This is a genomic window from Pseudomonas sp. 29, assembly GCF_002754355.1.
In the GTDB taxonomy this organism is placed as follows: domain Bacteria; phylum Pseudomonadota; class Gammaproteobacteria; order Pseudomonadales; family Pseudomonadaceae; genus Aquipseudomonas; species Aquipseudomonas neuropathica.
In genome coordinates this window covers 3308358-3366028 of record NZ_PEEY01000001.1, presented here as the reverse complement: position 1 = coordinate 3366028, position 57671 = coordinate 3308358, and the positions used below count along the sequence as shown (strand labels likewise).

Annotated in this window: 53 protein-coding genes and 1 pseudogene (2 of these 54 cut by a window edge); 23 read left to right on the top strand and 31 right to left on the bottom strand. The window is 60.0% G+C overall.

Features of this window, described 5'->3' with window-relative positions; genetic code table 11:
• From gltB to CLU80_RS15620, 9 genes are all read right to left on the bottom strand, one after another.
• A protein-coding gene (gltB, locus tag CLU80_RS15665; protein WP_093430083.1) for a glutamate synthase large subunit crosses the window boundary here: on the bottom strand, nucleotides 1-139 show its 5' portion. The gene continues 4307 nt to the left of window position 1, outside the view; 139 of the gene's 4446 nt are visible here — the first part of the coding sequence; it begins with the start codon at nucleotides 137-139; its stop codon lies off the left edge, out of view.
• A 350-nt stretch (nucleotides 140-489) separates the two neighbouring features.
• The gene (locus CLU80_RS15655) at nucleotides 490-2079 is read right to left on the bottom strand and encodes an AAA family ATPase (protein ID WP_099757779.1); all 1590 of its coding nucleotides are present in this window, start codon (nucleotides 2077-2079) and stop codon (nucleotides 490-492) included.
• Nucleotides 2080-2089: 10 nt separating this feature from the next.
• On the bottom strand, nucleotides 2090-3190 hold the full coding sequence (gene aroB, locus CLU80_RS15650; RefSeq protein ID WP_099757778.1) for a 3-dehydroquinate synthase: 1101 nt from the start codon (nucleotides 3188-3190) through the stop codon (nucleotides 2090-2092).
• 152 nt (nucleotides 3191-3342) lie between these two features.
• The gene (gene aroK / locus CLU80_RS15645) at nucleotides 3343-3861 is read right to left on the bottom strand and encodes a shikimate kinase AroK (protein ID WP_011332081.1); all 519 of its coding nucleotides are present in this window, start codon (nucleotides 3859-3861) and stop codon (nucleotides 3343-3345) included.
• 4 nt (nucleotides 3862-3865) lie between these two features.
• Nucleotides 3866-5947, bottom strand: coding sequence for a type IV pilus secretin PilQ (locus CLU80_RS15640; protein ID WP_099757777.1), 2082 nt, complete (start codon nucleotides 5945-5947; stop codon nucleotides 3866-3868).
• A 13-nt stretch (nucleotides 5948-5960) separates the two neighbouring features.
• Nucleotides 5961-6488 (bottom strand): pilus assembly protein PilP, encoded by a 528-nt coding sequence (locus CLU80_RS15635; RefSeq protein WP_093430079.1) that lies wholly within the window; start codon nucleotides 6486-6488, stop codon nucleotides 5961-5963.
• The gene (gene pilO / locus CLU80_RS15630; RefSeq protein WP_099757776.1) at nucleotides 6485-7108 is read right to left on the bottom strand and encodes a type 4a pilus biogenesis protein PilO; all 624 of its coding nucleotides are present in this window, start codon (nucleotides 7106-7108) and stop codon (nucleotides 6485-6487) included. The genes CLU80_RS15635 and pilO overlap by 4 nt, the downstream gene beginning before the upstream one ends.
• On the bottom strand, nucleotides 7105-7671 hold the full coding sequence (locus CLU80_RS15625) for a PilN domain-containing protein (protein ID WP_099757775.1): 567 nt from the start codon (nucleotides 7669-7671) through the stop codon (nucleotides 7105-7107). The genes pilO and CLU80_RS15625 overlap by 4 nt, the downstream gene beginning before the upstream one ends.
• Nucleotides 7671-8735, bottom strand: a complete 1065-nt coding sequence (locus CLU80_RS15620) for a pilus assembly protein PilM (protein WP_093430076.1) — start codon at nucleotides 8733-8735, stop codon at nucleotides 7671-7673. The genes CLU80_RS15625 and CLU80_RS15620 overlap by 1 nt, the downstream gene beginning before the upstream one ends.
• Before the next feature lie 219 nt (nucleotides 8736-8954).
• On the opposite strand from CLU80_RS15620, the gene CLU80_RS15615 reads away from it, so the two are divergent.
• Complete coding sequence (locus CLU80_RS15615) at nucleotides 8955-11399, top strand: penicillin-binding protein 1A (RefSeq protein WP_427120006.1); 2445 nt, start codon at nucleotides 8955-8957, stop codon at nucleotides 11397-11399.
• A gap of 320 nt (nucleotides 11400-11719) precedes the next feature.
• Here the strand turns inward: CLU80_RS15615 and CLU80_RS15610 are convergent, their stop codons facing one another.
• The 3 genes from CLU80_RS15610 to rpmE form a co-directional block, all read right to left on the bottom strand.
• Nucleotides 11720-12988 carry a malic enzyme-like NAD(P)-binding protein gene (locus CLU80_RS15610; RefSeq protein ID WP_090280412.1) on the bottom strand — a complete coding sequence of 423 codons (1269 nt, stop codon included), beginning with the start codon at nucleotides 12986-12988 and terminating at the stop codon, nucleotides 11720-11722.
• Nucleotides 12989-13171: 183 nt separating this feature from the next.
• Nucleotides 13172-13972, bottom strand: coding sequence for a thermonuclease family protein (locus CLU80_RS15605; RefSeq protein WP_099759381.1), 801 nt, complete (start codon nucleotides 13970-13972; stop codon nucleotides 13172-13174).
• A 14-nt stretch (nucleotides 13973-13986) separates the two neighbouring features.
• Nucleotides 13987-14214 (bottom strand): 50S ribosomal protein L31, encoded by a 228-nt coding sequence (rpmE, locus tag CLU80_RS15600; protein ID WP_016984589.1) that lies wholly within the window; start codon nucleotides 14212-14214, stop codon nucleotides 13987-13989.
• Between the two features lie 287 nt (nucleotides 14215-14501).
• On the opposite strand from rpmE, the gene CLU80_RS15595 reads away from it, so the two are divergent.
• Nucleotides 14502-16721 (top strand): primosomal protein N', encoded by a 2220-nt coding sequence (locus CLU80_RS15595; RefSeq protein WP_093430074.1) that lies wholly within the window; start codon nucleotides 14502-14504, stop codon nucleotides 16719-16721.
• A gap of 93 nt (nucleotides 16722-16814) precedes the next feature.
• On the opposite strand, the gene CLU80_RS30260 is transcribed toward CLU80_RS15595, so the two are convergent.
• Nucleotides 16815-16937 carry a hypothetical protein gene (locus CLU80_RS30260; protein WP_256579857.1) on the bottom strand — a complete coding sequence of 41 codons (123 nt, stop codon included), beginning with the start codon at nucleotides 16935-16937 and terminating at the stop codon, nucleotides 16815-16817.
• Between CLU80_RS30260 and argS the strand changes: the two genes are divergently transcribed.
• The 9 genes from argS to CLU80_RS15550 all read left to right on the top strand — a co-directional run bounded on the left by argS (nucleotide 16936) and on the right by CLU80_RS15550 (nucleotide 27486).
• Nucleotides 16936-18672 carry an arginine--tRNA ligase gene (gene argS, locus CLU80_RS15590; protein ID WP_093430073.1) on the top strand — a complete coding sequence of 579 codons (1737 nt, stop codon included), beginning with the start codon at nucleotides 16936-16938 and terminating at the stop codon, nucleotides 18670-18672. The two genes, CLU80_RS30260 and argS, sit on opposite strands and share 2 nt — an antisense overlap.
• A gap of 1 nt (nucleotide 18673) precedes the next feature.
• Nucleotides 18674-19390: an SPOR domain-containing protein gene (locus tag CLU80_RS15585; RefSeq protein WP_007909385.1), complete on the top strand. Its 717-nt coding sequence runs from the start codon at nucleotides 18674-18676 to the stop codon at nucleotides 19388-19390.
• A 230-nt stretch (nucleotides 19391-19620) separates the two neighbouring features.
• The gene (gene hslV / locus CLU80_RS15580) at nucleotides 19621-20151 is read left to right on the top strand and encodes an ATP-dependent protease subunit HslV (RefSeq protein ID WP_016984593.1); all 531 of its coding nucleotides are present in this window, start codon (nucleotides 19621-19623) and stop codon (nucleotides 20149-20151) included.
• 54 nt (nucleotides 20152-20205) lie between these two features.
• Nucleotides 20206-21543, top strand: a complete 1338-nt coding sequence (hslU, locus tag CLU80_RS15575; RefSeq protein WP_064388878.1) for an ATP-dependent protease ATPase subunit HslU — start codon at nucleotides 20206-20208, stop codon at nucleotides 21541-21543.
• 153 nt (nucleotides 21544-21696) lie between these two features.
• Nucleotides 21697-22074 (top strand): gamma-butyrobetaine hydroxylase family protein, encoded by a 378-nt coding sequence (locus CLU80_RS15570; protein ID WP_093430072.1) that lies wholly within the window; start codon nucleotides 21697-21699, stop codon nucleotides 22072-22074.
• A 258-nt stretch (nucleotides 22075-22332) separates the two neighbouring features.
• Complete coding sequence (gene phaC, locus CLU80_RS15565) at nucleotides 22333-24012, top strand: class II poly(R)-hydroxyalkanoic acid synthase (RefSeq protein ID WP_099757773.1); 1680 nt, start codon at nucleotides 22333-22335, stop codon at nucleotides 24010-24012.
• Nucleotides 24013-24158: 146 nt separating this feature from the next.
• Nucleotides 24159-25013: a poly(3-hydroxyalkanoate) depolymerase gene (phaZ, locus tag CLU80_RS15560; protein ID WP_034152967.1), complete on the top strand. Its 855-nt coding sequence runs from the start codon at nucleotides 24159-24161 to the stop codon at nucleotides 25011-25013.
• A gap of 139 nt (nucleotides 25014-25152) precedes the next feature.
• Complete coding sequence (gene phaC / locus CLU80_RS15555; RefSeq protein ID WP_099757772.1) at nucleotides 25153-26835, top strand: class II poly(R)-hydroxyalkanoic acid synthase; 1683 nt, start codon at nucleotides 25153-25155, stop codon at nucleotides 26833-26835.
• 30 nt (nucleotides 26836-26865) lie between these two features.
• Nucleotides 26866-27486: a TetR/AcrR family transcriptional regulator gene (locus CLU80_RS15550; protein ID WP_093430069.1), complete on the top strand. Its 621-nt coding sequence runs from the start codon at nucleotides 26866-26868 to the stop codon at nucleotides 27484-27486.
• Between the two features lie 271 nt (nucleotides 27487-27757).
• On the opposite strand, the gene CLU80_RS15545 is transcribed toward CLU80_RS15550, so the two are convergent.
• From CLU80_RS15545 to CLU80_RS15535, 3 genes are all read right to left on the bottom strand, one after another.
• Nucleotides 27758-28669, bottom strand: a complete 912-nt coding sequence (locus CLU80_RS15545; protein WP_099757771.1) for a phasin family protein — start codon at nucleotides 28667-28669, stop codon at nucleotides 27758-27760.
• A 10-nt stretch (nucleotides 28670-28679) separates the two neighbouring features.
• Complete coding sequence (locus CLU80_RS15540) at nucleotides 28680-29102, bottom strand: phasin family protein (protein WP_099757770.1); 423 nt, start codon at nucleotides 29100-29102, stop codon at nucleotides 28680-28682.
• Between the two features lie 231 nt (nucleotides 29103-29333).
• Complete coding sequence (locus CLU80_RS15535; RefSeq protein ID WP_099757769.1) at nucleotides 29334-29609, bottom strand: polyhydroxyalkanoic acid system family protein; 276 nt, start codon at nucleotides 29607-29609, stop codon at nucleotides 29334-29336.
• 166 nt (nucleotides 29610-29775) lie between these two features.
• Between CLU80_RS15535 and ubiE the strand changes: the two genes are divergently transcribed.
• The 11 genes and pseudogenes from ubiE to CLU80_RS30665 all read left to right on the top strand — a co-directional run bounded on the left by ubiE (nucleotide 29776) and on the right by CLU80_RS30665 (nucleotide 37871).
• Nucleotides 29776-30546: a bifunctional demethylmenaquinone methyltransferase/2-methoxy-6-polyprenyl-1,4-benzoquinol methylase UbiE gene (ubiE, locus tag CLU80_RS15530; protein ID WP_008080626.1), complete on the top strand. Its 771-nt coding sequence runs from the start codon at nucleotides 29776-29778 to the stop codon at nucleotides 30544-30546.
• Complete coding sequence (locus CLU80_RS15525; RefSeq protein ID WP_007909360.1) at nucleotides 30546-31169, top strand: ubiquinone biosynthesis accessory factor UbiJ; 624 nt, start codon at nucleotides 30546-30548, stop codon at nucleotides 31167-31169. Before ubiE ends, CLU80_RS15525 begins: the two co-directional genes overlap by 1 nt.
• Nucleotides 31166-32770: a ubiquinone biosynthesis regulatory protein kinase UbiB gene (ubiB, locus tag CLU80_RS15520; protein WP_016984603.1), complete on the top strand. Its 1605-nt coding sequence runs from the start codon at nucleotides 31166-31168 to the stop codon at nucleotides 32768-32770. The genes CLU80_RS15525 and ubiB overlap by 4 nt, the downstream gene beginning before the upstream one ends.
• 81 nt (nucleotides 32771-32851) lie before the next feature.
• Nucleotides 32852-33253: a phosphoribosyl-AMP cyclohydrolase gene (gene hisI, locus CLU80_RS15515; protein WP_099757768.1), complete on the top strand. Its 402-nt coding sequence runs from the start codon at nucleotides 32852-32854 to the stop codon at nucleotides 33251-33253.
• Complete coding sequence (locus CLU80_RS15510; protein WP_099757767.1) at nucleotides 33246-33578, top strand: phosphoribosyl-ATP diphosphatase; 333 nt, start codon at nucleotides 33246-33248, stop codon at nucleotides 33576-33578. Before hisI ends, CLU80_RS15510 begins: the two co-directional genes overlap by 8 nt.
• A gap of 25 nt (nucleotides 33579-33603) precedes the next feature.
• A complete protein-coding gene (locus tag CLU80_RS15505) occupies nucleotides 33604-33885 on the top strand; it encodes a twin-arginine translocase TatA/TatE family subunit (RefSeq protein ID WP_003220847.1) in 282 nt (93 codons plus the stop codon).
• Between the two features lie 10 nt (nucleotides 33886-33895).
• Nucleotides 33896-34372 carry a Sec-independent protein translocase protein TatB gene (gene tatB, locus CLU80_RS15500; RefSeq protein WP_093430066.1) on the top strand — a complete coding sequence of 159 codons (477 nt, stop codon included), beginning with the start codon at nucleotides 33896-33898 and terminating at the stop codon, nucleotides 34370-34372.
• Nucleotides 34369-35160 carry a twin-arginine translocase subunit TatC gene (gene tatC / locus CLU80_RS15495; RefSeq protein WP_093430065.1) on the top strand — a complete coding sequence of 264 codons (792 nt, stop codon included), beginning with the start codon at nucleotides 34369-34371 and terminating at the stop codon, nucleotides 35158-35160. The genes tatB and tatC overlap by 4 nt, the downstream gene beginning before the upstream one ends.
• Nucleotides 35157-35864, top strand: coding sequence for a 16S rRNA (uracil(1498)-N(3))-methyltransferase (locus CLU80_RS15490; protein ID WP_099757766.1), 708 nt, complete (start codon nucleotides 35157-35159; stop codon nucleotides 35862-35864). The genes tatC and CLU80_RS15490 overlap by 4 nt, the downstream gene beginning before the upstream one ends.
• A 90-nt stretch (nucleotides 35865-35954) precedes the next feature.
• Nucleotides 35955-37016 (top strand): annotated as a pseudogene (locus tag CLU80_RS30670) (methyl-accepting chemotaxis protein); the annotation flags it as partial.
• Nucleotides 36999-37871, top strand: a complete 873-nt coding sequence (locus CLU80_RS30665) for a methyl-accepting chemotaxis protein (protein WP_371748299.1) — start codon at nucleotides 36999-37001, stop codon at nucleotides 37869-37871. The pseudogene CLU80_RS30670 and the gene CLU80_RS30665, both read left to right, overlap by 18 nt.
• 154 nt (nucleotides 37872-38025) lie before the next feature.
• Here the strand turns inward: CLU80_RS30665 and CLU80_RS15480 are convergent, their stop codons facing one another.
• The 7 genes from CLU80_RS15480 to pip all read right to left on the bottom strand — a co-directional run bounded on the left by CLU80_RS15480 (nucleotide 38026) and on the right by pip (nucleotide 46986).
• Nucleotides 38026-38760, bottom strand: coding sequence for an amino acid ABC transporter ATP-binding protein (locus CLU80_RS15480; RefSeq protein ID WP_093430062.1), 735 nt, complete (start codon nucleotides 38758-38760; stop codon nucleotides 38026-38028).
• A complete protein-coding gene (locus tag CLU80_RS15475) occupies nucleotides 38753-39712 on the bottom strand; it encodes an amino acid ABC transporter permease (protein WP_095120740.1) in 960 nt (319 codons plus the stop codon). The genes CLU80_RS15480 and CLU80_RS15475 overlap by 8 nt, the downstream gene beginning before the upstream one ends.
• 129 nt (nucleotides 39713-39841) lie before the next feature.
• Nucleotides 39842-40639, bottom strand: coding sequence for a transporter substrate-binding domain-containing protein (locus CLU80_RS15470; RefSeq protein WP_093430341.1), 798 nt, complete (start codon nucleotides 40637-40639; stop codon nucleotides 39842-39844).
• Between the two features lie 246 nt (nucleotides 40640-40885).
• A complete protein-coding gene (mdoH, locus tag CLU80_RS15465) occupies nucleotides 40886-43456 on the bottom strand; it encodes a glucans biosynthesis glucosyltransferase MdoH (protein ID WP_099757765.1) in 2571 nt (856 codons plus the stop codon).
• Complete coding sequence (locus CLU80_RS15460; RefSeq protein WP_175559550.1) at nucleotides 43449-45230, bottom strand: glucan biosynthesis protein G; 1782 nt, start codon at nucleotides 45228-45230, stop codon at nucleotides 43449-43451. The genes mdoH and CLU80_RS15460 overlap by 8 nt, the downstream gene beginning before the upstream one ends.
• A 350-nt stretch (nucleotides 45231-45580) precedes the next feature.
• Nucleotides 45581-46018 (bottom strand): D-aminoacyl-tRNA deacylase, encoded by a 438-nt coding sequence (gene dtd / locus CLU80_RS15455; RefSeq protein WP_007909321.1) that lies wholly within the window; start codon nucleotides 46016-46018, stop codon nucleotides 45581-45583.
• Nucleotides 46015-46986, bottom strand: coding sequence for a prolyl aminopeptidase (gene pip, locus CLU80_RS15450; RefSeq protein ID WP_008080611.1), 972 nt, complete (start codon nucleotides 46984-46986; stop codon nucleotides 46015-46017). Before pip ends, dtd begins: the two co-directional genes overlap by 4 nt.
• 346 nt (nucleotides 46987-47332) lie before the next feature.
• Here pip and CLU80_RS15445 point away from each other — a divergent pair, with 346 nt between their 5' ends.
• Nucleotides 47333-47851 (top strand): hypothetical protein, encoded by a 519-nt coding sequence (locus CLU80_RS15445; protein ID WP_099757764.1) that lies wholly within the window; start codon nucleotides 47333-47335, stop codon nucleotides 47849-47851.
• 90 nt (nucleotides 47852-47941) lie between these two features.
• Here CLU80_RS15445 and hutG read toward each other — a convergent pair whose 3' ends face one another.
• The 8 genes from hutG to CLU80_RS15405 all read right to left on the bottom strand — a co-directional run.
• The gene (gene hutG, locus CLU80_RS15440) at nucleotides 47942-48739 is read right to left on the bottom strand and encodes an N-formylglutamate deformylase (protein WP_099757763.1); all 798 of its coding nucleotides are present in this window, start codon (nucleotides 48737-48739) and stop codon (nucleotides 47942-47944) included.
• Nucleotides 48740-48749: 10 nt separating this feature from the next.
• Entirely contained in the window at nucleotides 48750-49955 is a 1206-nt protein-coding gene (gene hutI, locus CLU80_RS15435; protein ID WP_099757762.1) for an imidazolonepropionase, read from the bottom strand.
• 457 nt (nucleotides 49956-50412) lie between these two features.
• Entirely contained in the window at nucleotides 50413-51945 is a 1533-nt protein-coding gene (hutH, locus tag CLU80_RS15430; RefSeq protein WP_099757761.1) for a histidine ammonia-lyase, read from the bottom strand.
• A gap of 116 nt (nucleotides 51946-52061) precedes the next feature.
• Nucleotides 52062-53585 carry a histidine ammonia-lyase gene (gene hutH, locus CLU80_RS15425; RefSeq protein ID WP_099757760.1) on the bottom strand — a complete coding sequence of 508 codons (1524 nt, stop codon included), beginning with the start codon at nucleotides 53583-53585 and terminating at the stop codon, nucleotides 52062-52064.
• Nucleotides 53586-53718: 133 nt separating this feature from the next.
• Nucleotides 53719-54549, bottom strand: a complete 831-nt coding sequence (locus tag CLU80_RS15420; protein WP_093430055.1) for a quaternary amine ABC transporter ATP-binding protein — start codon at nucleotides 54547-54549, stop codon at nucleotides 53719-53721.
• Complete coding sequence (locus CLU80_RS15415) at nucleotides 54546-55397, bottom strand: ABC transporter permease (protein WP_007949591.1); 852 nt, start codon at nucleotides 55395-55397, stop codon at nucleotides 54546-54548. The genes CLU80_RS15420 and CLU80_RS15415 overlap by 4 nt, the downstream gene beginning before the upstream one ends.
• 83 nt (nucleotides 55398-55480) lie before the next feature.
• Nucleotides 55481-56449, bottom strand: a complete 969-nt coding sequence (locus tag CLU80_RS15410) for an ABC transporter substrate-binding protein (protein WP_099757759.1) — start codon at nucleotides 56447-56449, stop codon at nucleotides 55481-55483.
• Nucleotides 56450-56518: 69 nt separating this feature from the next.
• Nucleotides 56519-57671: the 3' portion of a purine-cytosine permease family protein gene (locus CLU80_RS15405; protein ID WP_093430053.1), read on the bottom strand. 320 nt of this gene lie beyond the right edge of the window; only the last 1153 of its 1473 coding nucleotides appear in the window; the start codon falls outside the window, past its right edge; the stop codon is at nucleotides 56519-56521.

Below are 57671 nucleotides of genomic sequence, written 5' to 3'. Positions count from 1 at the left end.
CACCGCGGTGGGTCATGCAGGTCAGGGCCTCGATGGCCGTTTGCAAAAGGGTATGACTGGGCTCGCCCTGCATATGGGCTATCAGGCCGAAACCGCAGTTATCCTTGAATTCATCTGGTTGGTACAGACCTGCTTTCATAGACACTTTCTCACCAGGCTGCCTCTTTTCGAGGCAAATTTCTTTTCAATTCAACCACTTGCATCCTGCGCCGAACGTACGCCGGCTTCGCGGGGGCAAAAGGGTGGTCATTGTACACAGCGACACAGAGGCTCACAAATTTGACGACGAAATGTCGCAAATTCATGTCGCATTTGTGAAAGGTTTAAAGCGATCTGCTGTGCTAGTCAAAACTTTTTTAATTTTGACCGCAACGACTCAAAGACTACTGTGACGCAGACACCACAAGGCACGCGACCTGAGAAGGCGGCGCGCACTCGTAGAAATTTTGAGGTGCTTGGAGAGGCGGCCTGGGTAAGGCCGCCGAATCTTCAGCGAGTTGTTGCCAGTTCCTGTTGGACGCTGGCGACAGTGCGAGGCCAAGGTTTACCAGCCTGAACCTTCGCTGGCAAGGCCTTGATGGCAGAAACGGCTGCATCACGATTGGCGAAGTTGCCGTAGGTGATCACGTAAAGCGGTTTGCCGTTGAGGACTTTCTTGAAATAACGGTACTCACCGCCCTGCTCTTTGACGAAGTTTTGCGCTGCCGCTTCAGAGCTGGTGCCGAGGATCTGCACCACGTAGTTGCCGGTCGGCTGACCGGCATACCAGCTGCCACCGGCGGCTTTGGCAACGGTCACCGGCTTCTCGGCCGGTTTTGCAGCGACGACTGGCTTGGCCGGCGCTGGGGCCGGTTTGGCGACTGGCGCGGCCGGAGCAGGCTTGGCGGTGGCAACCTGAGCAGGAGCAGGAGTCGGTTTGGCGGCCGGCAACGGAACCGGTGTCGGCGCGGGACCGGCAGGAACGCCCGCCGGTGGCGCGGAAGTGGTCACGGTCGGCGGAGTCGCACTGGAACCTTCCAGCGGCACGCCATCGTCGCCTTCGGTAATACCGCCAGCGGCTTCAGCCAGCGGGCCGCGCATGACCGGTTGCGAGTTACCGACCAGCGGCAACGGCATCGGTTGCGTATTGCCGGCGAACTCGACGTTCGGTGCGCCGCCATTGGCACCCTGCCCCAAAGGCAACTGTGCCTGTTCATTGGCAGGAGCGCCGGTGGTTGGCGCCTTGTTGCGACCCGGCATCAACCAGGCGGCGGCGACCGCGACCACAACGACGGCGGAAATCGCCAATACGTGTTTCTTCGGCATGTTGAACCCCATACTTGGACGCTTGACCGCAGAGCGGCTGGCAATCATGACTTCGATCAGAGCATCGCGAGCGACCTGGTTGATATTGCCCGGCCAACCCTCGGCACTTTCGTGAATATCAGAGATCTGATCCGCGCTGAAAAGTTCGACACCCCGGCCGGCACCTTCGAGCCGTTGGTCGAGATATTCGCGGGTCTCTTCTTCGGTGTACGGCTGCAGCTCGATGACGTGGAAACGCTCTTCCTCAAGGTGCAACGCCTCGAGCTGAGCGATCAGCGACGATTCACCGAACAGGAACACATGCGGGCGACCTTCCGGTGCGCCGGCACCCAGCGCCATCAGCGCTTCGAGAGCGGACTCGTCGAGCTGCTCAGCGTCGTCCACCAACAGATAGACTTCCTGGCCGGTCAGTGCGAGTTGCACCACTTGATCGAGAATCGCGCCAACTTCGGCCTGAGCGACGTTCAGCGCCTGCGCCACCTGGCGCAACACACCGGCAGCATCACCGGCACCGCGGGCGGAAACCACCACGCTCTGCACCGACTGTTTGTTGGTGCTGGCGACCAGCGCCTGACGCAGCAAGGTCTTGCCACTGCCTTGCGGGCCGGTGACCACCAGCAGCAACTGGCTGTAACGCGCCAGATGATGCAGTTGACCCAGCACCGGTTTGCGCTGAGCCGGGAAGAACTTGAAGCCCGGCACGCGTGGCGCGAACGGGTCGTGACTTAACTGGAAATGGCCGAGGAACGCCTCGTCGGCATGCAAACTAGTCATTGGAATCTTTTCAACCTTTAAGCTGAGCCAGGGCGCGGTAATCCGCTCCCAGCGTGGCCTGTAGAACCTCTTTCGGATAATCGTCGGTCACTACCGCTTCGCCCATCCGGCGCAGCAGCACCAGGCGCAGACGACCGTCGATCACTTTTTTGTCGATTGCCATGTGTTGAAGAAAATCGGCTTCGGTCATTTCAGTCGGCGGCACCACTGGCAAGCCGGCGCGCTGGAACAGAAGAATACCGCGATCACGCTCCTCGTCACTGATCCAGCCCAGACGCGCGGACATCTCCAGCGCCATCACGGTGCCAGCCGCGACCGCTTCCCCGTGCAACCAGACACCATAGCCCATGTGGGTCTCGATGGCGTGGCCGAAAGTGTGGCCGAGGTTGAGCGTGGCACGTACGCCGGTTTCTTTCTCATCGGCGCCAACCACCGCAGCCTTGGCCGCGCAAGAGCGCTCGATCGCGTAAGTCAGGGCTTTCTGGTCCAGCGCACGCAGGGCATCGACGTTTTCTTCGAGCCAGGTCAGGAATGGCTCGTCGCAGATCAGCCCATACTTGATGACTTCGGCCAGACCGGCAGACAGCTCGCGCTCTGGCAGGGTTTTCAGGGACGCCGTATCGATCAGCACCACGTTCGGCTGGTAGAACGCGCCGACCATGTTCTTGCCTAGTGGATGGTTGATACCGGTCTTGCCGCCCACCGAAGAATCGACCTGGGACAGCAATGTCGTCGGAATCTGGATGAAGTCGACGCCGCGCTGGTAACAGGCTGCGGCAAAACCGGCCATGTCGCCGATCACACCGCCGCCGAGGGCGATCACGGTGGTGCGGCGGTCATGACGGGCAGTCAGCAGACCGTCGAAGATCAGTTGCAAGGTTTCCCAGTTCTTGAAGGCTTCGCCGTCCGGCAACACCACGGAGATCACCGAGAACTGCGCCAGGCTGCGGGTCAGACGTTCAAGATAGAGCGGCGCAACGGTCTCGTTGGAGATGATTGCCACCTGCCGCCCATGGATATGCGGAGCCAGCAGCTCGGACTGATCCAACAAACCTTCGCCAATATGAATCGGGTAGCTGCGCTCGCCTAGATCGACCTTGAGTGTCTGCATGTGTCCCCACAGTGAAGATGGAAGCAGGCGTCCTGCCCTGAATTATTGGTTATCTGCGGCCTATAGCGGGTATGACGCCGCTTGCACGCCATCCGCCACAACCTCGGCGGACTGTGACAGGACGCCGAGGATAGCGCATTTCGAGCGCTGCTTTAACGGGGAGGAAGCTGCGCCAGACGATCGAGAATGTCGAGCACCACCATACGTGGCGGCCGCTCGTCGGTTTCCACCACCAGATCGGCAATTTCCCGATAAAGCGGATCGCGGATCGCCAGCAGGTCACGCAGGGTTTTTTCCGGGTTGGCAGTACGCAGCAACGGCCGGTTGCGATCGCGCGACGTGCGGCCGACCTGCTGCTCCACAGAGGCGTGCAGATACACCACTCGCCCACCCTCATGCAGGGCCTTGCGATTGGCATCGCGCATGACTGCGCCACCGCCGGTCGCCAACACCACGCCATCGAACGCGCAAAGCTCGGCGATCATCGCCTGCTCACGGTCACGAAAGCCGGGTTCGCCTTCCTTGTCGAAGATCCACGGGATATTGGCGCCCGTGCGCAATTCAATTTCCTTGTCGGAATCTTTGAACGGCAGGCGCAGCTCTTTGGCCAGTAACCGGCCGATGGTGCTTTTGCCAGCACCCATCGGTCCTACAAGAATCAAATTTCGCACAGAATCAACGACTCACAGCAATCGCCTGGTTATTCATGATACGTGGTGTGAGAAATACCAGCAGCTCGGATTTTTTCTCCGATACCACATCACGCCGGAAAAGGCGGCCAAGATACGGCACATCGCCAAGAAATGGCACCTTATCTACGACCTTGCTTTGAGTATTTGAGAAAACACCGCCAATCACGATGGTTTCGCCGTCATTGACCAGCACCTTGGCGTTGACCTCGTTTTTCTTGATCGGCGGCACATCCTGCACTTTGTTCAGGTAATCCGGTTCGTCCTTGGTGACCTTGACCTCCATGATGATGCGGTTGTCCGGGGTGATCTGCGGGGTGACTTCCAGCGACAGCGAGGCCTCCTTGAACGACACCGACGTCGCGCCGCTGGAACTGGCTTCCTGATACGGAATCTCGGTGCCTTTGAGGATTTTTGCGGTTTCCTTGTCGGAGGTGACCACCTTCGGCTGCGAGACGATTTCGCCGTTGCCGGTCTTCTCCATGGCAGTCAGCTCAAGATCAAGCAGGACATTGTCGGTAATGAAGGCAATGCCGATCCCCGATGTATTACCCACAGTGCCCATGTCGACGAACGGCGAGTTTGTGCTGGTGCTGCCCGGCGTACCGATAGTCGACGATGTGCCGTTGCTCACGCCCGAGGTGTTCCAGTTGCCCTTGTTCTGGATCGAACCGCCCCAGCGCACGCCCAGACTTTTGTCGTAATCAACGTTGGCCTCGACAATCCGCGCTTCGATCATCACCTGACGCACCGGAATATCCAGTTGCGCCACGATCCGCCGCAGTTCGTCGAGGCGATCCTGAGTCTGGTAGGCAATGATGTTGTTGGTGCGCTCGTCGACGGTAATCGAACCGCGCTCGTCGATTTTCGCCTCGGCACTGGTCACCGACTGGAACAGCTTGGCGATGTCCGCGGCTTTGGCGTAGTTCACCTGTAGCAGCTCGCGGCGCAACGGCGCCAGTTCGGCGATCTGCTTCTGCGACTCCAGTTCCTGACGCTCGCGGGCAGCGATTTCATCGGCCGGCGCCACCAGCAGCACATTGCCGATCTTGCGCTTATCCAGGCCCTTGGTTTTCAACACCAGATCCAGGGCCTGATCCCACGGCACATTTTGCAGGCGCAAGGTGATGCCACCCTGCACCGTGTCGCTGGCAACCAGATTGAGGTTGGTGAAGTCGGCGATCAGTTGCAGCACCGAGCGCACATCAATGTCCTGGAAGTTCAGCGAGAGCTTTTCGCCGACGTACGCCTGACGGTCAGCGTTGCGTTTTTGCAGGTCATCGACGGTCATCGGGCGGATGCTGACGGTCAGTTTGTTGTCGGTCTGGAAGGTGGAGTACTCGTAGGTGCCACTGGGTTCAACGGTAATGACTGTGCGATCAGCGGTTACTCCGGCATTGACGAACTGCACCGGGGTGGCGAAATCCTTGACGTCGAGGCGTACCCGCAACTTGTCCGGCAACTGCGTGCGCGCGAAGGTGAGGATGATCTTGCCGTCATGCTCCTGGATATCCGGGGCGATGGTCGGGTCGGACAGGTCGATGACCACATTGCCTTCCCCCGCCGTACCACGCTGGAAGTCCACACCGCGAATCGCCCGGCTTTTCGGCACAAATGCCTTGGCGGGCGCAGCAGCTTTAGCGGTAGCACGAGGTGCAGCGGCAGCAGGACGCAGCGCGGTGGCCGGTGCGCCATGACCGACCACCACGAACAGGTTATTGCCCTCAACCCGCGTGGTGTAAGGCGCCAGTTGCGTCAGGCTGACAATCAGCCGCGTGCGCTCCTTGGCCTCAACCACAGTGGCGGTGCGCGCATTGCCACTGCCCAGATCGAGGTTCTTGCTGGCCAACTGACTGGCGACACCGGGCAGGTCCAGGGCAATCCGCGCCGGCGATTCGGTGGTGTAGCCCTTGGGTTGTGGCGGCGGGCCGTCGAACGACAACTTCAGCTCGACGCGATCACCCGGCAACGCCGCCACGTCCAGCATCTTCAGATTGACCGCGAGTACCATCGGCGACATCAGCGCTATCCATAGCGAAAAACCGAGGGTGGAGAAAATCCTGTTCATTGTTCGACTTCCACTATGAGTGCTCTTTCAAAGGAATGGTGCGCGGACGCTCCAGCCAGGCGCCTTCGCCGTCGGGGACGATTTCGACGACATCGACCTGGGTGGCGCTGATAGCGACGATGCGGCCGTCATTGCGCCCCAGGTAATCGCCGACTTTCAGCCGATGCACCCCGCCCGCCCCGCGCAACAGCGCAAAGGAGCCGGAAACATTGGAGATCGTGCCGACCATCTCGAACTGCTCGATGTTGAAACCTTCGAGGTACTGCTTGACCCGATTGGGATCGGGCTTGACGTTGCGTGAGCCATGTTTCTGCCCGGCCAGATCGACCCGCACCTGGCGCGAGAACGGACTGCGCAGGTTGGCCGCGCTGTAAGTGAATGTTGGGTAAGACCGGAATGTCGGGGTTGGTTCAATCTTGCCTGCCGGGCGCAGGCGTACTTCATTCAGGTAGGCATCAAGATCGCTGAAGTCATTGCTGCCACCACAACCGCTCAACGCGAGCAGCGTCATCGACAACGCGATGTAACGAGTCGGGCTCATTTCTGCAGCCCCTTGTCGTTATACCGGTAGGTCTTGGCAAGGATGCTCATGCGCAGCTTCGGCCCGCCCTCTTTATCGGCAGGCGCGAGTTCGAAATCGTGCAAGGTGACAATGCGTGGCAACCCGGCCACGCCACTGACGAAGGTCGCAAGGTCGTGATAGGCACCGGTGACGGTGATCTGGATCGGCAGCTCGATGTAAAACTGCTGGGTGACCTCCGGCAGCAGTTTGATCTCTTCGAACTCTAGGCCGCTGCCCAGCCCCGTGCGGGTAATGTCTTCGAGCAGGCCCGGCACTTCGGTGTCACTGGGCAATTGGCGCAACAGCACGCCAAAGGTGTTTTCCATCTCCTTCATTTGCTGGGTGTACAACTCAAGGTTGGCCGAAAGACGTGCCTTGCTGGCGAACTGCTCCTTGAGCGTGGCTTCTTCCTCGCGCTTGGCTTCGAGTTGGTTTTCCAGGTCACTGATGAAAAAGTTATAACCGAGCGCCAGGACCAACACCATCAACAGCGCCCCGGCGATGGCTTTCACTGCTGCCGGCCATGAGCCGATGTTGCTGGTATCGAGGTCGTTGAAATCGATGTCGCGCAGACTTTCCAGCCATTCGGACGGCTTCATTGCTCGTCCTCCACGGTGCGGGGCTGGGTCTGCCGTACGGTCAACTCAAACGTGTTGGCCTGATCCACCTGGCCCGCCGTCGTCGCCTTCACCTCGTTGAGACTGGGCGCGTCGAACCAGTCGGAAGCATCCAGATTGCGCATCAATTCGGAGACCCGGTTGTTCGATTCGGCTGCACCGCTGATCGACAGGGTTTTGCCAACCATTTTCACGTCAGTGAAATACACACCGTCCGGCAGCGTGCGCGCCAGTTGATCGAAGATTCGCCCACTGATCTGCCGGTTGCCCTGCAAGTCCTGAATGATGCGCATGCGCTCGACCAGTTGCTGACGACGCGCCTTGAGATCGCTGATCTGTTTGATCCGTTCGTCGACCACGGCGATCTGCTTGGCGATGTAGTCGTTGCGCGCCACTTGCTGCTCAATCGCCGCACTGATGATCTGATCGGCGATGAGCACCGCACCGACCGAGCCGGCCAACACGCCGATCAAGACCAGCAGAAAGCGCTTGCGCCGCTCTTCGCGACGTTCCTCGCGCCAGGGTAGGAGGTTGATCCGCGCCATCAGTCGAAACTCCTGAGCGCGAGCCCGCAGGCGATCATCAGCGCCGGCGCGTCGCTGGCCAAAGCCCCGGCGTTGACCTTGCTGCTCAGGGCCATGTTGGCAAACGGGTTGGCTACTTGTGTCGGTGTGCTCAGGCGCTGCTCGATCAGCCGATCCAGCCCGGGCACTGAAGCCGTGCCGCCGGCCAGCAGAATGTGATCGACCGCGTTGTATTGCCCGGAGGCGAAGAAGAACTGCAGCGAGCGCGACACTTGCTGCACCAGCGCCTCGCGAAACGGTTGCAAGACCTCGCTGATGTAATCATCGGGCAGACCGCCCTGCTTTTTCGCCAGCCCCGCTTGTTCGAGGGTCAGGCCATAGCGGCGCTGGATTTCCTCGGTCAGTTGCCGGCCGCCGAACAATTGCTCGCGGGTATAGATGATCTTGCCATTGTGCAGGACGCTGAGCGTGGTCATGGTCGCGCCGATGTCGACCACAGCGACAGTCAGACGCTCCTGAGACGCCGCCAGTTGCGTGGCCAGCAAGCCGAACGAGCGCTCCAGCGCATAGGCTTCGACGTCGACTACCCGTGCGGTCAGCCCGGCCAGAGCCAGCGCCGCTTCGCGGACTTCGACGTTTTCCTTGCGACAGGCAGCGAGCAACACGTTGACCCGCTCAGGGTTGCGCGGTGACACGCCCTGGACTTCGAAATCGATGGCGACTTCGTCCAGCGGGTAGGGAATGTACTGATCGGCCTCGATCTTGAGCTGGTTTTCCAGCTCGTCGTCGGACAGCCCGGCGTCCATCTCGATGATCTTGGTGATCACGGCAGAACCGGCCACTGCGACTGCCACGCTCTTGAGCCCGGTGCGCGCCTTGACCAGTAAACGGCTCAGGGCCTGACCGACGCCTTCAAGTTCGGCGATGTTCTTTTCGACCACGGCGTTGACTGGCAATGGCTCTACCGCATACGCCTCGACCCGGTAGCGATCACCCTGACGGCTCAGTTCCAGCAGCTTCACTGACGTGGAACTGATGTCGATCCCCAGTAACGTATTGGCCTTTTTATTGAAGAGTCCCAGCACTACCAATTCCCTATGACTTTCCGTGAGTTACGGACTCTGTAATACGCATTGCGTTCCTTCACCCCGTCTTGACAGAAGCGCAAATGACGCCCCCAGCAGAAAAGTGCTTATAATGCCCAGCGTTTTTTTCCGCTTTTTACTGCAAGCGCGGATGGTTCTGTGTTTAGCCGGAGCCCCGTCGCCAAATTCATTCTTTGCACTGGATGTCCAAAAGCCTTGATTCGTCTGCTGAAATTTTTCGGTTGGTCCATCGTCGCCGTTTTCTGCGGACTGCTTTTAGGTCTCAGCGGCGCGTTTCTTTACCTTAGTCCGGGTTTGCCGTCTGTGGAGGCTCTGCGAAGCATTCAGTTGCAGATTCCGCTGCGGGTCTACTCCAGCGACAACAAGTTGATCGCCGAATTTGGCGAAATGCGCCGCACACCGATCCGTTTCGCCGACATTCCCCCCAATTTCATTAATGCGTTACTAAGTGCTGAAGACGACAATTTCGCCAACCACTATGGCGTCGATCCGAGCAGCCTGATGCGCGCCGCGACCCAACTGGTCAAAAGCGGACACATTCAGTCCGGCGGCAGCACCATCACCATGCAGGTAGCGAAGAACTTCTTCCTGACCAGCGAACGCAGCTTCTCGCGCAAAACCACCGAAATTCTTCTGGCCCTGCAGATCGAGCGACAGCTGACCAAGGATGAAATCCTTGAGCTGTACGTGAACAAGATCTATCTGGGCAACCGCGCCTATGGCATCGAAGCGGCGGCGCAGGTGTATTACGGCAAGTCGATCCGTGATGTCAGCCTGGCGCAGATGGCGATGATCGCCGGCCTGCCGAAAGCCCCGTCGCGTTTCAACCCGCTGGCCAACCCGGCGCGCAGCAAAGAACGCCGCGACTGGATCCTCGGGCGCATGTACAAGCTTGGCAAGATCAGCGAAGCGGACTACACCGCTGCGATCAACGAACCGCTGAACGCCAGCTATCACGTGCCGACCCCGGAAGTGAATGCACCGTATATCGCTGAAATGGCCCGTGCCGAGATGGTCGGCCGTTATGGCAGCGACGCTTACACCGAAGGTTTCCGCGTCACCACCACGGTGCCGAGCAACCTGCAGGAAATGGCCAACACCGCACTGCACGAAGGTTTGATGACCTACGACCAGCGTCACGGCTACCGTGGCCCCGAATCGCGTCTGCCGGGCAAGACCCGTGAGGCCTGGGCAAGCGAACTGACCAAGCAGCGCACCATCAGTAGCCTGGAGCCGGCCATCGTCACCCAGGTCGACAAGAACGGCCTGCAAGTGCTGACCCGTACCGGCGAAGAGCACGTCGCCTGGGACACCATGAAATGGGCACGACCGTTCCTCAACACCAACAGCATGGGTGCCAATCCGCGCCAGCCGTCGGATGTCGCGGCGGTCGGTGATCTGGTTCGCGTGCAGCGTCAGAAAGACAATTCACTGAAGTTCAGCCAGATCCCGCAGGCGCAAGGTGCGCTGGTGTCGCTGGATCCGCAGAACGGCGCGATTCGCTCGCTGGTCGGCGGTTTCGCCTTCGAACAGAGCAACTACAACCGTGCGATGCAGGCCAAGCGTCAGCCGGGCTCGAGCTTCAAGCCGTTCGTCTACAGCGCCGCGCTGGATAGCGGCTACACCGCTGCCACGCTGGTCAACGATGCGCCGATCGTGTTTGTCGACGAATATCTGGACAAGGTCTGGCGCCCGAAGAACGACACCAACACCTTCCTCGGCCCGATCCGCCTGCGTGAGGCGCTGTACAAGTCGCGTAACCTGGTGTCGATCCGCTTGCTGCAGGCGATGGGCGTAGGCAAGACCATCGACTACATCACCCGTTTCGGCTTCAACAAGCAGGATCTGCCGCCCAACCTGTCGCTGGCGCTGGGTACTGCAACGCTGACGCCGATGGAAATTGCGACCGGTTGGAGTACGTTCGCCAACGGCGGTTACAAGATCACCCCGTACATCATCGACAAGATCGAAAGCCGTAATGGCGACACGCTGTTCGTCGCCAACCCGCCAACCGTGCCTCAGGGCGGTTCGGCGACGGACGGTATCGCGGCGCCGCACACCGATTCGTTTACGGTCAACGCCACACCGGTTGCGGGCGAAGTGCCGGGCAGCGCGGCCGTGCCGCAAACACCGGCAGTGGCCGAGCGAATTGTCGATGGCCGCACCACCTACATCCTCAACAGCATGTTGCAGGACGTGATCAAGCTCGGCACCGGCCGTCGCGCGTTGGCCATGGGCCGCAGCGATATCGCCGGTAAAACAGGTACCACCAACGAATCGAAAGACGCGTGGTTCTCTGGTTACAACGCCGATTACGTGACCACCGTGTGGACCGGTTTCGACCAGCCGGAAAGCCTCGGTCGTCGCGAGTTCGGCGGTACTGTGGCGCTGCCGATCTGGATGAACTACATGTCGGCTGCGCTGAAGGACAAGCCGCCGCACGTGCAGCCTGAGCCAGAAGGCTTGCTGAGTCTGCGCGTGGATCCGGTCAGTGGCCGAGCGGCGACGCCGAGCACGCCAGGCGCGTATTTCGAGCTGTTCAAGTCTGAAGACACGCCGCCGTCGGTGAATGAACTGGGTAATGGCGCCGTACCGGGCAGCCCGCTGCCAGCGGATGAGCAGGCGCCGATCGATCTGTTCTGATCCTGAAGCAGCAAAAAGCCCCGCCTTCGTGAGATGTGCGGGGCTTTTTTATGGCTGAAGATCTAGAGCCCCTCACCCTAGCCCTCTCCCAAAGGGAGAGGGGACTGACCGAGTTGTCTAGCGCTCTACATCGACCTGAGAGAGCTGTGTCGATTATGGATTCAAAACAATACGTTCAAGTCGGCGTAACTCCCGAACATCCCCCAATCAGTCCCCTCTCCCCCTGGGAGAGGGCTAGGGTGAGGGGGTTCTTGATCTTCAGGCAATAAAAAGCCCCGACTCTCACGAGCCGGGGCTTTCGTTTGAAGCGCTACAACGGCTTAGCCGTTGAACACGTCATCCACGCTTTTCAGCGGGTAGTTCTTCGGATACGGCAGGGTCGCCACACCGGTCTCGATCGCGGCTTTGGCCACAGCGTCGGAGATCAGGGTGATCAGGCGCTTGTCCATTGGCTTCGGAATGATGTACTCACGGCCGAATTCCAGCGGAGCACCGCCGTAGGCATCGCACACGTCCTGTGGAACAGGCAGCTTGGCCAGCTCACGCAGGGCGTTGGCCGCAGCCACTTTCATTTCTTCGTTGATGCGCTTGGCGCGAACGTCCAGGGCACCACGGAAGATGAACGGGAAGCCCAGTACGTTGTTGACCTGGTTCGGGTAGTCCGAACGGCCGGTGGCCATGATCACGTCGCTACGGGTAGCGTGCGCCAGCTCCGGGGAGATTTCCGGATCCGGGTTCGAGCAGGCGAACACGATCGGGTTGGCCGCCATCGACAGCAGGCCTTCTGCGCTCAGCAGGTTCGGGCCGGACAGACCGACGAACACGTCAGCGCCTGCCAGTGCGTCAGCCAGGCTGCGCTTCTCGGTGGCGTGAGCGAATACCGCTTTGTACTGGTTCAGGTCGTCACGGCCGGAGTGGATCACACCGGTACGGTCAACCATGAAGATGTTTTCGATACGTGCGCCCATGCTCACCAGCAATTTCATGCAGGAGATGGCAGCAGCGCCGGCGCCCAGGCAGACGATTTTCGCTTCTGGCAGGGTTTTGCCAGCGATTTCCAGGGCGTTGATCATGCCCGCAGCGGTCACGATCGCGGTGCCGTGCTGGTCATCGTGGAAGACCGGAATGTCGCACTGCTCGATCAGAGCACGTTCGATCTCAAAGCACTCTGGCGCCTTGATGTCTTCCAGGTTGATACCGCCGAAAGTGATGGAGATGCGTTTTACGGTATCGATGAAGGCTTGCGGGCTTTCGGAGTCGACTTCGATGTCGAAAACGTCGATGCCGGCGAAGCGCTTGAACAGTACGCCTTTACCTTCCATCACTGGCTTGGAGGCCAATGGGCCGAGGTTGCCCAGACCGAGAATCGCGGTGCCATCGGAAATGACTGCAACCAGGTTGCCCTTGCCGGTGTATTTGTAGGCCAGTTCAGGATCGCGAGCGATCTCACGCACTGGTTCAGCTACGCCGGGGCTGTAGGCCAGCGACAAGTCGCGAGCGGTAGCAGTGGCCTTGGTGAGCTCGACACTCAGCTTCCCTGGACGAGGATTGGCATGATATTCGAGAGCGGCAGTTTTCAGATCAGACATTTTGGCATTCCGCTTTTTACTGTTGGACAGACTGGTCAGCGAGGATACGCGCCTCGCAAAGTCCCCACAAGACTGAGCGGTCACCCCTGTCAAGCGCCCTGCCCTACGACTTTGGGCCAAGAGCCACGGCGCACAAGGGCTGGACTGTTCACAATCGACAGAAAAAATGTCTACAATTTTTCTTCAGCGCGGCGTTTGCAACATCGAAGGATCCGTCAACGGAAGCAGCCAGCGCGACTGGCCGGATTGCAATCCACCGCGCCGGGAACGATCAACGATCCAGCCGCGAGCCTCGATCTGCTTGCCTTTCAATGCCTGCAACCGGGCATTGTCAAATTGTCCGACCAGATTGGGTGCAACGCGCAATACAAGCGAGTCCTGCAACTCGATCCAGATTCCGCCTCGATTGCGCTGAACCTTGCTCACACGCCCACTGATCACGGCGAAACCCGAGCGCTGGATCTGCTCCGCTTTCAGTACAGGTGATTGCCGCCAGAGGCCCAGCCCGGCCTTTCGCGCACTACGTTCGGCGGCTTGCTGACAGGCAACAAGATCGACATTCGGCGCAACTGCGACCTGGAAACCGAGGCCATCGGCGAGCATTTGCGCTTCGAGATTGGCGCCGCTGGTGCTGTAAATATGCGCGAGCGTACGCCCGTAATGGTCTTTGACTTGCTTGCCGGGCAGTAAACCGACGCGTCCGCCACTGACATCAACCAGCGCTTGCAGGCGTTTGCGTGCGGCTACAGCAAACGGTTCGTCGCTGCGGCCCTGCTTGCCCAGTTCAGGCGTGTTGAGGCCGATCATCCGCACGCTGCGACCGTCGCTCAGGCGCAGCGTGTCGCCATCGACCACGCGCTGCACGGTGACGCTGGTCAGCCCCGCAGGCGCCGGGCAAAAGGCCTGAGCGCCAGATAGCCAAATCGCAGACACAAAAAAGGCGCCCGCGAGGGACGCCTTTTTCAGCAACGAGGAAAAGCCCACCGGGCCCTTCAACCTTACTCTGCAGCAGCAGGTTTCTTGCCGAAAGCACCGAAACGGTCTGCGAAGCGCTGAACGCGGCCGCCAGTGTCCAGAGTCTTCTGCTTACCGGTGTAGAACGGGTGGCATTCGTTGCAAACGTCGATTGGCAGAGCTTTGCCGAAAGTCGAACGAGTTTCGAACTTGTTGCCACAGCTGCAGGTAACAGCGATGACTGGGTAATTCGGGTGGATATCAGCTTTCATGGTGTCTTCCTCAGCTAGCGTGCCGCCACCCAACACTATTGTTGAATACCGCACGTAATTAGGCCGCGGATTCTACCAGACCTTTTCAAACACGCAAGCTGTCACCGAGACCGACCGTCTGCTAGGCTCCCGGCCCAATACGCGATTCCCAGTGGGAGCGAGCCTGCTCGCGAATGCGTTGTGTCAGTCAATCCTTAAGCGCCTGATACACCGCCTTCGCGAGCAAGCTCGCTCCCACAATTGATCTGCACTCGTCCCTTATTTTGCGTTTATAGAGATCCCCCCGCGTGCCCGACGCCATTCTGCGCCTAGCCCTGCCTTCACCCTTGCGCCGCCTGTTCGACTATCGAGCGCCGGCCGGCGTGCTGCGTGAGCAATTGCAGCCGGGCATGCGCCTGCGAGTGCCGTTCGGTCGACGCGAGATGATCGGGATTCTGGTCGAGGTCACGGACACCAGCGAAGTGCCGGTGGAGAAACTGAAACCAGCACTGGCCCTGCTCGACGCCACAGCGCCACTGCCACCGGCGCTGTTCAAGCTGTGCCTGTGGACGTCGCAGTATTATCAGCACAGCCTCGGCGACACCCTGAGCTGGGCGCTGCCAGTCCTGCTGCGCCAAGGCGAGCTGGCCGAGGCGCGGCAGGAGCGTTTCTGGTCGATCGTCCCGGGCGCCAGCCTTGATGATCCGCGCATCGCCCGCGCCCCGCGCCAGCGGGAAGCACTCGCCACCCTCGCTCAACACCCGCACGGCGTCGCCCATCAGTTGCTGAGCAAACTGATGCTGAGCAAGGACAGCCTTGATCTGCTGCTGGCGAAAAATCTGGTGCAAGTGGAAATCCGCCGGCATGCACCCGGCGTGCGCCATGAGCATTGGCTGGCGCAGCCGGAATTGCCGCTGAACGCCGAACAGCGCGCCGCCTACGAGGCGATCCGCGCCGGCTTCGACAGTTATCACGCGTTCCTGCTGGCCGGGGTCACCGGCAGTGGCAAGACCGAAGTCTATTTGCAACTGATCCGCGAAACCCTCGAAGCCGGCAAACAGGCGCTGGTGCTGATCCCGGAGATCAACCTCGGCCCGCAGACCCTGGCGCGTTTCGAGCAGCGCTTCAATGCGCGCATCGCCCTGCTGCACTCGGCGGTCAATGATCGCGAGCGCCTCGAAGCCTGGCTCGCCGCACGTGATGGCGAGGCCGACATTATTATCGGCACCCGCTCGGCGCTGTTTACGCCGATGAAGAATCCCGGACTGATCATCATCGATGAAGAGCACGACGGCTCTTATAAACAGCAGGAAGGTTTGCGCTACCACGCCCGTGATCTGGCGCTGGTGCGTGCACGGCAGGAAAACATCCCGATCGTCCTCGGTTCCGCGACGCCATCACTGGAAAGCCTGCACAACGCCTACACCGGCCGTTACGGCCTCCTACGCCTGAATGAACGTGCTGGCGGTGCCAAGCAGCCACGCTTCCTGCGGCTGGATGTGAAAAGCCGTCCACTGGACAGCGGTATTTCCGGGCCGATGCAGCAAGCCATCGGCCAGACCCTCGCCAACGGCCAGCAGGTGCTGGTGTTCCTCAACCGGCGCGGCTTCGCCCCGACACTGTTGTGTCATGACTGCGGCTGGATGTCCGAATGCTCACGCTGCGATGCGCGGATGACTGTGCACCAGCGCTACGGCGAACTGCGTTGCCATCACTGTGGCTACGTCGAGCGCACACCGCGCCAGTGTCCGAAGTGCAACAAGGTTGATTTGCGCCCCGTGGGCGCGGGCACCGAACGCGCCGAAGAGCGACTGGCGATTCTATTCCCCGATTACCCGGTGCTACGGGTCGACCGCGACAGCACGTCACGCAAAGACGCGATGAATCAACTGTTCGCGACGATCCAGAAGGGCCAGCCGTGCATTCTGGTCGGCACGCAGATGTTGGCCAAGGGGCACCATTTTCCAAGGGTGACGCTGGTGTCGATCCTCGATGCTGACGGAGGCCTGTTCTCCGGCGACTTCCGCGCCAGCGAGCGCATGGCGCAGTTGATCGTGCAGGTGGCCGGGCGTGCCGGGCGAGCGGAAGAGCCGGGCAAGGTGATTATCCAGACACACCTCGCTGACCATCCTTTATTGGTGCAACTCACCGAACAGGGCTATTTCGCCTTTGCCGAACAGGCCTTGAGCGAGCGCCGCGCCGCCGGGTTGCCGCCGTTTGCGCATCTGGCGCTGTTGCGTGCTGAAGCGCACAAGCCCGGGCAAGCGGAAGGTTTTCTCGATGAGGCGTGTAGCGAAGCCGAGCGTTTGCTGGCAGAGCAGAACCTGAGCGGGATCGAATTGCTCGGGCCAGTGCCAGCACCGATGGAACGCCGCGCCGGGCGTTATCGCGCGCAGCTGCTGTTGCAGGCGACAGCACGGGCGCCGCTGCATCGGTTGCTGGCCAGTTGGTTGCTGGTGCTGGAGCAGATGCCAAGCGGGCGGGCGGTGCGCTGGTCGCTGGATGTCGATCCCGTCGATTTGTATTGAAGATCAAAAGATCGCCGCCTTCGGCAGCTCCTACAGGAAAATGCGTATCCCCGTGTAGGAGCTGCCGCAGGCGGCGATCTTTTGATCTGAATGTCACCACATATCCATAAGCTGCCTGCTAAGGTTGGCAAGCCCGTCTTCGCAACGGATAATGCCCAGTTTTTCCACCCGCGCATCGATGCGCCCGCCGCGCTTGCGGTCGAAAGAGAAGACCATGAAAGACACCATTCGCCAGCTGATCCAACAAGCCCTCACCCAACTCGTCAACGAAGGTGTGTTGCCTGAAGGCCTGTCGCCGGCGATCCAGGTGGAGAACGCCCGTGACAAGACCCACGGCGACTTCGCCAGCAACATCGCCATGATGCTGGCCAAGCCTGCGGGCATGAAGCCGCGCGATCTGGCGGAAAAAATCATTGCCGCACTGCCTGCCGACGAGAACGTCACCAAGGCCGAAATCGCCGGCCCGGGCTTCATCAATTTCTTCCAGAACACCCAGGCCTTGGCCAACCGCCTCGATGCCGCACTGGCTGATGCTCACATTGGCGTGCGCAAGGCTGGCCCGGCGCAGCGCACCGTGGTCGACCTGTCGGCACCGAATCTGGCCAAAGAGATGCACGTCGGCCACTTGCGCTCGACCATCATCGGTGACGGCGTAGCCCGTGTTCTTGAATTCCTCGGCGACGAAGTGATCCGTCAGAACCACGTCGGCGACTGGGGCACCCAGTTCGGCATGCTGATGGCGTATCTGCAGGAAAACCCGATCACCAGCGATGAGCTGTCGGACCTGGAAAACTTCTACCGCGCCGCCAAGCAGCGTTTCGACGAATCCGCAGAATTCGCCGACCGCGCCCGTGGCCTGGTGGTCAAGCTGCAGGCCGGCGATGCCGAGTGCCTGGCGCTGTGGACCAGGTTCAAGGACATCTCGCTGTCGCACTGCCAGAAGATCTACGAACTGCTCAACGTCAAACTGACCATGGCCGACGTGATGGGCGAAAGCGCCTACAACGACGACCTGATCAACGTGGTCAACGATCTGAAAGCCGCTGGCATGCTGGTCGAGAGCAACGGCGCCCAGTGCGTGTTCCTCGACGAATTCAAGAATGCTGACGGCGATCCGCTGCCGGTAATCATCGTCAAGGCTGACGGCGGTTACCTGTACGCCACCACTGACCTCGCCGCCGTGCGCTACCGCAGTGGCAAGCTGAAAGCCGACCGCGCACTGTATTTCGTCGACCAGCGTCAGGCCCTGCACTTCCAGCAAGTGTTCGCTGTGGCGCGCAAGGCCGGTTTCGTCACCCATCCGATGGAAATGGAGCACATGGGCTTCGGCACCATGAACGGCGCCGATGGCCGTCCGTTCAAGACCCGTGACGGCGGCACCGTGAAGCTGATCGACCTGCTCACCGAAGCGCAGGAACGCGCCTACAACCTGGTGAAAGAGAAGAACCCGCAACTGGCCGAAGACGAGCTGCGCAACATCGCCAAAGTCGTCGGCATCGGCGCGGTGAAATACGCCGACCTGTCGAAGCACCGCACCAGCGACTACAGCTTCAACTTCGACCTGATGCTGAATTTCGAAGGCAACACCGCGCCGTACCTGCTTTACGCTTACACCCGCGTGGCCGGTGTGTTCCGCAAGCTGGGCAAGGATTTCAGCGAAGTCGACGGTCAGATCGTTCTCGAAGCCGAGCACGAACTTGAGCTGGCGGCGAAACTGGCGCAGTTCGGTGAAGTGCTGAACAACGTGTCCGACAAAGGCACGCCGCACATTCTCTGCACTTATCTGTACGACGTTGCCGGTCTGTTCTCCAGCTTCTACGAGAACTGCCCGATCCTCGCCGCCGAAACCCCGGCCCAGATGCAGAGCCGTCTGCGTCTGGCCGCGCTGACCGGTCGCACCCTCAAGCAAGGCCTGGAGCTGTTGGGTCTGGAAACTCTGGAGCGTATGTAAGTTGGCTGCCAAGAAAAAACCTGCACCCAAGCGTGGCGCCAGCCGTTACCAAGCTCCTGCGAAGCAACCGATTCCGGGTTGGCTGTGGATGGCCATCGGCCTCACGGTCGGCGCGTTCATCGTGTTTCTGATGAAGCTGGAGCCGGGCAAGGGCAGCGACACGGTCAAGCGCGAGAAAGTCGAACAGGCGCAACAGCAGAAAGCGTCGAAGATCGCCGAGGCCAACAAGACCCCGCCGAGCCCGACGCAACCGGTGAAGCCGAAGTACGACTTCTACACCCTGCTGCCGGAATCGGAAGTGATCGTGCCGCCAGACGCGGTGCCGGAGAAGACCTTGCCGACGCCACAAGTGCCGGCCATCCCGACCACGCCGGTGACCCCGGCGGAAGCGGCGAAGATCGACACCGCGCGCGCGCAGGCCGCGCTGGCCGGGATTACCCCGCCGCCAGCGCCACCAGTGAGCAAAGCCGCGCCGGTGACCAAGTTCTTCTTGCAGGCCGGTTCGTTCCGCAAGGAGACGGATGCCGACAAGGTGCGTGCGCAGATCATTCTGCTCGGTCAGGCGGTGGCGGTTGAGTCCGGCACGGTGAAGGATGAAACCTGGTATCGCGTATTGGTCGGGCCGTTCAGCAACCGTGAGCAACTGACTACTGCACAGAAACAACTGGCTGGCGCCGGCTTCAGCAACCTGTTGTTACAACAACGCCAGAGCCGCTGATTCGCCAAACCACCGCGTCATCGTTCTTCGCGAGCAAGCTCGCTCCCACAGGAATAACGCAGTCCCTGTGGGAGCGAGCCTGCTCGCGAAGGCAATGTTTGCAACACCACATATCCCTGATCAGTCCCCGCCGTTCGTCCCTCCGCACCCTCCCCGGTTGAAATCCTCTCCAGCACCCCCATATGAATGGGCATAAGGCACTTTCGCCCCGCTGTGTGGAGACTCTTCCCTTGACCACCATCGTTTCAGTCCGCCGTCACGGCAAAGTCGTCATGGGCGGCGACGGCCAGGTTTCTCTCGGCAATACCGTGATGAAAGGCAACGCGAAAAAAGTTCGTCGCCTGTACCACGGCCAGGTCATCGCCGGTTTTGCCGGTGCCACCGCCGACGCCTTTACCCTCTTCGAACGTTTCGAAGGCCAACTTGAAAAACATCAGGGCCACCTGGTGCGCGCCGCTGTCGAACTCGCCAAAGAATGGCGCACCGACCGCTCCCTGAGCCGCCTCGAAGCCATGCTCGCGGTCGCCAACAAGGACGCCTCGCTGATCATTACCGGCAACGGTGATGTGGTCGAGCCCGAAGATGGCCTGATCGCCATGGGTTCCGGCGGCGGCTACGCGCAAGCCGCGGCCAGCGCCCTGCTGAAAAAGACCGATCTGTCGGCCCGTGAAATCGTCGAAACCGCTCTCGGTATCGCCGGCGACATCTGTGTATTCACCAACCACACTCAGACCATTGAGGAGCAGGATCTCGCTGAATAAGCCTGACGCGGCCCTGTGCCACGGCTTTTTTCTGCTTGAGGACCGTCAATTATTATGTCCATGACTCCCCGCGAAATCGTCCACGAACTCAACCGCCATATCATCGGCCAGGACGATGCCAAGCGCGCCGTCGCGATTGCCCTGCGCAACCGCTGGCGCCGCATGCAGCTGCCTGAAGAGCTGCGCGTTGAAGTGACCCCGAAGAACATCCTGATGATCGGTCCGACCGGTGTCGGTAAAACCGAGATCGCCCGTCGCCTGGCGAAACTGGCCAACGCACCGTTCATCAAGGTCGAAGCGACCAAGTTCACCGAAGTCGGCTACGTCGGTCGTGACGTCGAATCGATCATCCGTGATCTGGCCGACGCCGCGATCAAGATGCTCCGTGAGCAGGAAATGACCCGCGTGCGCCACCGCGCCGAAGACGCTGCCGAGGATCGTATCCTCGACGCACTGCTGCCGCCGGCCCGCATGGGCTTCAGCAATGAAGAAGCGCCGAGCTCCGATTCCAACACCCGTCAGCTGTTCCGCAAGCGCCTGCGCGAAGGTCAGCTGGATGACAAGGAAATCGAGATCGAAGTCGCCGAAGTGGCCGGCATCGAAATCGCCACGCCGCCGGGCATGGAAGAGATGACCAACCAGTTGCAGTCGCTGTTCGCCAACATGGGCAAGGGCAAAAAGAAAGCGCGCAAGCTCAAGGTCAAAGAAGCGCTGAAGCTGGTGCGCGACGAAGAAGCCGGGCGTCTGGTTAACGAAGAAGAGCTGAAGGCTAAGGCGCTGGAAGCCGTTGAACAGCACGGCATCGTGTTCATCGACGAAATCGACAAAGTCGCCAAGCGCGGTAACGTCGGTGGCGCTGATGTGTCCCGTGAAGGCGTACAGCGCGACCTGCTACCGCTGATCGAAGGCTGCACCGTCAACACCAAACTGGGCATGGTCAAGACTGACCACATCCTGTTTATCGCCTCCGGTGCGTTCCACCTGAGCAAGCCGAGCGATCTAGTGCCTGAGTTGCAAGGTCGCCTGCCGATCCGCGTTGAACTCAAGGCCCTGAGCCCGTCGGACTTCGAACGCATCCTCAGCGAACCGCATGCCTCCCTGACCGAGCAATATTGCGCGCTGTTGAAAACCGAAGGCCTGAATATCCAGTTCCAGCCGGAAGGCATCAAGCGTCTGGCGGAGATCGCCTGGCAGGTCAACGAGAAAACCGAAAACATCGGTGCCCGTCGTCTGCACACGCTGCTTGAGCGTCTGCTCGAAGAGGTGTCGTTCAGTGCCGGCGATCTGGCCAGCACCCACGATGAGAAGCCGATTCTGATCGACGCCGAATACGTCAACAGCCACCTCGGTGAATTGGCGCAGAACGAAGACCTGTCCCGTTATATCCTGTAAGCCATACTTACAGCGGTAGCGGACCCTGTGGGAGCGAGCTTGCTCGCGAAGAGGCCGTGTCAGTCGACATCAATGTTGTCTGACACACCGCTTTCGCGAGCAAGCTCGCTCCCACATTTGCTCAAGGGTCGCCCACACTTCGGACGCCAGCCCATGACTCAAATCCCCACCGACATCAAACTGCACAAAGCCTCGAAGACCCTGACGCTCACCTACGCGTCCGGCGAGGAATACACCCTGCCCGCCGAATTCCTGCGCGTGCACTCCCCCTCCGCCGAGGTCCAGGGCCACGGCAAACCGATCCTGCAATTTGGCAAGATCAACGTCGGTCTGAGCAAGCTGGAACCGGCCGGTCACTACGCACTGAAACTGACCTTCGACGATGGTCACGACAGTGGTTTGTTCACCTGGGATTATCTCTACGAGCTGGGGCGACGTTATGACGCACTCTGGGCCGATTATCTGGCCGAGCTCAAAGCCGCCGGAAAAACCCGCGACCCGAGCGAGTCGATCGTCAAGCTGATGCTCTAGTCCGAGCCTTGCGCTCATTAGAGGGCATTTTCTAAATTCATCTGTTTGAATGCTCTGCTGTGTGGCCGAGGATCGGCCTGCTTGCGAAAAAAATTAAACTCGGGTAACCAATGGAGCTGGCAAGTTCCCTGCAGTGCTCTACGACTGTAAAGCAGCTATGCAGAATTAACGGTCACCCGAGCAGTAGTACCTGGCATTGGCTGTGGAACTGCACAGCAGAAAACCGGGTACTCGTCTCAGGACAATGGAGCGTCGTAGATGAGTAACAAGAATAACGATGACCTGAAGTACCAAGCCTCGGAAAACACCCTGGGGCTTAATCCCGTCGTTGGGCTACGCGGAAAGGATCTGCTGGCCTCTGCTCGTATGGTGCTGAAACAGGCCATCAAACAACCGATCCATAGCGTCAGGCACGTCACCCATTTCGGCCTCGAACTGAAGAACGTGCTGTTCGGCAAATCCGAACTGCAACCGGCAGGCGATGACCGTCGCTTCGCTGATCCTGCGTGGAGCCAGAACCCGCTCTACAAACGTTATCTGCAAACTTACCTGGCGTGGCGCAAGGAACTCCATGCCTGGATCGATGACAGCAGCCTCTCACCCAAAGACATCGCGCGCGGCCACTTCGTCATCAACCTGATGACTGAAGCCATGGCCCCGACCAACACGGCGGCCAACCCCGCAGCAGTCAAACGCTTCTTCGAAACCGGCGGCAAAAGCCTGCTCGACGGCCTCTCGCATCTGGCCAAGGATCTGGTGCACAACGGCGGCATGCCGAGTCAGGTCAACATGGGCGCGTTCGAGGTCGGCAAGAGCCTCGGCGTCACCGACGGCGCGGTGGTGTTTCGCAACGACGTGCTGGAGCTGATCCAGTACAAGCCGATCACCGAGCAAGTCCACGAGCGTCCATTGCTGGTGGTGCCGCCGCAGATCAACAAGTTCTACGTATTCGATTTGAGCCCGGACAAGAGTCTGGCGCGCTTTTGCCTGCGCAATAACGTGCAGACGTTCATCGTCAGCTGGCGCAACCCGACCAAGGCCCAGCGTGAGTGGGGCCTGTCGACATATATCGATGCGCTGAAAGAAGCGGTCGATGTGGTCACCGCGATCACCGGCAGCAAAGACGTGAACATGCTCGGCGCCTGCTCCGGCGGCATCACCTGCACCGCCCTGCTCGGCCACTACGCGGCGATCGGCGAGAAGAAGGTCAATGCCCTGACGCTGCTGGTCAGCGTGCTCGACACGACGCTGGACAGCGACGTCGCGCTGTTCGTCGACGAGCAGACCCTGGAGACCGCCAAGCGCCACTCGTATCAGGCCGGCGTGCTTGAAGGCAAAGACATGGCCAAGGTCTTCGCCTGGATGCGCCCCAATGATCTGATCTGGAACTACTGGGTCAACAACTACCTGCTCGGCAACGAGCCGCCGGTGTTCGACATCCTGTTCTGGAACAACGACACCACCCGGTTGCCCGCCGCGTTCCACGGTGACCTGATCGAGATGTTCAAAAACAACCCACTGATTCGCCCGAATGCACTGGAAGTGTGCGGCACGCCGATCGACCTCAAGCAGGTCACCGCCGATATCTTCTCGCTGGCCGGCACCAACGACCACATCACCCCGTGGAAGTCCTGCTACAAGTCGGCGCAGCTGTTTGGCGGCAAGGTCGAGTTCGTGTTGTCGAGCAGCGGGCATATCCAGAGCATTCTGAACCCGCCGGGCAACCCGAAATCGCGCTACATGACCGGCGAGGAGATGGCCGCCAATGCCGATGAGTGGCAAGAGAACTCGACCAAGCACACCGATTCCTGGTGGCTGTACTGGCAGGCGTGGCAGGCCGAGCGTTCGGGCAACCTGAAAAAGGCCCCGCTGAAACTGGGCAACAAAGCGTACCCGGCGGGTGAAGCTTCGCCGGGCACTTATGTACATGAGCGGTAACTGACACCACCCCGTCATTGTGGGAGCGAGCCTGCTCGCGAAAGCGCTCATTCAATCAACATCGATGTTGGCTGACACGACGCCTTCGCGAGCAGGCTCGCTCCCACAGGGGGCGGGGTGTACTTGAAATCCACAGGGCCTGACGCATGCCGCAACCGTTCATATTCCGTACCGTCGATCTGGATGGTCAAACCCTCCGCACGGCGGTGCGCCCCGGCAAGCCTCACTTGACGCCCTTGCTGATTTTCAACGGCATTGGCGCCAACCTGGAGCTGGTATTTCCGTTTGTCGCGGCGCTGGACCCGGATCTGGAAGTGATCGCCTTTGACGTGCCCGGTGTCGGCGGCTCCTCGACGCCGAACCGGCCATATCGTTTTCCCGGTCTGGCCAAGCTGACGTCGCGCATGCTCGATTATCTCGACTACGGGCAGGTCAACGTCATCGGCGTGTCGTGGGGCGGCGCACTTGCGCAGCAGTTCGCCTACGACTACCCCGAGCGCTGCAAGAAACTGGTGCTGGCGGCCACCGCTGCCGGTGCCGTGATGGTGCCGGGCAAACCGAAAGTGCTGTGGATGATGGCCAGTCCGCGGCGCTACATTCAGCCGTCCCACGTGATCCGTATCGCCCCGCTGATCTATGGCGGCTCGTTCCGCCGCGACCCGACCCTGGCGGCCAGCCACGCGGCGAAAGTGCGTTCGGCGGGCAAGCTCGGTTATTACTGGCAACTGTTCGCCGGCCTCGGCTGGACCAGCATTCACTGGCTGCACAAGATCCATCAGCCGACGCTGGTGCTGGCCGGTGATGACGATCCGCTGATCCCGCTGATCAACATGCGCATGCTCGCCTGGCGCATTCCCAACGCGCAACTGCACATCATCGACGACGGCCACCTGTTCCTGATTACCCGCGCCGAAGCGGTGGCGCCGATCATCATGAAATTCCTCCAGGAGGAACGTCAGCGGGCGGTGATGCACCCGCATCCGACACCGCTCGGCGGCTAACCCCGGCGGCAGGCTTTATGCAAGCCTTTAGTAAAGAGTGCGCGGCAGGACGCCGCGCAGGCAGCAACCCGTAACAGCGTCTATGGTGTTCTGGTTCGGTGAGTTTGTTTTTGGCCTGAAGACGAAGGAGTGTTGAGTCATGCGCGACAAACCAGCGACGGGCGTAGTGCCCAGCCCCGCCGTGTTCATCAATGCACAAAGTGCGATCACCGGCCTGCGTGGCCGGGACCTGATCTCGACCTTGCGCAGCGTGGCAGCCCATGGCCTGCGTAACCCGATCCACAGTGCGAAGCATGCCTTGAAACTCGGCGGTCAATTGGGCCGCGTGCTGCTTGGCGAAACCCTGCACCCGACCAATCCGAACGACAGCCGTTTCGCTGATCCGGCGTGGAGCCTCAATCCATTCTACCGGCGCAGCCTGCAGGCCTATCTGGCCTGGCAAAAACAGGTCAAAAGCTGGATCGACGAAAGCAACATGAGCGATGACGATCGCGCCCGCGCGCATTTCGCCTTCACCCTGCTCAACGACGCTGTGGCGCCGTCGAACACCTTGCTCAACCCGCTGGCGGTCAAGGAGCTGTTCAACTCCGGCGGGCACAGCCTGGTGCGCGGCCTCAGTCATTTGTTCGATGATCTGCTGCACAACGACGGCCTGCCACGTCAGGTGACCAAACAGGCTTTCGAGGTCGGCAAGACCGTCGCCACCACCACCGGCTCGGTGGTGTTTCGCAACGATTTGCTTGAGCTGATCCAGTATCGACCGATGAGCGAAAAGCAGTACGCCAAGCCGCTGCTGGTGGTGCCGCCGCAAATCAACAAGTACTACATTTTCGACCTCAGCCCACATAACAGCTTCGTCCAGTACGCACTGAAAAACGGCCTGCAGACCTTCATGATCAGTTGGCGCAACCCGGATGTACGCCATCGCGAATGGGGCCTGTCGACGTATGTCGAGGCGGTGGAAGAGGCGATGAACATCTGCCGGGCGATCACCGGCGCCCGCGAAGTCAACCTGATGGGCGCCTGCGCTGGCGGCCTGACCATCGCCGCCCTGCAAGGGCATTTGCAGGCCAAGCGGCAACTGCGCCGCGTCTCCAGTGCGACCTACCTGGTCAGCCTGCTCGACAGCCAGATCGAAACTCCGGCCACCCTCTTCGCTGATGAACAAACCCTCGAAGCCGCCAAACGCCGCTCGTACCAGAAAGGCGTGCTCGACGGGCGCGACATGGCCAAGGTCTTCGCCTGGATGCGCCCCAACGATTTGATCTGGAGCTACTTCGTCAACAATTACCTGCTGGGCAAAGAGCCGCCGGCCTTCGACATCCTCTACTGGAACAACGACAACACCCGTCTGCCAGCGGCATTTCACGGCGACCTGCTGGACTTCTTCAAGCACAACCCACTGACCCATCCGGGCGGGCTGGAAGTGTGCGGCACGCCGATCGACCTGCAGAAAGTCACCGTCGACAGTTTCAGCGTCGCCGGCATGAACGACCACATCACGCCGTGGGATGCGGTGTATCGCTCAACCCTGCTGCTCGGTGGCGAACGGCGTTTCGTGCTGTCCAACAGCGGCCACGTGCAGAGCATTCTCAACCCGCCGAGCAACCCGAAAGCTGCCTATATCGAGAACGGCAAGATGAGCAGCGACCCGCGTGCCTGGTACTACGATGGTAAACACGTCGATGGCAGTTGGTGGCCGCAGTGGCTGGAGTGGATTCAACAGCGCTCCGGCGCCCAGCACGAAACCACGTTTACCCTCGGCAGCCCGAACTATCCACCGATGGAGGCAGCGCCCGGTACTTACGTGCGTGTGCGCTGACGCTTAACCGAACTTTTCTAAGAAGACTGGATGAAAACCCGCGACCGGATTCTCGAATGTGCTTTGCAACTGTTCAACGAAAAGGGCGAGCCGAACGTCTCCACCATGGAGGTGGCCAACGAAATGGGGATCAGCCCGGGCAACCTCTACTACCACTTCCACGGCAAGGAACCGCTGATTCTCGGCTTGTTCGAACGCTTCCAGAGTGAACTGGCGCCACTGCTCGATCCGCCCTCGGATGTGGAACTGGCGCCGGAAGATTACTGGCTGTTTTTGCATTTGATCGTCGAGCGGTTGGCGCAGTACCGCTTTCTGTTCCAGGACCTGTCGAACCTCGCCGGGCGCTTGCCAAAACTGGCCAAGGGCATTCGCCATTTGCTCAATGCACTGAAGCGCACACTGGCGTCGTTGCTCGCGCGGTTGAAGGCTTCGGGACAACTGGTCAGTGATACGCAGGCGTTGGGGCAACTGGTGGAGCAGATCACCATGACGTTGCTGTTTTCGCTGGATTATCAGCGGATTCTGGATCGTGAGGGTGAGGTCAGGTTGGTGGTTTACCAGATCATGATGCTGGTAGCGCCGCATTTGCTGCCGCCGGTGAAAGTCGCGACCGAAAGGATGGCTCTGCAATACCTTGAAGATCACGACTGAAATCAAAAGCCCCTCACCCTAGCCCTCCCGAAACGTCGGACCGCCCGGAGGGAGAGGGGACTGATTGGGGGATGCTGATGAGCTACACCGACCTGAAAGGGTTTTGTTGAATCCATAATCGACTCGATCGTTCAGGTCGACGTACGACGCAAGACACCTCGTTCGGCCCCCTCTCCCTCTGGGAGAGGGCTGGGGTGAGGGGCGGCCTTGAAATGCACAAACAAAAACGCCCGACCTTCACAGGCCGGGCGTTTTGTTTTGCCCTGAAGAATCAGGACTGACTGGTTGGCGTCGACGGGGTCGATGCAGCAGTCGGGGTGGCCGCCGGAGTCGGTGCTGCGGCGGAATTCGACGCACTCACCGGAGCTGCCGGAGCGGCAGGTTTGGCTGCAGCAGGTGCGGCCGGTTTCGGCGCAGCGGCTTTCGGCGCGGCCGGTTTTTTCACTGCCGGTTTTTTCGCCGCAGCAGGTTTCGCTGCAGGCTTGGCGGCAGCAGTTTTCGCTACTGGCTTGGCGGCGGGTTTCGCTGCAGTTTTGGCCGCAGGTTTAGCTGCCGGCTTGGCAGCGGCTTTGGCGGCAACCGGTTTGGCTGCGGCTTTGGCTGCAGGCTTGGCGGCTGCGGTTTTCGCTGCTGGCTTGGCCGCGGCTTTAGCAGCAGGTTTAGCTGCCGCTTTGGCCAGTGGCTTGGCAGCCGACTTGGCTGCTGGTTTGGCCGCAGCCGTTTTCGCGGCCGGTTTTGCCGCAGCGGTTTTGGCCGCCACCGGTTGGGTTTTCAGACCGGTGAGTTTTTCGATCTGCTTGGTCAAGGTTTCCACCTTGCTATGCAGTGCTTTGACCTCATTGCGGCTCGGTACACCCAGGCGCGAGATTGCGCTGTTCAGGCGCTTGTCGAAAGCCCCTTCCAGCTCGTCCCATTTGCCCAGTGCGCGATCTTTCACGCCGCTGATGCGCGACTTGGCCGAAGAAGCGGAATCCTTGGCAGCGTCGACTTTTTTGCCGACTGCGGATTTGGTGAGCTTCTCGGCTTTCTCGCCGTCTTTGACCAATGTATCGAAGAGCTTGCTGCCGTCAGTGTCGATCTTCGAGTACACGCCTAAACCAGCCAGCCAGATTTTGCGGGAGTAGTCTTCGACTTTCCCGATCCACGAGCTGCCTTCTTTATCGGTGTTCTTTTTACCAGCCATCCCGTTCTCCTTAAGATTTACGCGCGACGCGTTCGAGCAATGCCGTCAGCTCATCGAGCTTAGCAGAGAGTGTCTCAACGTCATGTTTAGACGGAATGCCGATACGATTCAAGGCGCTTGCTACACGGGAGTCGAACGCCTTCTCGACCTTGTCGAGCTGAACTTCGACACGACCTTTGAACGAGCTGACTTCGCTCTTGGCTTCATCGATATCGGCGTTGGCCGCTTCGAGTTTTTCGGTGACGGCTTTTTTGCCTTTCTTTTCAACAGTTTGACCAGCCTTGATCAGCTCTTGAAAGTAGTCGCTGCCCTCTTGGCCGACCTTGGCGTAGGCACCCAGGCCTGCCAGCCAGATCTTGCGGGCATAGGATTTGACGTCGCTCAGAGCAGAAGTCGAAGCGTCGATTTTTTTCTTCAAAATGACTTTGGCCATGGTGCACCTCACGCGCAGAAGGTTTGAGGAACTGCCCGCGAAAGTGTCGGGCTCAGGCACAAAGTAAGGAGATAAATTAGAAACGGCACCCTAACAACTGACATAAAAGCTCGGGTGCAGCGCAAAAAAATGTAGGAGTGAGCCTGCTCGCGATAGCGGTCTTTCAATCAAATTTCTGGTGACTGACAGACCGCTATCGCGAGCAGGCTCACTCCTACAGGGGACCGTGTTTCAGACCAGAGCTTTGTCTAGGGCCTTCTCGATCTCGGCTTTGATCATGCCGCTCATGGCCGACATAATGATGCCCAACTCCACATCGACCTTGATCGAATCGTCCGCCACATGCACCGCGCCTTTCACGCCCGAGCGCTTGAGGTTCAGGGTATCGCCGGACCATTGCGGCTCCAGGCCATATTGATCGGAGAGTTTTTGCGCCAGCTTGTCGGCCTTCTCGCGGGCGGCTTCCTTACCCAGGTTGTGGGCACGCTCAACAGTGATTTTGGCCATTGATTGACTCCTGCTTTTTGAATGGGACGAAAAAGATGTGTCGGTAAATCTTGACCGCCGCTGCGGCAAATCGTCCCGAGGGTTGCCCATCTTACCTTTAGCCATTCCAAGACAAAGCATGGCTTGGGGATTAGAATGTCGCGCATTCTCTTTTGGTGACAGCGATATGACTGATCAGCGCAAAGGCAGCGATGCCGAACCCACCACTCACTTCGGCTTCAAAAACGTTCCGGAAAGCCAGAAAGCGGAAAAAGTCGCTGAAGTTTTCCACTCGGTAGCCGCGAAATACGACTTGATGAACGACCTTCTGTCGGGCGGCATGCACCGCCTGTGGAAGCGTTTCGCGATCGAACTGTCGGGCGTACGCAGCGGTAACCGCGTGCTGGACATCGCCGGCGGTACCGGTGACCTGACCAAAAAGTTCTCGCACCTGGTCGGCCCGACCGGTCAGGTGGTATTGGCCGACATCAACGAATCGATGCTCAAGGTCGGCCGTGACCGCCTGCTCGATCTGGGTGTCGCCGGCAACGTCGAATTCGTTCAGGCGGACGCGGAAAAACTGCCGTTCCCGGACAACCACTTCGACTGCGTGACCATCGCCTTCGGCCTGCGCAACGTGACGCACAAAGAAGACGCCCTGCGCTCGATGCTGCGTGTACTCAAGCCCGGCGGTCGTCTGCTGGTGCTGGAATTCTCCAAACCGACCAACGCGCTGATGTCGAAAGCCTACGACGCTTATTCGTTCGCCTTCATGCCGCTGATGGGCAAGCTGATCACCAACGACTCGGAAAGCTATCGCTACCTGGCCGAATCGATCCGCATGCATCCGAATCAGGAAACCCTGAAGTCGATGATGGTCGACGCCGGTTTCGACCGCGTGACCTATCACAACATGACCGCAGGCATCGTCGCCCTGCACCGTGGCATCAAGCCCTGATGTTGCTCACCGGGCTGCTCGCCAGCGTTGAACTCGGCCTCAACCGGGTGCTGCGTCTCGACAGCACGGCGCTGCCGCGGCTGGCGCATTTGACCGGCAAGGTGATTGCCGTCGACTGCCGCAGCCCGGCGCTGCAACTGTTCATCCTGCCGAGTGACGAAGGTCTGATGCTGGCCTCGCATTGGGAAACCGGTGTCGACTGCACCCTGCGTGCGCCGGCCTCGAGCCTGATCAAACTGGCCGTGAGCAAAGACAAGACCGCAGTGCTGCATGCCCCGGAAGTCGAGCTCGATGGCGACAGCGGCGTGCTGCTGGAGCTGGCCGGTGTGCTGCAAGACCTTGAGCTGGACTGGGAGTACGAACTCTCGCGCTGGCTCGGCCCGGTCGCCACGCAACTGGTCGGTGGCCATCTGCGCAGCCGCGCACGCTGGTATCAACAAGGATTTGCCAGCCTCAACCAGAACCTCGCCGAATACCTCGCCGAAGAATCGCGCACCCTCGTCGGGCAGCGCGAAGCCGAAGCGCGATTCAGCGAACTGGACCGGATCAAACTTGATCTGGAACGTCTCGAGGCGCGTTTCGAGCGCCTTTCCCGATCCCTCGACCCAAGCGATAACGCATGAAGCTGCTTGCCGTCCGCCGTCTGTTGCGCATCCAGCGCGTCGTGATCCGCTACCGCCTCGATGACCTGCTGTTCGATCTGCCGTTGCCGTGGTTCCTTCTGGCGCTGCGCTATGTGCTGCCGTGGCGCTGGTTCCCGCGCAAGCCGCTGGACCTGAGCCGGGGCGCGCGTCTGCGCTTGGCGTTGCAGGATCTCGGGCCGATTTTCATCAAGTTCGGGCAGATTCTTTCGACCCGCCGCGACCTGTTGCCGGAAGACATCGCCGATGAGCTGATGCTGTTGCAGGACCGCGTGCCGCCGTTCGACTCGCAGCTGTCGATCAAGCTGATCGAAGAACAGCTCGGCAAGAAGATCAGCGACGTGTTCAGCCGTTTCGACGTCGAACCGCTGGCCTCGGCCTCGGTGGCGCAGGTGCATGCCGCGCAGTTGAAAACCGGCGAAGAAGTCGTGGTCAAAGTGATCCGCCCGGGCCTGAAGCCGATCATTGCGCAGGATCTGGCGTGGCTGTTCATCCTCGCCCGCGCCGCCGAAAAGCTCTCGGCCGACGCGCGTCTGCTGCACCCGGTCGACGTGGTCCAGGACTACGAAAAAACCATCTACGACGAACTCGATCTGCTGCGCGAGGCGGCCAACGCCAGCCAGTTGAAGCGTAACTTCGAAGGTTCGCCGCTGCTCTACGTGCCGCAAGTCTATTGGGACTGGTGCCGGCCGAAAGTGCTGGTGATGGAGCGTATCTACGGCATCCAGGTCACCGATCTGGCGACACTTGCCGACCAGCGCACCGACATGAAAATGCTTGCCGAACGCGGTGTGGAGATTTTCTTCACCCAAGTGTTCCGCGACAGTTTCTTTCACGCCGACATGCACCCGGGCAACATCTTCGTCAGCACCGTCAATCCGTGGAGCCCGCAGTACATTGCGATCGATTGCGGCATCGTCGGCAGCCTGACCCCGGAAGACCAGGATTATCTGGCGCGCAACCTGTTCGCCTTCTTCAAGCGTGACTACCGCCGTGTGGCGCAACTGCACATCGATTCGGGCTGGGTGCCGGCGGAAACCAAACTCAACGAATTCGAAGCGGCGATCCGCACTGTGTGCGAACCGATCTTCGAAAAACCGTTAAAAGATATTTCATTTGGCCAGGTGCTGATGCGCCTGTTCCAGACTGCACGCCGCTTCAACATGGAAGTGCAGCCGCAACTGGTGCTGCTGCAAAAAACCTTGCTGAACATCGAAGGCCTCGGCCGTCAGCTGTACCCGGATCTGGATCTGTGGAACACCGCGCAGCCGTTCCTCGAACGCTGGATGCGCGAGCGCGTCAGCCCGAAAGCCTTGCTCGGCAACGTGCAGAGCCAGTTCGAACAACTGCCGCACCTGGCGAATATGGCCCGTGATCTGCTCGAACGCATGTCGCAGCCGCACGCCTACGACCCGCCGCCACCGTGGCACAAACGCAAGGACGACTGGTTCCTGCGCCTGCTCGGTTGCGCGCATCTGGCCGGTGGGGTGATCCTCGCCCTCGGTGGCCCGCTGCACGAATTGGGGCATTGGCCGGCTGGGATCATGGTGGCAGTCGGCTTGTATCTGGTCGTTCGCCGATAGCCAGTTTCGTGATCGACTGGCACACTGTTTCAATGCCTGAACCCGACTATTGAAGTGTGGGGTTCGCTGTCGGAGTCGAAGATGAAAAACTGGCTGGACGAGATCAAATGGGACGCTGATGGCCTGGTGCCGGCGATTGCCCAGGATCACAAGACCGGACGCGTGCTGATGATGGCCTGGATGAACCGCGAAGCGCTCGAACTGACCGCTGCGGAAAACCGTGCAATCTACTGGTCACGTTCCCGTGGCAAGCTGTGGCGCAAGGGCGAAGAGTCCGGCCATGTACAGACCTTGCATGAGATGCGTCTGGACTGTGACGCCGACGTGATCATCCTGATGGTTGAACAGATCGGCGACATCGCTTGCCATACCGGCCGTCAAAGCTGCTTTTACCGTGCCTTCGAAAACGGCGACTGGAAAACCGTCGACCCGGTTCTGAAAGACCCGCACGCCATTTATTCCGCAGGACACAAACATGAGTGACACCCTGACCCGCCTCGCTCAGGTACTTGAAGAGCGCAAAGGCGCAGCCGCCGATAGCTCCTATGTAGCTAGTCTGTATCACAATGGTTTGAACAAGATTCTGGAGAAAGTCGGCGAAGAGTCGGTCGAAACCATTATTGCCGCCAAGGATGCCGCCATCAGCGGCGACTGCAGCGACGTGATCTACGAGACCGCTGACCTGTGGTTCCACAGCATGGTCATGCTCGCCCAACTGGGGCAGCATCCGCAGGCCGTGCTGGATGAACTGGATCGCCGCTTCGGCCTGTCCGGACACGTCGAGAAAGCCTCGCGTCCGTCCGCCTGAACAACTTTTAGAGAGGAACAGCAACATGGGCATTTTTGACTGGAAACACTGGATCGTCATTCTGGTTGTCGTGGTGCTGGTGTTCGGCACCAAGAAACTGAAAAACCTCGGCACCGACGTTGGCGAGTCGATCAAGGGCTTCCGCAAAGCCATGAACGACGACGAAAAACCGGCCGCTGATCCAACCGTGACGCCTGCGCAGCCGGTGCCACCGGTGCAGCCGCAGGCCACCGCTCAGGCCAACCCGCCGCACACCATCGACGTGCAGGCGCAAAAAGTCGAAGAGCCGATCCGCAAAGACGTGTGAGCACTGACTAATGTTTGGTATCAGCTTCTCTGAACTGCTGCTCGTCGGCCTCGTCGCCCTGCTGGTGCTGGGCCCCGAGCGTCTGCCGGGCGCTGCGCGCACCGCTGGCCTGTGGGTCGGACGGCTGAAGCGCAGCTTCAACGCGATCAAACAGGAAGTTGAACGTGAAATCGGTGCCGACGAGATCCGTCGGCAACTGCACAACGAGCACATTCTGTCGCTGGAGCAGGAAGCGCGGAAGATTTTCAATCCGGTCCAGCAAGAGCCGGCGCCGGTTGAAGTTGAACATGTCGGGCAGCAGACGATTCATGCGCCAGCTGCACCCGTTGCGCCAGCACCGACACCTGCACCTGCACCTGCACCTACTGCCGTTGTAGCGCCGACAGAACCGGTGGCCGCAGAAACTTCGGTTGAACACGTGTCCCCAACCGCCGCGCCGATCACACCAGCGCCTCACGACCCAACATTGCCGCCGCGAGCCCCATGAGCGATCTCCCCGAAAACGACCAGCACATGCCGCTGGTTTCGCACCTCACCGAGTTGCGCACCCGCCTGCTGCGTTGTGTGGCGGCGATCTTCATCATCTTCGCCGGGCTGTTTGCGTTCACCCAGCAGATCTATACCTTTGTCTCGACCCCGCTGCGCCAGTACCTGCCGGTCGGCGCGACGATGATCGCCACCGACGTGTCGTCGCCGTTCCTGACGCCGCTGAAGCTGACGATGATGGTTTCGCTGTTCCTCGCGATCCCGGTGATCCTGCATCAGATCTGGGGCTTTATCGCGCCGGGCCTGTACAAACACGAGAAGCGCATTGCGGTGCCGCTGCTGGTCTCCAGCATTCTGCTGTTCTACACCGGCATGGCGTTCGCCTATTACTTCGTGTTCCCGCTGATCTTCAAGTTCTTCGCTGCCGCCACCCCGGCCGGCGTGGAAATGATGACCGACATCGCCAGTTACCTCGATTTCGTCATGACGCTGTTCTTCGCCTTCGGCGTGGCGTTCGAGATCCCGGTGGCTGTGGTGCTGCTGGTGTGGATCGGCGTGGTCGACGTCAAATACCTGAAGAAAATCCGCCCTTACGTGATCATCGGCTGCTTCGTGGTCGGCATGATCCTGACGCCGCCGGACATCTTCTCGCAGACCCTGCTGGCCGTGCCGATGTGGATGCTGTTCGAAATCGGCATCCTGTTCGGTGGTTTGATCAGCAAGCGCGAACGTCCGGAAGAGAACCCGGCCGACGACCACAACGACCAGCCGCCAGCGACCCAGGCATGAACCTGCTGTTGCTCGAAGAGGCCGATTTCATTGCGGCCGACCGCGTGGTGCTGCGTGATCGCCGCTTGACCCACATGCAGGAAGTCCACCGCTCGGAAGTCGGTGACAGCCTGCGCGTTGGCCGTATCAACGGGCTGATGGGTTCGGCTGAGCTGCTGCGCCTCGAAGCAGGTGAAGCCGAGCTGCGCGTCAGCCTCGATCAGCCACCACCAGCCAAGCTGCCGTTGACCCTGGTGCTGGCGCTGCCTCGCCCGAAAATGCTTCGCCGGGTATTCCAGACCGTCGCGACCATGGGCGTGTCGAAGGTGATCCTGGTCAACAGCTATCGGGTCGAGAAGAGTTTTTGGCAGACGCCGTTTCTGGAACCTGAAGCGATTCGTGAGCAACTGATCCTCGGCCTCGAACAGGCCCGCGACACCGTGCTGCCGGAAATCATCATCGAAAAACGCTTCAAGCCTTTCGTGGAAGACCGGTTGCCGGCGATCACCGACGGTACCCTCGGTCTGGTCGGCCACCCCGGCAACTATCCGCCGTGCCCACGCGCCTTGAGCGAACCGGTGACGTTGGCCATCGGCCCCGAAGGTGGCTGGATTCCTTACGAAATCGACCTGCTGGCCAAGTCCGGTCTGCAACCGGTGCAACTGGGCGAGCGCATCCTGCGCGTCGAAACCGCCGTCACCGCCCTGCTCGCCCGGCTCTTCTGATTCTGCGCATCGGATAAATTGTGTTACAGATTGCCATCACCCGGCCGATAACCTCTCCATAAGTCCAATTAGTGGTCGGGGAGTCGTCGCATGTACCGTTGGTTAGCCGAGAGTCTTGGAAACGTCAGCGTCAAACGCAAGCTGGGAATCGGTTTCGGCCTGGTGCTGTTGCTGACGCTGTTGATCACCTTCACCGGCTGGACCGGCATGAGCGGTATTATCAGCCGCGGTGACAAGCTCGGTTTTATCTCCAGCCTCAACGAACTGACCAAAGACCTGCGCCTCGCGCGTCTGGACTACGAAGCGCGCCGTGGCGAACAAGGTCCGGGCGTGGTCAACGACCTGCTCGGCAAGCTCGACAGCGGCCTGCAAACCGCGCGCAGCCTGATTGAACAGCCGTCCGACGCGGCGATGGTCGATCAACAACTGGCCGCCGTTGCCGAATACAAACGCGCTTTTGCCGACATGACCCAAGCCACCGTGCAGCGCGAAGACGCCCGCAGCAAGCTCGGCGCCAGTGCCGACAATGCCGTGGCGAAAGTCGCGGAAGTGGAAAAATCCATGCTGGCGGGTGACAGCGTCGCGCAATTCAACAGCGTGATCGAGCTGAGCAAACTGCTGCAGCAAGCACGCTATCAAGTACGCGGCTACACCTACAGCGGCAAGGCCGAAGCCGAGCAACCGGCGCTCGACGCCATCGACAACGCCCTGAAAAACCTCGACAGCCTGCCGGCCAAATTGCCGGAGCAGCACATCGCCAACCTGCAACAGGCTACCGCCTCGATCAAAGCCTATCGCGCAGCAGTTGCGCAGTTCCGCGACTCGCAGGTCAACAATGCCAAGGCCGCCGCGCGCATGTCGACGCAGGGCGACATCCTTATCGACGTCAGCAAGAAACTCACTGAATCGCAGACCATCGTTCGTGACACCGATGCCGCCCACGCCAAAAACATGCTGATCATCGCCACCTTGCTCGCCGTGGCTTTCGGCTTGCTTGCCGCCTGGGCAATCACCCGTCAGATCATCATCCCGCTGAACCAGACCCTGAAAGTCGCCGAGCGCGTGGCTGCCGGCGACCTGACCCACAACCTGGTTTCCCAGCGTCGCGACGAACTCGGCCAATTGCAGCGCTCGATGCAGAGCATGACCCAAGGCCTGCGTGAACTGGTCGGCGGGATCAGCGATGGCGTTACCCAGATCGCCAGCGCCGCTGAAGAACTCTCGGCGGTGACCGAGCAGACCAGCGCCGGGGTCAACAACCAGAAAATCGAGACCGATCAGGTTGCCACGGCCATGAACGAAATGGCCGCCACCGTGCAGGAAGTCGCGCGTAATGCCGAAGAAGCTTCCGAGGCCGCCGTCGCAGCCGACCAACAGGCTCGCGAAGGCGACAAAGTGGTGGGCGAAGCGATCGCGCAGATCGAGCGGCTGGCCGCTGAAGTCGGTCACTCGACCGAAGCCATGGGTGAACTGAAGCGCGAAAGCGACAAGATCGGCAGCGTCCTCGACGTGATCAAGTCGGTAGCGCAACAAACCAACCTGCTGGCCCTCAACGCCGCCATCGAAGCCGCGCGTGCCGGTGAAGCCGGACGTGGTTTCGCGGTAGTTGCCGACGAGGTGCGCAGCCTCGCCCAGCGCACGCAAAAATCCACCGAAGAGATCGAAGAGCTGATCGTCGGCCTGCAAAACGGTACCCAGCAAGTGGCAACGATCATGGACAACAGCCGCACCCTGACCGACAGCAGCGTTGAGCTGACCCGCCGTGCCGGTGGTTCGCTGGAAAGCATTACGCGCACCGTTTCGGCAATTCAGGCGATGAACCAGCAGATTGCGGCAGCGGCCGAGCAGCAGAGCGCGGTGGCGGAAGAGATCAACCGTAGCGTGCTGAATGTGCGGGACGTGTCGGATCAGACATCGGCGGCGAGTGAAGAGACCGCGGCGTCCAGCGTTGAGCTGGCGCGGCTGGGGACGCATCTGCAGATGCTGGTGGGGCGGTTCAAGGTTTGAGGTGATCCGAAAACCTCGATTCATTCAGAATCGAGGTGATGCCTTCGCGAGCAAGCTCGCTCCCACAGGATTTGTGTCGATCACAAAGGTTGTATTCGACCCATTCACTGTGGGAGCGAGCCTGCTCGCGAAGGCTTACTGACAGGCGCTGAAATTACAGAACCTGACGCAAGAAGGCCTGCGCGCGCGGATCCTTCGGTGCATCGAAGAACTCCGCCGGCGCGGCATCTTCCAGCAACTTGCCGTGATCGAAAAACAACACCCGATCCGCCACTTCCCGGGCAAAGCCCATTTCGTGGGTCACGCAGACCATGGTCATGCCTTCCACGGCCAGGTTCTTCATCACGTCCAGCACCTCGCCGACCATTTCCGGGTCGAGCGCCGAGGTCGGCTCATCGAACAGCATGACCTTCGGCTCCATCGCCAGCGCCCGGGCAATCGCCACGCGCTGTTGCTGACCACCGGACAGGCGTGACGGAAATTCGTTGGCCTTCTGCGCAATCCCGACCTTTTGCAGCAACTCCATCGCCTTGGCTTCGCGCTCTTGCTTGCCGCGCTTGCGCACGACTTTCTGCGCCAGACAGAGGTTTTCCAGCACGGTCATGTGCGGGAACAGGTTGAAATGCTGGAACACCATGCCGACTTCACGGCGGTAGGCGTTGACGTCGGTTTTCGGGTCGGCCAGTTGCAGGCCGTCGATGCTCACCGAGCCGGAATCGAATTCTTCCAGGCCATTGAGGCAGCGCAGGAAGGTCGACTTGCCGGAACCCGACGGGCCGATCACCACCAGCACTTCGCCTTTGGCGACCGTGGTGCTGACGTTATCCACCGCGCGCACCACTTGCCCACGGGTGTCGAAGACTTTTACCAGATCGCGGACTTCAATCACTTTGCGCGAGCCTCCGCTCAAGTCGGCTGGCGATTTTCGACAGCGGCAGGTTGATCAACAGGTACAGACCGGCGACGCAGAACAGGATTTCAAACGGCGAGAACGAGGTGGTGATGACTTCACGGCCGCTTTTCAGCAGCTCGGTGATGGCAATCACCGACACCAGCGAGGTGTCCTTGACCAGACTGATGAATTGCCCGGCCAGCGGTGGCAGCACGCGTTTGAACGCTTGCGGCAACACCACGTGGCGCATCGATTGACCGGCACTCAGACCGAGCGAACGCGCCGCTTCGTTCTGGCCACGGGCAATCGATTGCACGCCGGAGCGGATGATCTCCGCCACGTAGGCGCCAGTGAACAGCGACAGCGCGGCGATCCCGGCGAACTCGCGGGACAGGTTCATCACCGTGCCGATGAAGAAGTAGAAAATGAAGATCTGCACCAGCAACGGCGTACCGCGCACCAGTTCGACGTAGATCGTCGAGAGGTCGCGCAGGGTCGGGTTGTTCGACAGCCGGCAGAGGCCGGTGACCAGACCGATCAGCAAACCCAGGACACCGGAAACCACTGACAGCCAAAGCGTCGTCCACAGCCCCCACAACAGCGGGCCTGCTGCCCAATGCCGAGTCACGCCCACGACGTCACCTTCGGCGACATCGTCGCCCTGAGCGAATTGCAGGCTGTTCTCGTCGACGGTCAGGTGCTGCTCGTCACCGGCGTCATTACGCAGAGTGACTTGCGCGCTGCTGCCCTTGCGCACCAGTTCGGTGACGGTGGAAATGTCGGTGGCACGCTGGGTTTCCTCGGCCTGATAGGCGAAGTACTGCGGCACGCGATTCCAGCGCCATTCGTAGGACATCAGCGACGTCGCGTAATACAACGCGCCCGCGAGGCCGACCAGCACCAGCACGGTGAGGACGTGCCAGGGCCATTGGGCTTTTTTCTGTTTCATTGCAGGTTCCGGATTTTGTGTTGCTCTGGAGGGCCCCTTCGCGAGCAAGCTCGCTCCCACATTGGAATGCATTCCTCTGTGGGAGCGAGCTTGCTCGCGAATGGGGCGACTCGGTCTATCTGACCGGGCTTATTCCATGTCCTTGAGCCACTCGGTGCTCTTGAACCACTTGTCATGGATACGATCGTAGGTGCCGTCTTCGTGGATCTGGTGCAGGAAGTTGTTGATGAAGTTGAGGCTGTCGTAATCGCCCTTCTTCAGACCGAAGGCCAAAGGCTCGTAGGTGAATGGCTTGTCGAGGAACACCAGTTTGCCGGCGCCGACCTTGGTCACCGCAACGACGTTGTACGGCGCGTCGTAGATGAAGGCGTCAGCCTTGCCGTTGACCACGTCGAGCACGGCTTCCTGCTCGTTGTCGTAGCCGTGGTACTTGGCTTTGGAGATGAGCTTCTTGGCGACCATTTCACCGGTGGTGCCAAGCTTGGAGGTGATGCGGTAGTCGGCGCTGTTCAGGTCTTTGTACGACTTGATGGTGCCTTCCAGCTCCTTGCGGATCAGCAGGGTCTGGCCTACAACGATGAACGGTTCGCTGAAGTTCAGGCGCAGGTTACGTTCCTGAGTCAGGGTCATGCCGCTGCCGATCATGTCGAATTTGTCGGTCATCAGCGCCGGGATGATGCCGTCGTAACCGGTGGAAACCAGTTCCAGCTTGACGCCCATGGCCTTGGACATGGCTTTGAGGATGTCGACTTCGAAACCGATGATTTCGCCGCGTTTGTTGGTCATTTCAAACGGCATGTAGGTCGGATCCATACCGACTTTCAACGTGCCGCGCTTGACCGCGTCATCGATTGCGCCAGCCTGCGCCGCATTGACTGCAACCAGTGCCGTGACGCCGACCAGCAGCATCGACAGATACTTCTTCATCTTCAAGTCCCCAAAACCATTGCGTTTGCGGCGCGAAAACCAACAGTGACGGGCAAAAAAGCCCGGGTGCGCCAATTCGGGGACGGATGCTAACGCACTCGTTTTTTTGCACAAGGTTTAATGGACGATTTGTTTAACAATCAAGAGCTACCCCCTCACCCCAGCCCTCTCCCTCTGGGAGAGGGCTGGGGTGAGGGGATTTCGGCGGCCATAAAAAAAACCCGCTGAATCAGCGGGGTTTTTTCATCAGGCCGGCTGAGCCTGCAGGCTAACCGGTTGCAACGGCAGCAACGGCGCATGCGGATCGGCCTTCACCGAAGCGCGCCACGCATCCAGCCACTCGGCATGACCTTCGGCCCAGACCTGCTCATGCAGACGCGCCAGCGCCACAGGGTCGCTAAGCAATTGCAGGCGATCATGGTTGTTCAGCCCGGCTGGGCCAACCTTGATCGCGTGGCGCACACGCTCCTGACGCAACCACTCGATCGGCTCGGCCTGACCATGACGGGAAGTCGCCAGCGAGCACGCCAAAGCGTTCTGCTGAGGATCGACCACCGCGCGGACGAAGCCGTCGTTGAGGGCGTGGTAACGGTTTTCGTGGGTGTACTGGTCGGTTGCCAGCAGCGCCTGCGGCGGATTGTATTCCTCAGGGATGAGGAACAGGCTCTCGTCACGAGACTTCAGGCCCAGACCGACACGGCTGGAGATCACCGACACCGGGATCGACAGCATCAGCGAACCGACGATCGGCACCAGCCACCAGAGAAAGCTCGGGTTCAGCCAGATCACCAGCAGTGCCCAGCAGAAACCCAGCAGGGTCTGCGGACCGTGGCGTTTGACCGCTTCGCTCCAAGGCGTCGAGTCGTCGTCACGTTGCGGCGAATTCCAGGTCGCGGCCCAGCCGAGGAACGCGGCGAGGACGAAACGGGTGTGGAAAATCATCCGCACCGGCGCCAGCAGCATGGAGAACAGCATCTCCAGCAGCATCGACAAGGTCACCTTGAACTTGCCGCCGAACTCTTTCGCGCCCTTGGCCCAGATCAGAATGATGCTCAACAGTTTCGGCAGGAACAGCAGCACGATGGTCGTCGAGAACAGCGCGATCGCCTTGTCCGGGTGCCATTGTGGCCACAGCGGATAGAGCTGTCGCGGTTCGAGGAAGTACTGCGGCTCCATCAGCGTGTTCACCGCCAACAGCGCGGTCGACAACACCAGAAAGAAGAACCACAACGGCGCCGACAGGTACGACATTACGCCCGTCAGGAACACCGCACGGTGCACCGGGTGCATGCCTTTAACCAGGAACAGCCGGAAGTTCATCAGGTTACCGTGGCACCAGCGACGGTCACGCTTGAGTTCGTCGAGCAGGTTTGGCGGCAGTTCTTCGTAGCTGCCCGGCAGGTCGTAGGCAATCCACACGCCCCAACCGGCACGGCGCATCAGCGCGGCCTCAACAAAGTCGTGAGACAGGATCGCACCGGAGAACGCACCTTTACCCGGCAACGGCGCCAGGGCGCAGTGGTCGATAAACGGCTTCATGCGGATGATCGCGTTGTGACCCCAGTAATGGGATTCACCCAACTGCCAGAAGTGCAGACCGGCGGTAAACAGCGGGCCGTAAACGCGGGTGGCGAACTGCTGCATGCGCGCATACAGGGTGTCCATGCCCGACGCACGCGGCGCGGTCTGGATGATCCCGGCGTCCGGCGTGGCTTCCATCAAGCGCACCAGACTGGTCAGGCACTCACCGCTCATCACCGAGTCAGCGTCGAGCACGACCATGTACTTATAGTCACCGCCCCAGCGACGGCAGAAGTCGTCAAGGTTGCCGCTCTTGCGTTTCACACGACGGCGACGACGGCGATAGAAGATCTTGCCGAAGCCTTTGGCTTCGCGGCAGACATCCAGCCAGGCCTGTTGCTCGGCGACACAGATGTCGGTGTCGTTACTGTCGCTGAGAACGAAGAAGTCGAAGCGGTCCAGATCACCGGTGGCAGCGACCGACTCGAACGTCGCCCGCAAACCGGCGAACACACGCGGCACGTCTTCGTTGCAGATCGGCATGACCAGCGCGGTACGCGCGTCTTTGGCAATCGGCTCGTTACCGGCGCTTTTGCCGGAGATACGATATTTATCGTGACCGGTGAGCAACTCGAGGAAGCCCATCAACGCGGTCCAGAAACCCGCCGATACCCAGCAGAACAGAATCCCGAACAGAATCAGGATGCTGGTTTGCAGCGCATACGGCAGCACTTGCGTAGCGGTTTGCAGCAGCGGCTGGTGCAGGACTTCTTCGAGGTCGACGAACGACCAGCCCTGGTACGGCATGATGCCTTTCATGTACCAGCCGGCGACGATGGTCTGGCCAAGCATCAGCAGCAACAGAATGTAGCGACGGATCGAACCGACGGTGCGCCAGCGCGCGGCCGGCAGGACGTTTTCGTCCTTTGGCGGCTGCGGCGGATTGGTGCGACCGGTCATACGGCGCCAGCCACGCACCAGAATATTGGTGCGCCACGGCTCCGGCACGACCTTGGTCCGACGGATCGGCGGCGTTGCCTTCATGCTGACGCGACCGCTGGCGTCGAGCACCAGCATCTCCGCGTCTTCAAGATCTTCGGCGGTGCTGAGGATCAGGCGCTTGCCCACCGAAGCCTGGGCGGCCTCGGCAGGTGCGTCGAACGTTGAAGACGACAGGCGTTCATGCAGCTCGCTGAACGACTGGCAGCCCGCGAGTTCCGCGCGCTGCTCGTCGGTCATCGGCAGATGCGCCAGATACTCGGACAGAGTCTCTGGCTGTACTTGAGAGTTACTCATCGGCAGGCAACTGATAGCTCCAGGTCTCGGTCAGGACTTCTTCAGTCGGTGCCGATTCCGGTGTGGCTGGGGCCGCGTCCGCAGCGGCTGGCTGCTTGGCGTCTTTATTAGCCTTGTCCTTGGCATCTGCAGCTGGCTTGGCGTCGGCCTGTTTGGCCTCGGCGGCCTTGGCTTCCTTGTCGAGTTTCTCTTGTTGCTTGGCGGCAACCTTGTCGGCCTTGGCGACGGACGAGTTGGACGCCGGCACCGATTTCGCCAGATCAGCAGTCACGACTGGCTGAACCAGGGCGGCACGCATCTCGGTCGACTTGCTCGCGTCCTTGATCTTCATGCGCAAGGTCAAACGCCAGCCCTTGGTTTCCGGGTTGTAGCGCACGCTGTTCTCGACCAGCTCGGCGTTGTCGCCGACGCTGACCTGACTGCGTACGTCAGCATCCGGAGTCAGTGCAGCCAGCGACGGACCTTCGAAGTCGACCAGGTAGGCAACGCTGCCATCCGGCTGACGGATCAGGTTCGATTGCTTGACGTCACCGGTCGAACGCAGAGTCTGCGAAACCCAGGCGCTGTCCGGCGCATGAATCGCCGCTTCGTCCATGGTCCAGTGCATGCGGTAGGCGAAGTCCAGCGGCTGACCCGGCTCCGGCATTTTTTCCGGGCTCCAGAACGCAACGATGTTGTCGTTGGTTTCGTCGGCGGTCGGAATTTCTACCAGATCAACGGTGCCTTTGCCCCACTCGCCCTTCGGCTCGATCCAGGCGCTTGGGCGCTTGTCGTAGCGATCGTCGAGGTCTTCGTAGTGACTGAAGTCGCGGCCACGCTGCAGCAGACCGAAACCACGCGGGTTCTCGACGCTGAAGTTGCTCACGGCCAAATGTTTCGGGTTGTTCAACGGACGCCAGATCCACTCGCCGTTGCCGGCATGGATCGACAGACCGCTGGAGTCGTGCAGTTCACGACGGTAGTTGAGGACTTTCGACGGCTGGTTGGCGCCGAACAGGAACATGCTGGTCAGCGGTGCGATACCCAGCTTGCCGACCTTGTCACGCAGGAACATCTGCGCTTTGACGTCGACAATGGTGTCGCTGCCCGGACGCAGGATCAGACGGTAGGCACCGGTAGCGCGCGGCGAATCCAGCAGGGCGAAGATCACCAGGTGCTTATCGCCCGGCTTCGGCTGTTGAATCCAGAACTCGCGAAAGCGCGGGAACTCTTCACCCGACGGCAGCGCGGTATCAATCGCCAGGCCACGGGCCGAGAGGCCGTAGGTGTGGCCCTTGCCGACAACGCGGAAGTAACTCGCGCCGAGCATGGTCATGATTTCGTCTTGCTTGTCGGCCTTGTTGATCGGGTACAGCACACGGAAACCGGCATAACCCAGTTGTTCAGTGGCTTTCGGATCGAATTTCAGGTCGCCGAAATCAAAGCGGGTCGGATCGTATTTGATCTCTTCGACGGTGTTCGCTGTGATTTCGTTGATTTTCACCGGTGTATCGAAGTGCATACCCTGGTGATAGAAGGACAGTTTGAACGGGGTCTTCTGATCAGCCCACTCAGCCTTTTCGGTGAGGAAGCGGATTTTCTGATAGTCCGCGAACTTCATGTCGCGGAATTCGTTCGGCAGGTTGCTGCGCGGGGCTTCGAACTTCTGCCCGGCCAGCTCTTTGGCCTTGGCCGATACATCGTCAAGATTGAACGCCCAAAGCTGACCGGCGCTGAGCAGGCACAGGAGCGCCGAACCCGCTACCAGGGCACTTCGCATGCGTTTGGCAGACATTTTTGCTGCATTACAGGGACTAACAATCACGAGCAACCCTCGCCGAAAACAGATCAAAAAACCAACGGCCAGATGAAGTGCCTGTGAGGCTTTCGGCAGTGAAAAGCCGACCTTCCAGAGCACCCTTGCCAAGTTGGCGAGCATTGTTCCGACTCCGCTTGGGCAAAATGATTCCCCAATCGGATCCAGACAAGTCTCTACCTAAGTCAAAAATGAATCAGCGAACGCTGATCCCAGTGCGCGCGATTATCTAGTAGCCCGCATGACAACGCATCAGGGGTAACAAAGTATTTATCGCGAAAACACCCTAAAAACAGTCGAAATTTCCTAAAAAGGTGTTTCAAGCGCTTTCAGGTCTGTAACAAAAAGGTAACCGGGCCATCGTTGACCAAATGCACCTGCATATCGGCGCCGAATCTACCTGATGCCACAGTGCCATGCACCTGTTTCGCACTGCTCAATAGATAGTCGAACAATTCCTCGCCCAAAGCCGGAGGCGCGGCCGTCGAAAAGCTCGGGCGCAACCCGCTTTTGGTGTCGGCCGCGAGGGTGAACTGCGAGACCAGCAGCAACCCACCGCCGACATCGGCGAGGGACAAGTTCATCTTGCCCTCCGCGTCACTGAATACCCGATAGTTAAGCAGTTTATGCAGAAGTTTGTCGGCACTGGTGCGCGTGTCGTCGGGTTCGACCGCCACCAGCACCAGCAAACCGTGATCTACCGCGCCAACCACCTCACCGGCGACTTCAACCCGCGCACCGCGTACGCGCTGTAACAGCCCTTTCATGCTTCTTCAGGCGGCAGGTCGAGCAGGCGTCGAGCCATGTTGCCCGCGGCGCGTACCAGTGCATCGGTGATGCCCGGTTCAGAGGCCGCGTGGCCGGCATCACGGATCACCTGCAGTTCGCTGTTCGGCCAGGCCTGGTGCAATTCCCAGGCGTTGTCGAGCGGGCAAATCACGTCGTAACGGCCGTGAATGATCACACCCGGCAAATGGGCGATCTTGCCCATGTCGCGGATCAGCTGGTTCGGCTCAAGGAAGGCATTGTTGGTGAAGTAATGGCACTCGATCCGCGCAATCGACAGCGCACGCTGCGGTTCGGAGAAGCGATCGACCACCAACGGGTTCGGCCGCAGGGTTGCAGTACGACCTTCCCAGGTCGACCAGGCTTTGGCCGCGTGCATCTGGGCGATCTGGTCGTTGCCGGTCAGGCGCTTGTGGAATGCACTGAGCAGGTCATCGCGCTCGTCCAGCGGAATTGGCGCGATGTAGTCCTGCCAGTAATCAGGGAACAGACGGCTGGCCCCCGCCTGATAGAACCATTCGATTTCCTGTGGGCGGCAGAGAAAGATCCCGCGCAGGATCAGACCGTGCACACGTTCCGGGTGGGTTTGTGCGTAAGCCAGCGCCAGGGTCGAACCCCACGAACCGCCAAACAGCACCCATTTATCGATGCCCAGGTGTTTGCGGATGCGCTCAAGGTCGGCGACCAGATCCCAAGTGGTGTTGTTTTCCAGGCTGGCGTGCGGCGTGGAGCGTCCGCAACCACGCTGGTCGAAGGTGACAATGCGATAGAGGTTCGGATCGAAATAGCGACGGCTCTGCGCGTCGCAACCGGCGCCGGGGCCGCCATGGATGAACACAACCGGCAAACCCTCCGGTGAACCGCTTTCGTCGACGTACAGCGTATGGGTGTCATCGACAGCCAGATCGTGCCGGGCGTGAGGTTTGATCTGCGGAAACAAAGTCTGCATTGCGCGCTCCGTAAGGGGTCGAGGTCATCCCTGGGGGGACTTCTATTATTCTGCCGTTGGGCATCATAAACCCGATTTACGTCAATGAGCATGTCCTTGGCGCTTCGAAATACGATGAAAATCAATGGACACAATAATGTCTGCTCAGGACGACCTGGTCTGCCAGCAATGCTTTCAAACTATAAGCTCTCTTAAACCAACCATTTGCGTATAAAAACAACAGCACCTATCACACTAACACCTCCGCAACAACTGTCAGACTTATCAGTAGACACTTCATACTCAGCCAACTTTAATCATGTCACTCAACAACTGTTTTAACTGACAGGATAAAAATGGATGCCCTATGAATACGCCAAACGACCAAGCCCTTGCCAAAGAGTTTTTTACCGCCACGCTATTTTATCCAAAGGAAGAGAAAGCATTCAAAGCCAGCAATGTAAGTATTACTGATGATACTACGGAGTCAGGTGTGAAGTGCTGGACAATCACGGCATCTGAGTACACCAAAGATGAAAAGGACGGCACCGTTGAAATCCACACTCTCTTACTCTATATAAAAAAGGCCAGCGCCGACCACTCGTTCAACGGCAAGACCGCTCTGGGTCCGGCATTGGCCTTCCCGGACTTCAAGGAAGACAGCGCAGGCTACTACATACTCAAAGACAGCCCGGACGATCAGGATGATGACTTTGATTCCATCCTCGACTCACCTGGAACTGAAGGTGAACTTACCTATTCCCAAACCCCCGATAGCAAGTTCTACATGGGCTCCTTTAGTTTTATTGTAAAAAACCCGGATAACACACAGCACACTATAAAAGGTGAATTCAATATCAGGAACGCCGCCGCATATGTTATTTAAAATACAAGGTCGGTATTTGCTGTAGTCCCGCCCCCTCATTTGGCAGTGGAATAATGATCGCGCTTTTGCGCGCGATCATTACACATTGGATCAACAGGTGCCTTTCCCCCAATTTAGCAGGCCTTGCAAAAACTCCTTGAGCACCACCCGCGTCGGCTCGGCCAGATCGGCGCGATAGCGGAACGGTTCGAACTCTTCCATGTAGGTGCTCTGGCACAACTCCAGTTGCACGGCGTGGATGTTCTCGGCCGGGTTGCCGTAATGACGGGTGATGTGGCCACCCTTGAAGCGTCCGTTGAGCACGTGGCTGTATTGGTCGTGACGCGCGCAGATCGCTTCAAGTTGCGTGGCCAATTGCGGATCACAACTGGCGCCGTTGAAGGTGCCGAGGTTGAAGTCCGGTAGTTTGCCGTCGAACAGGTGCGGGATGATCGAGCGGATCGAGTGCGCGTCGAACAGCAGCGCGTAGCCGAATTCGGCTTTCAATCGCGCCAGTTCTTCCTGAAGCGTGCGGTGGTACGGCGTCCAGATCTGTTCCAGGTAAGTTGCGCGTTCTTCTTTCGACGGCTCGTGCCCTTCGCGGAACAACGGGATGCCATCGAACAGCGTCGCAGGGTATAGCCCGGTGGTGGCACCGGCGTACAGCGGTTTGTCGTCGGACGGGCGATTCAGGTCAATCACAAAACGCGAATACTCGGCGGCCAAGGTGCTGGCGCCCAGTTCTTCAGCAAAATCGTAAAGCTGCGGGATGTGCCAATCGGTATCCGGCAGGCTTTTCGCGTCCGGGATCAGCCCGGCCGCCACCGCCGGGGTCAGGCGCACACCGGCATGCGGCATGCTGATCAGCAGCGGCACGCGACCTTGTTTGAAGTTCAGAACCTTATCCACAACCGCTCTCCTACAGATTTGATTCGACGCCGTGACGCACGACGCGTTTATCCAGATCACCACCGAGCCAATAAGCCAGATCCGCCGGGCGATCGATTTGCCAAGCAACAAAGTCCGCGACCTTGCCGACTTCCAGCGAACCGTGGGTGTCGGCCATGCCCAGCGCTTGTGCGGCGTGAATGGTCGCGCCGGCCAGGGCTTCTTCCGGGGTCATGCGCAAACAAGTGCAGGCCATGTTCAGCATCAGGCGCAGCGACAGCGCCGGCGAGGTGCCGGGGTTGAGATCGCTGGCAATGGCGATCTTCACCTTGTGCTTGCGCAGGGCGTCCATCGGCGGCAATTGGGTTTCACGCAGGAAGTAGAATGCGCCCGGCAGCAGCACCGCGACGGTGTCGGCTTCGGCCATGGCGATGGCGTCGGCTTCGTCCATGAATTCCAGGTGATCGGCGGACAGCGCCTTATAGCGCGCGGCGAGGCTGGAGCCGTGCAGCGACGACAGTTGCTCGGCGTGCAGTTTCACCGGCAGGCCGAGTTTTTGTGCGGCGATGAACACACGCTCGACCTGCTCTGGCGAGAACGCCAGGTATTCGCAGAAAGCGTCCACGGCGTCGACCAGCCCTTCGGCAGCCAGCGCGGGGAGCATCTCCGTGCAGATCAGATCGATGTAATCGTCGGCGCGATCCTTGTATTCCGGCGGCAACGCGTGGGCCGCGAGGCAGGTGCTGCGCACGCTGATCGGCAGCTCTTTCTGTAAACGGCGGATGACGCGAAGGATCTTGCGCTCGTTGGCCAGGTCGAGGCCGTAGCCGGATTTCATTTCGACCGTGGTCACGCCATCGCGCATCAGGCTGTTCAGGCGTTTCGCGGCGCTGGCGAACAGCTCGTCCTCAGTGGCTTCGCGCGTCGCGCGCACGGTGCTGGCGATGCCGCCGCCCGCCGCTGCGATCTCCGCGTAGCTGACCCCTTGCAGACGTTTTTCGAATTCACCGCTGCGGTTGCCACCGAACACCGTGTGGGTGTGGCAGTCGATCAGACCGGGGGTGACCCAGGCGCCCTGCAGGTCATTGACCGCCGGGTATTCGCCGGACGGCAATTGATTGCGCGGGCCGATCCACTCGATGTGCGCACCGGACGTCACGATGGCCGCATCTTCGATGATCGAGTAGACGCCCTGCGCCATGGTTGCGACGTGGCAGTGTTGCCAGAGGGTTTTCACTGTTGGCCTCCGTTGGGGCTGGTTTGGTGGGTGGCCCTGAAAAGCCCCTCACCCTAGCCCTCTCCCGGAGGGAGAGGGGACTGACCGGGTTGTTCTGTCGAATTACATCGACCTGAAAATCCTGTGCCGAACTCAGGCACTGAAAAACTTGAAGATCGGCTCCCTGCTCTCGCCTGGAAGAAGCAGGACTGACCGTTTTGTTCTGTCGAGGTACATCGACCTGAAAATCCTGTGCCGAACTCAGGCACTGAAAAACTTGAAGATCGGCTCCCTGCTCTCGCCTGGAAGAAGCAGGACTGACCGTGTTGTTCTGTCGAGGTACATCGACCTGAAAATCCTGTGCCGAACTCAGGCTTTGACAACCACGAAGATCGGCTCCCTTCCCCCTCTCCCCCTGGGGGAGAGGGCTGGGGTGAGGGGGATCGATTTCACTAACAACAAAGCTCCCCCTGAAAGCTTACAAACTAGGCAAAAGCTTCGCCGAAACCAGCTCAGTCAAACACCGCGAAGCCAGCAGTTCAGTCGCCGCATTGATGTCCGGCGCAAAGAACCGATCCTTCTCATAAAACGGCACTTCCTTGCGCAAAATCGCCCGCGCCTGTTCCAGCTTCGCCGAAGTCTTCAGACCGTTACGCAGATCCAGACCCTGCACCGCGGCCAGCCATTCCACCGCGAGAATCCCACGGGTGTTTTCAGCCATTTCCCACAGACGCTTGCCGGCCGCCGGGGCCATCGATACATGGTCTTCCTGGTTAGCCGAGGTCGGCAAACTGTCGACCGAATGCGGATGCGACAACGCCTTGTTCTCACTGGCCAGTGCGGCTGCAGTCACCTGCGCAATCATGAAGCCGGAGTTCACCCCGCCATTGGCGACGAGGAATGGCGGCAGTTGCGACATGTGTTTATCCATCATCAGCGAAATACGACGCTCGCTCAGCGAGCCGATTTCGGCGATAGCCAGCGCCATGTTGTCAGCGGCCATGGCCACCGGTTCGGCGTGGAAGTTGCCCCCGGAAATCACGTCGCCTTCAGCGGCAAACACCAACGGGTTGTCGGAAACGGCGTTGGCTTCAACAGCCAAAACCTCTGCGGCCTGACGGAACTGCGTCAGGCAAGCGCCCATGACTTGCGGCTGGCAGCGCAACGAATACGGATCCTGAACCTTTTCGCAGTTCTGGTGCGAGTCGGAGACTTCACTGCGTTCACCGAGCAGATCGCGGTAAGCGGCAGCAGCGTCGATCTGACCTTTCTGGCCACGAGCCGCGTGAATGCGTGCATCGAACGGCGAACGCGAACCCAATACCGCTTCAACCGTCAGACCGCCCAGCGCCAGTGCACCAGCGAACAAATCTTCACCTTCAAACAGACCACGCAACGCAAACGCGGTGGAGACCTGAGTGCCGTTGAGCAGCGCCAGGCCTTCTTTCGCGGCCAGTGTCAGCGGGGTCAGGCCAGCAACTTTCAGCGCTTCGGTGGCTTCCATCCACTCGCCCTTATAGCGCGCCTTGCCCTCACCGAGCAGCACCAGCGACATGTGCGCCAACGGCGCCAGATCGCCCGAAGCACCTACCGAACCTTTCAACGGAATGTGCGGATAAACCTCGGCGTTGATCAGCGCGATCAGCGCATCGATCACCACTCGGCGAATGCCGGAGAAACCACGGCTGAGACTGTTGACCTTGAGCACCATGACCAGACGCACCAACTCATCGCTGATCGGCACGCCAACACCGGCGGCGTGGGACAACACCAGCGAGCGCTGCAGATTCTCGAGGTCTTCGCTGGCAATGCGGGTCGAGGCCAGCAGGCCGAAACCGGTGTTGATGCCGTAGGCGGTGCGATTCTCGGCGAGGATCTGCTCGACGCAGGCAACACTGGCTTCGATCTGCTGCGATGCGCTGTTATCGAGAGTCAGCTTAACCGGGTTCTGGTAGACGTCACGCAGTTGGGCCAGGCTCAGTTGGCCGGGAATCAGGTTCAGCGCAGTCATTTTGTGCTCCTTTTGAGAGTTTGTTATTAACTCGCCAGACGCTCCGGAGATGTCCGTTGTCCGTCGCGTCTCGCCTTTTGGGGAGTCGCGCCTTGGCACGCTGGCGTGGGTATTGGTCAGTGCAAATTCGGTAAAACGTTGTGCGGCAGATTCTGGGTTTTCAACACGCTCGCAGCGGCAGCGATGTCCGGCGCCAGCCAGCGATCCTGATCGTAGGCCGGGACTTTTTCGCGCAGCAGTCGCCAAGCGACATCGGTGCCGGCGCCAAAGCGCTGTTCCTTGAGAAACTCAAACGCCTGCGCCGCCAGCAGGTACTCAATGGCGAGAATCTGCGTGCAGTTTTCCAGCGCGCGATGCAGCTTGAGCGCGGCGTTGGTGCCCATGCTCAAGTGATCTTCCTGCAGGCCCGAAGTGATGTAGTTATCGAGTACCGCCGGTTGCGCCAATTGGCGGTTTTCCGCACACAGCGATGCGGCGACGTATTGCACGATCATCATCCCGGAGTTCACCCCCGGATTGGCCACCAGAAACGCCGGCAGACCGCTGACGTGCGGGTTCACCAAACGGTCGAGGCGACGCTCGGCAATCGAGCCGATTTCGGCCATGGCAATCGCCAGCAGATCGGCTGCCATTGCCACCGACTGACCGTGCGGGTTGGCTTGCGACATCACCCGGAAGTTGTCCGGCGTGCCGAGCAACAGTGGGTTGTCGGTGCAGCCGTTGAGCTCGGCCTCGACCTGTTTGATCGCATGCTCCAGTTGATCGCGCGCGGCGCCATGCACCTGCGGAATCGAACGAATGCTCAGCGCATCCTGAGTGCGAATGCCTTTGCTCGAGGCGATCACTTCGCTGCCATCAAGCAACGCACGCAGATTGATACCCACTTGCTGCATGCCCGGATGCGGTTTCAGCGCGATGATCTCAGCATCGAACGCATCGATCTGGCCGCGCTGGGCTTCGAAACTCATGGCGCCGATGACGTCGGCCCACTGCAGCAGCCGCGTCGCATCGGCAATCGCCAGGCAACTGAGGCCGGTCATGCACGGCGTGCCGTTGACCAGACACAAACCGTCCTTCGCGCCGAGTTGCACCGGTTGCAGGCCTTCTTCGGCCAACGCCTGTTGTGCGGAAACAACCTGGCCGCGATAGCTGACATTGCCGACGCCGAGCAACGCAATGCCGATGTGCGCCATGTGCGTCAGATAACCCACCGAACCTTGCGACGGCACTTGCGGAGTGATGCCGCGATTGAGCAGCGCCAGCAGGCCTTCGACGACCCGGCGATGGATGCCGGATTTGCCGTGGCTGTAGTTGTGAATCGCCGCGCAGATGATCGCGCGAGTCTGCTCATCGGGCAGCACCGGGCCGACGCCGCAGGCATGGCTAAGCAAGGTGTTGCGCGAGAGCTGGCTGAGCTGCTCGTCTTTGAGCGAGACGTTGGACAAACCGCCCAGGCCGGTGTTGACGCCATAGGCACGTTCGCCGCTTTCGACGATGCGCTGGACGATGCCTTGGGCGTTTTCGATGCGCGCCCAGGTGTCGCTGGACAGCTCAAGTTGAGCGCCGTGACGAGCGACGGCGACCACGTCCTGCCAACGCAAGGGGCTGCCTGTGATAACGATTTTTTCAGCCTGGGACATCTAAAACCTCAACCGTAATATTGATGCAGCTCTGCCGGCCCTTTCGCGAGCAAGCTCGCTCCCACATTGGAATGCAGTCTCCTGTGGGAGCGAGCTTGCTCGCGAAGGGGCCGGCAGCCTCACCGCAAGTCTGTTAAACCACCGCCGCCCGCCGCTGCACAAACCGGTCAACGTACTCATCAGCCGGCGAATGCAGGATCTCTCTCGGCGTACCAACCTGAATCAACTTCCCATCCTTGAGAATCGCAATGCGGTTGCCGATACGCACCGCCTCATCGAGGTCGTGAGTGATGAAGACGATGGTCTTGTGCAGGGTCTTTTGCAGTTCCAGCAACTGGTCCTGCATTTCCGCCCGGATCAGTGGATCCAGCGCACTGAACGCCTCATCCATGAGGATGATGTCGGTGTCCGCCGCCAAGGCTCGAGCCAGGCCGACACGCTGGCGCATGCCGCCAGAGAGCTGGTGCGGATATTTGTTTTCGTAGCCTTTGAGGCCCACGGTGTTGATCCAGTGCAGCGCGCGTTCCGAGCACATTTGCTTGCTCTCGCCACGCACTTTCAGGCCGTAGGCGACGTTGTCGAGCACGCTCTTGTGCGGCAGCAGGCCGAAGCTCTGGAACACCATGCTGATCTTGTGCCGGCGAAATTCGCGCAGGGCATCCATGTCGTATTGCAGGATGTCCACGCCGTCGACGAGGATCGCGCCGCTGGTCGGGTCGATCAGCCGGTTGAAGTGGCGCACCAGCGTCGATTTGCCGGAGCCGGACAGGCCCATGATCACGAAGATCTCGCCGGTGCCGATGCTCAACGACAGGTCGTTAACGCCGACCACGCAACCGGTCTCGCTCAGCACCTGATCCTTGGTCTTGCCCTGGCCGACCATGGCCAGTGCATCCTTGGCGCGGTTGCCGAAAATCTTGAAGACGTTTTTGACTTCGATCTTGCTCACGGTTGCGTTGCTCATTTGCTCACCTCATGCCGTGGCCGACCGTACGCCTGAGTAATGCGGTCGATGACCACTGCGAGAATCACGATCGCCAGACCGGCCTCAAGGCCACGCCCGACGTTGAGGGTCTGAATCCCCACCAACACATCTTCACCGAGGCCACGGGCACCGATCATCGAGGCAATCACCACCATCGACAGGGCCATCATGGTGGTCTGGTTGATCCCGGCCATGATGCTCGGCAGGGCCAGCGGCAATTGCACGCCGAACAGTTGCTGCCAGCGGTTGGCGCCGAACGCGTTGATCGCTTCCATCACTTCGCCGTCGACCTGGCGAATACCCAGATCAGTCAGGCGAATCAGCGGCGGCGCGGCGTAGATTACCGTGGCGAAAATCGCCGGGACCTTGCCCAGACCGAACAGCATCAGCACCGGGATCAGATACACGAAGCTGGGCATGGTCTGCATGATGTCGAGCAGCGGCATCAGCACCGAACGCAGGCGATTGCTGCGCGCCGAGAGAATCCCCAGCGGGATGCCGATCAGCACCGAAATGATCGTCGCGACCATCATCAGCGCCAGCGTCTGCATAAGCTTGTCCCACAGGCCAACGGCGCCGACGAGGAACAGCAGACCGACGATGACTGCCGTGGTCACCACTTTGCGCGTGGCGTGCCAGGCAACCACACCGACGATGGCCAGCATCAACCACCACGGCGCGGCACGCAGCAGGCCTTCGAGGTTGACGATGGCCCACAGCAGCGTATCGGAGATGTGGCGGAACACATCTCCGTAGTTGGTGACCAGCGAATCGACCCAACCGTTGACCCAGTCGGCGATGGAAAAGGTAAAGCTTTCGGGAAACATAAGCGGCTCTCAATCAGAAATCTCAATCAAGCGATTACGGCATATCTCCCGGCCAGCCTCACGATTGACCGGGAGGTATCGACCTACAGCGCCGCGTCGATTTTCTTGGCTGCGTCTGCACTGACCCACGCATGCCAGACCTCAGGATGTTCCTTGAGGAAGATTTTCGCCAGTTTTGGCGACTCGATACGTTCCTTGGCCATGCGGCCCAGGTTCTGGTTCAGCAGGTCGATCGGCAGGTTGACCTTTTCCAGCACGGCGACCAGTTCCGGGGCCTCGTCGTGGAAGGTTTTCGACAGACCGACCTTGATGCTTACGGTCTTGTCGACGCCGGGTTTTTCTTCCAGTTTCACCGCGTCGATCTGGCCCATCAGCGGGGTTGGCGACCAGTAGTAGAACAGGATCGGCTCGCCGCGCTTGTAGCTCGACAGCACCGCCGCATCGAGCGCCGGGCCGGTGCCCGGACGGAAGTTGGTGTAGCTGCTTTCCAGACCGTAGCTTTTGAGCATTTCGCTGTTGTCCAGCTCGCAGGTCCAGCCGGCAGGGCAGTTATAGAAACGGCCCTTGGATGGCTCTTCGGCGTCCTTGAACACGGCGGCGTATTTGCCCAGATCGGCGATGTTTTTCAGGTCTGGGGCTTTGGCTTCCAGCTTGCGTTTGGTGTCGCCTTCGATCACGTATCGCGGCACATACCAACCTTCCACGGCGCCGACGATCGGCGCACCGACACCGACGACCTTGCCGGCCTTCTCGGCCTTGTTCCAGACCTCGCTGCGGCCGACCCACTCTTCGGCGAACACTTGAATATCGTTGCTGCTCAAGGCGTTCTCCATGGTGATGGAGTTGCCCGGCAGGCTGTCGGTCTTGCAGTCGTAACCTTTCTCCAGCACCACTTGCAGCACGTCGGTCAGCAGCATGCCGCTTTCCCAGTTCAGGCCGGCGAATTTCACCGGTTTACCCGATTCGCACCAGCCAGCGGCTTGGGTCGCACCGGCACTGGCCAGCAGGCCCATGGACAGCAGTGTGGTGAGCAGGGTCTTGTTCGATTTCATTGTTTCGACGCTCCTAATCATGAATTGGCTTACGGCAGTCAAGAGGCATCCAGCCCTGTCCACGTCCAATCAGGCCTGCGCCGCAGCGCGCCCGGCCCCACTTTTTTCAGGTGGTACAACGCTGTTCTGCTCGACCGGCAGAATCAGTTGATCAGGTACCGCGCTGTGCCATTTTTTTGCACACACGTAGTAGACGGCAGCCGGCAGCACCAGACCGATGATCCAGGAAATGTCCACATCACCGAGGGCCGCCACCAGCGGGCCGGTGTAGAACTTGGTGGAGATGAACGGCAACTGCACCAGCACACCGAACACATAGACGCTGATGCCGAGCAGGTTCCAGCGCCCGTAGCGACCGTTCGGATTGGCCAGCGCCGGCACGTCATAGCGCTCGCGGGTGATGCAGTAGTAATCCACCAGGTTGATCGCGCTCCACGGGGTGAAGAACGCGAGCAGGAACAGGATGAAAGACTTGAACGCACCGAGGAACGAGTGCTGACCAAGCAGTGCAATCAGGGTCGCTGCGCCGACAATCACCAGCACGAACACCAGACGCTGCATGCGCGTAACGGTCAGGTGGCCTTTGAAACCACTGATGATGGTCGCGATGCACATGAAGCTGCCGTAGGAGTTCAGCGTCGAGATGGTCACCTTGCCGAACGCGATGCTGAAGTACAGCAGCGCAGCGGTGGCACCGGTGCCGCCCAGACCGACGATGTAAGCAACTTCATGACCGGCGAACTGGCCGTTGGCCGAAGCCGCAGCGAACACGCCGAGGATCATCGCCACTTGCGCGCCGACCACTGAACCAGCACCGGCGGCGAAGAAGGTTTTTACCGCCGAGGTGTTGCTCGGCAGGTAACGGGAATAGTCAGCCACGTAGGGGCCGAAAGCGATCTGCCAGGAGGCCGCGAGCGACACCGCGAGGAGGAAGCTGCTCCAGCTGAAATGACGAATTTGCAGAAGTGCGCCGACGTCGGTCTGGCTCATCAGGCGCCAGAACAGGAAGACGAAAGCGATCACGCCAATCACGCTGGCAACACGGCCGATCCAGTGGATCACCCGATAACCGAGCACCGTCACCAGCACGATGACGCTGGCAAAAATCAGGATGCCGACGCTGTCACTGACGTTAAACAACTGGCCCAACGCTTGACCGGAAAGCACGGTGCCCGTCGCGGTGAAACCCAGGTACATCAGGCACACCAGCACAATCGGGATT

Coding starts and splice junctions, on each gene's coding strand:
- CLU80_RS15655 (WP_099757779.1), bottom strand. CDS start 2,079: ATGACTAGTTTGCATGCCGACGAGGCGTTCCTCGGCCATTTCCAGTTA.
- aroB (WP_099757778.1), bottom strand. CDS start 3,190: ATGCAGACACTCAAGGTCGATCTAGGCGAGCGCAGCTACCCGATTCAT.
- CLU80_RS15640 (WP_099757777.1), bottom strand. CDS start 5,947: ATGAACAGGATTTTCTCCACCCTCGGTTTTTCGCTATGGATAGCGCTG.
- CLU80_RS15635 (WP_093430079.1), bottom strand. CDS start 6,488: ATGAGCCCGACTCGTTACATCGCGTTGTCGATGACGCTGCTCGCGTTG.
- pilO (WP_099757776.1), bottom strand. CDS start 7,108: ATGAAGCCGTCCGAATGGCTGGAAAGTCTGCGCGACATCGATTTCAAC.
- CLU80_RS15625 (WP_099757775.1), bottom strand. CDS start 7,671: ATGGCGCGGATCAACCTCCTACCCTGGCGCGAGGAACGTCGCGAAGAG.
- CLU80_RS15610 (WP_090280412.1), bottom strand. CDS start 12,988: ATGTCTGATCTGAAAACTGCCGCTCTCGAATATCATGCCAATCCTCGT.
- rpmE (WP_016984589.1), bottom strand. CDS start 14,214: ATGAAAGCTGATATCCACCCGAATTACCCAGTCATCGCTGTTACCTGC.
- argS (WP_093430073.1), top strand. CDS start 16,936: ATGAAAGACACCATTCGCCAGCTGATCCAACAAGCCCTCACCCAACTC.
- CLU80_RS30260 (WP_256579857.1), bottom strand. CDS start 16,937: ATGGTCTTCTCTTTCGACCGCAAGCGCGGCGGGCGCATCGATGCGCGG.
- hslU (WP_064388878.1), top strand. CDS start 20,206: ATGTCCATGACTCCCCGCGAAATCGTCCACGAACTCAACCGCCATATC.
- CLU80_RS15570 (WP_093430072.1), top strand. CDS start 21,697: ATGACTCAAATCCCCACCGACATCAAACTGCACAAAGCCTCGAAGACC.
- phaC (WP_099757773.1), top strand. CDS start 22,333: ATGAGTAACAAGAATAACGATGACCTGAAGTACCAAGCCTCGGAAAAC.
- phaZ (WP_034152967.1), top strand. CDS start 24,159: ATGCCGCAACCGTTCATATTCCGTACCGTCGATCTGGATGGTCAAACC.
- phaC (WP_099757772.1), top strand. CDS start 25,153: ATGCGCGACAAACCAGCGACGGGCGTAGTGCCCAGCCCCGCCGTGTTC.
- CLU80_RS15550 (WP_093430069.1), top strand. CDS start 26,866: ATGAAAACCCGCGACCGGATTCTCGAATGTGCTTTGCAACTGTTCAAC.
- CLU80_RS15545 (WP_099757771.1), bottom strand. CDS start 28,669: ATGGCTGGTAAAAAGAACACCGATAAAGAAGGCAGCTCGTGGATCGGG.
- CLU80_RS15540 (WP_099757770.1), bottom strand. CDS start 29,102: ATGGCCAAAGTCATTTTGAAGAAAAAAATCGACGCTTCGACTTCTGCT.
- CLU80_RS15535 (WP_099757769.1), bottom strand. CDS start 29,609: ATGGCCAAAATCACTGTTGAGCGTGCCCACAACCTGGGTAAGGAAGCC.
- ubiE (WP_008080626.1), top strand. CDS start 29,776: ATGACTGATCAGCGCAAAGGCAGCGATGCCGAACCCACCACTCACTTC.
- CLU80_RS15525 (WP_007909360.1), top strand. CDS start 30,546: ATGTTGCTCACCGGGCTGCTCGCCAGCGTTGAACTCGGCCTCAACCGG.
- ubiB (WP_016984603.1), top strand. CDS start 31,166: ATGAAGCTGCTTGCCGTCCGCCGTCTGTTGCGCATCCAGCGCGTCGTG.
- hisI (WP_099757768.1), top strand. CDS start 32,852: ATGAAAAACTGGCTGGACGAGATCAAATGGGACGCTGATGGCCTGGTG.
- CLU80_RS15510 (WP_099757767.1), top strand. CDS start 33,246: ATGAGTGACACCCTGACCCGCCTCGCTCAGGTACTTGAAGAGCGCAAA.
- CLU80_RS15505 (WP_003220847.1), top strand. CDS start 33,604: ATGGGCATTTTTGACTGGAAACACTGGATCGTCATTCTGGTTGTCGTG.
- tatB (WP_093430066.1), top strand. CDS start 33,896: ATGTTTGGTATCAGCTTCTCTGAACTGCTGCTCGTCGGCCTCGTCGCC.
- tatC (WP_093430065.1), top strand. CDS start 34,369: ATGAGCGATCTCCCCGAAAACGACCAGCACATGCCGCTGGTTTCGCAC.
- CLU80_RS15490 (WP_099757766.1), top strand. CDS start 35,157: ATGAACCTGCTGTTGCTCGAAGAGGCCGATTTCATTGCGGCCGACCGC.
- CLU80_RS30665 (WP_371748299.1), top strand. CDS start 36,999: ATGCAGAGCATGACCCAAGGCCTGCGTGAACTGGTCGGCGGGATCAGC.
- CLU80_RS15475 (WP_095120740.1), bottom strand. CDS start 39,712: ATGAAACAGAAAAAAGCCCAATGGCCCTGGCACGTCCTCACCGTGCTG.
- CLU80_RS15470 (WP_093430341.1), bottom strand. CDS start 40,639: ATGAAGAAGTATCTGTCGATGCTGCTGGTCGGCGTCACGGCACTGGTT.
- mdoH (WP_099757765.1), bottom strand. CDS start 43,456: ATGAGTAACTCTCAAGTACAGCCAGAGACTCTGTCCGAGTATCTGGCG.
- CLU80_RS15460 (WP_175559550.1), bottom strand. CDS start 45,230: ATGTCTGCCAAACGCATGCGAAGTGCCCTGGTAGCGGGTTCGGCGCTC.
- dtd (WP_007909321.1), bottom strand. CDS start 46,018: ATGAAAGGGCTGTTACAGCGCGTACGCGGTGCGCGGGTTGAAGTCGCC.
- pip (WP_008080611.1), bottom strand. CDS start 46,986: ATGCAGACTTTGTTTCCGCAGATCAAACCTCACGCCCGGCACGATCTG.
- CLU80_RS15445 (WP_099757764.1), top strand. CDS start 47,333: ATGAATACGCCAAACGACCAAGCCCTTGCCAAAGAGTTTTTTACCGCC.
- hutH (WP_099757761.1), bottom strand. CDS start 51,945: ATGACTGCGCTGAACCTGATTCCCGGCCAACTGAGCCTGGCCCAACTG.
- hutH (WP_099757760.1), bottom strand. CDS start 53,585: ATGTCCCAGGCTGAAAAAATCGTTATCACAGGCAGCCCCTTGCGTTGG.
- CLU80_RS15420 (WP_093430055.1), bottom strand. CDS start 54,549: ATGAGCAACGCAACCGTGAGCAAGATCGAAGTCAAAAACGTCTTCAAG.
- CLU80_RS15415 (WP_007949591.1), bottom strand. CDS start 55,397: ATGTTTCCCGAAAGCTTTACCTTTTCCATCGCCGACTGGGTCAACGGT.
- CLU80_RS15410 (WP_099757759.1), bottom strand. CDS start 56,449: ATGAAATCGAACAAGACCCTGCTCACCACACTGCTGTCCATGGGCCTG.